Origin of the sequence: Nitrospirillum pindoramense (assembly GCF_007827955.1) — a bacterium.
In the GTDB taxonomy this organism is placed as follows: Bacteria; Pseudomonadota; Alphaproteobacteria; order Azospirillales; family Azospirillaceae; genus Nitrospirillum; species Nitrospirillum amazonense_B.
In genome coordinates, this window is sequence record NZ_VITR01000007.1 from 1 (window position 1) to 56,526 (window position 56,526).

Here is a 56,526-nt window from a genome sequence, read left to right on the forward strand (position 1 = left end):
CGCAATGGCCGCCTGGAGACGGCGGACGGCGTGCTGGCCGGGGCCGATATCGACATGGCGGCGGCCGTGCGCGGCGCCATGGGCCTGATGGGCGTGTCGCGGGAAACGGCGCTGGCCATGGCCTCAAAGGTGCCGGCGGACTTCCTGGGGCTGCCGGACGTGGGCCGCATCGCCCCGGGGGGCCGGGCGGACCTGGTGGAGCTGTCGCCCGACCTGGCCGTGCGCCGGGTGTGGATGGGGGGAGCCATCAATGCCTAATCGGCGGGCAATTCCTCTTTCGCCTAAAACACGGGCAAATCCCCCTCCCCCGCGCCCCGATTTCCGGGGCATACTGGTCCGGCGAACAAGATGGGGCAGATGGTCATGGGGACGGATGGGGCCGGGCTGAACAAAAGCCTCGGCGGGTGGCATCTCTGGGGCATCGCCGTGGGCCTGGTGATCTCCGGCGAATATTTCGGGTGGAGCTATGGCTGGGCCCAGGCCGGCACGCTCGGGTTCCTGGCCACCACCATCCTGGTGGCGGTGTTGTACACCACCTTCATCTTCAGCTTCACCGAACTGACCACGGCCATCCCCCACGCCGGCGGCCCCTTCGCCTACAGCCACCGCGCCTTCGGGCCAGTGGGCGGCTTCATCGCCGGCTATGCCACGCTGATCGAGTTCGTGTTCGCCCCGCCGGCCATCGCGCTCGCCATCGGCGCCTATCTCAACGTCCAGTTCCCGGGGCTGCCGCCCAAGCTGGCCGCCGTGGGCGCCTATGGCGTCTTCGCCCTGCTGAACATCGCCGGCGTCACCATCGCCGCCACGTTCGAGCTGTGCGTGACCCTGTTGGCCATCGGCGAGCTGCTGGTGTTCATGGGCGTGGTGGCGCCGGGCTTCCGCTGGGCCAACTTCGCGGCCCACGGCTGGTCGGGGGATGCCGGGCCACTATCGGTCCCGGCGCTGGGAGGCATCTTCGCCGCCATCCCCTTCGCCATCTGGTTCTTCCTGGCCATCGAGGGCGCGGCCATGGCGGCGGAAGAGGCCAAAGACCCCGCCCGCACCATCCCCCGCGCCTACATCGCCGGCATCCTGACCCTGGTCGCGCTCGCCTTCGGCACCATGGTGCTGGCCGGCGGGGTGGGCGACTGGCGGGACCTGGCCAACATCAACGACCCCCTGCCCCAGGCCATGAAGGCGGTAGTGGGGGCCGACAGCGGCTGGCTGCACATGCTGGTGTGGATCGGCCTGTTCGGCCTGGTGGCCAGTTTCCACGGCATCATCATGGGCTATTCCCGGCAGATTTTCGCCCTGGCCCGCGCGGGTTTCCTGCCGTCCGTCCTGAGCCGCCTGCACCCCACGCGGCGCACGCCGCACTGGGCCATCCTGGCCGGCGCGACCGTAGGCATCGCCGCCATCTTTTCCGATGAGGTGCTGGCCTTCGGCGGCCAGCCGCTGACCGCCAACATCGTCACCCTGTCGGTGTTCGGGGCCATCGTCATGTACATCGTCAGCATGGCCAGCCTGTTCCGCCTGCGCCGCGATGCGCCGACGCTGGACCGGCCCTTCCGGGCCCCCGGCTACCCCTGGGTGCCCGGCCTGGCGCTCTGCCTGGCCTGCCTGTGCCTGGCGGCCATGATCTATTACAATCTGGTGCTGTTCGGGGTGTTCGTCGCCCTGCTGGCCCTGGGCTGGCTGTACTGCCGCCTGACGGCCTTTCGCCGGCCGGCACGGGGGAGCGACCCGGTGCCCGAGGCCGGCCGGTAAACGCGGGGCACGCCGGGCGAGACGCCGGCGCTCAACGCGCCAGCAGGCTGTCGGTGATGCCGGGGGTGGGGATGTCCAGATCCGGGCGGCCCAGGCGCCCGGCCATCTCGGCCCGGATCACCTTCAGCCGCTCCAGATATTCCTCGGCCTCATCGCCGGCGGTGTCGGTCAGAGTCAGGCTGTCACTGCTCCACCGTTCGATCAGGGGATCGAGGTCGGCGATACGCTCCTGCAGAATACGGGCATACGCAGCGCTCTGGTTCGTGCTCATGGCTTTCCTCCTGCTGTGATGCGTCGATCCCAAGCCTTTCAAAAGCCGGGAGGGCCGGCAACGGGGCAATGGGTCAAGGCCCCTACCCCGAAAGCCCGCGGCCGGCGCCCGGCCTATGCGGTCCGACCAGGTGCGTCACCGACGCCCGGCCAAGCAGCCGCACCATTATCGAATATCTGTCTCCGACATTTCCAGTATATCATTAGTAAATATACGCCATATTGGGCACAAAATGATGCAGCCTGACAATCAAAGTCGCCACAAGGGGTATGAGGATCTGGCGGCCATGGCCATCGGCACCTTGATGGTCTCGCTGGGAACGGTCCTTTACGCCAAAGCCACCTTGCTGGTGGGCAGCATCGCTGGGCTGGCGTTGTTGTTGCATTATGTGACGGACCAGGGATTCTGGCTGTTCTTCTTCGTGCTCAACCTGCCCTTCTATGTCCTGGCCTGGCGGCGCATGGGCTGGCGCTTCACCGCCCGCACCTTCGCCGCCGTCTGCCTCGTGACCATCGAAACGCGGCTCACCCCCGGATGGGTGGACTTCGCCGTCCTGAACCCCGTCTATGCGGCATTGGCCGGCGGCGGCCTGATCGGCACCGGCCTGCTGATCCTGTTCCGCCACCGCATCGGGCTGGGCGGCATCAACATCCTGGCGCTGTACCTGCAAGAGCGCTTCGGCATCCGCGCCGGCTATGTCCAGCTGGGCATCGACGCCGGCATCCTGGCGGCGGCCTGCTTCGTGCTGACGCCGCAGCGGCTGGCCCTGTCGGTTGTCGGGGCCTTCATCGCCAACATGATCGTGGCCATGAACCACCGGGCGGACCGCTATAGGGGCCTGACGGCCGATCCGGCACGGTGACAGGGCGGTCACGCGAAGTCCCCCTCCCCGTGTCCGGGTGACCCGGGCGCGGGGTGGGGCAAGGGCGTGGCGCTGTTAACGAACCGTCATGCCATCAGCGACCAGGGGGGCCGTGCGACCATCCAGGTCCGGCCGCGCGATGCGGCTGGCCAAGTCCGCGCGCAGTTCCCGCAGGCGGCCGACAAATTCCCCAGCCTCGTCCTGGGCGGCGCCCGTCAGCAGGAAATGCCCGCTGGTCCACCGTTCAATGAGAGGGTCGAGGTCCGCGATGTGCTCCCTCAGCACGAGGGAATAGGTGCTGTACTGGGTCATGGAACACCTCCATCTTGGTGCTTCCCATGAAAAACCTTGGCGCCCGTCTCCGCAACCGCTCTCTCGTATTGGTATCCTTATTTGACGCACATCAAGTATTTGGGACGAATATTATCTGATAAAGCTGATCAGCCGGGGAACCACCGGGCGTCGCGGTTCAGCCGCCGGCATCGACCACGGTGGGGCGCCAGGCCGACGGGCGGGACAGGGCCCGCAAGTCCACGTCGCGCCGTTGCGGGCGTTCCATCTCGCGGGAGAACAGCCAGCCCTGGCCCATGGCACAGCCCAGGCCGCGCAGGCGCAGCATCTGTTCCGGGTTCTCCACATGCTCGGCGATGGCGCTGACGCCCAGGCCGCGGCACAGGGCCAACATGCCGGCGACGATGGCCTCCTCCCGCTTGTCCAGGCACATGCGGGCGATGAAGCTGCCGTCCAGCTTCACATGGTCGAAGTCCAGCGCCCGGATATAGGTGAAGGAGGCCATGCCCACGCCGAAATCGTCCAGGCAGATGGGGTGGCCCTGGCGGCGCACAGCGCCCAGCACGTTCCGGGCCCGGTCCAGGTCGCCCATCTGCCCGGTTTCCGTCACCTCGAACATCAGGCGGCCGGACAGTCCGGGCTGGGCCTTCAGTTGCGCCATCAGCGACTGCATGAACAGGTCGGACCCGACGGAAACGGCAGAGAGGTTCACGGCCAGGACCATATCGGCCGGCGCCCGTTCCAGCTCGCGCATCGCCAGGCTGCACACCAGCATGTCGACGTCGTTGATGACGCCCAGTTCCTCCGCCAGGGTGATGACAGCCCCCGGGCGGTCGCCGTTGAACCGGCTCAACACCTCCAGATGGTGCATGCGCCCCGTCTTGAGGTCCACGATGGGCTCATAAACCAGGGACAGGCGATTGCCGCCCAGGTCATCACGCAGCCGGGCCAGGCAGCCCACCGCGTCCTTGACGAAGCCGGCGGCGGCCGACTGGCCGGACAGCACGTCCACCGCCGCCGGCCCCGCCTCGGCGAAGCGGCGCAGGGCGTGCAGCAGCAGGCGCGACCGGTCGGCCCGGCTGAGCCCAAGATTATCGCTGTCCAGCGTGCGGGCATCCACCTCCAGCGGCTGGTCCAGGCCCAGCTCCCCGGCGATGTGGCGGATGTCGCGGGTGATCTGCTCGGCCAGGCCGGCCGGGGCCATGACGCCGAAACGGTGCTCGGCGACGCGACCGGCGACGCCCCCGCCATGCTGGCGGAAAACAGCGCCGATCTCGGTCATCAGCTGGCCCTCCGCCTCGGCCGTCAGACGGGTGCGGATATCGGCCAGGTTGTTCATTTCCAGGAGGGTCAGGGCGCCCCCGGCCGCCCGTTGATCCCCCTCCCCCTCCTGGGCAAGGGCGGCGTCGGCGGCGCGCGCGAAGGCGGCGGGGGTCAGCAGGCCGGTGGCGGCATCAAGATCCTGTGGGGCGGGCAGCGCCGCCAGGCCGGCGGCCAGCTGGCAGAAGGTGACGTTCAGCAGGGGGCTGGCCTGCAGGCGATAGGCCGCCAGGGCACAGACGATGACGCGACCGTCGCGGCGGCGCAAACGCACGGGCCGGGGGACGCTGCGCTCATTATCCCCCAGCGCGCCCAGGACACGCCGCGCCAGCGCCGCGTCGCCCGGAACCAGCAGCTCGGCCAAGGGGCGGCACACCAGGTCCGCGTCGCTGTAACCGGTCAAGGCCTGCACGGCCCCGGCGGCGAACCGCAACACGCCCGTGCCATCCACCTCCATCAACAGGTCGGCATTGGCGAAGGCGAACCCCAGATACCGCTCCACCCGCTTCATCCTGACGCACCGCTCCATTGGCGGGCCACAGGCGTGGCCCCAGCCGCGCAGCTTGGCGCGGACATGCTTAACATTGCATGAACCGACGACCTATGGCGCGGTGGTCAGGGGATCAGTGCCCGACGGCCTGGTTCACCACCCAGGCCAGGCGCACGCCCGCCATTTCCAGCCGCATGCGCACCAGTGGCCAGGCGGCGGTTTCATAGCCCTGGGCCAGGCGTTCCACGCCGTCCGACTCCGGCGCCCGCAGCAGGCCGTAGACGACGTCGCGGGCCAGCCCGTGGCTTTCCTCGCCCCAGGCCTGCACCGCCTTGTCCAGACCGGCGCCCTTGAACGGAGGCCGGGTAGCCGGGACCTTGGGTGTCCAGGCCTTGGCGTCATAGGCGGTGATGCCCGGCTCCAGCGTGGCGGCGGCCGCCTTGGCCTTGGCGAGGTCGATGGAATAGTCCTTGTTCACGGACAGGCCCAGCTCGCGGTCGACGATGGACCCGTCCCACACCGAATGCAGGTTCAGGTGGCCGTTGTGATCATCCCCGAAGTAGCGGACCTTGACGTCATTGCCGCCCTTGTCATGGTCGCGCTCGGCCGCATGCAGGGGCTGGTGCAGGTCGCCCACCAGATGGACCACCCATTTCAGCGCGGCCAGGCGCGCCTCCGGCGGCGCCTTGGTATCGGCCAGGATGCGGGCCTGTTCCGGCAGGCGGGCGATGACGCAATTGTCCTGGGCGCAGTCGCGGGCGGGATCGTAGGCCGGCTGGTCGGTGGGCACGTCGACATAATGCCAGGGCAGCGTGTCCGGCAGGCCGCCCTTGTCCTTGGGCAGGTGGCCCACGGTGTCCGGCCAGCTCGCCACCTCATCCAGGGTGTGGTGGCCCTCCAGCGACAGCAGCTGGTCCACCACCGCCTTGGCCTTGGGCGTCAGCCGGTCCTGGGCGATGTCGCCCACGATGGCATGCCCGTTGGGGCCCCAGGCGAACGCCGGCCCGGCGGTCAGGGCGATGGCGGCGGTGGAAACGACGGCGGCGGCAAGGCGGCGGAAGGCGGTCATGGACGATCCCGGTCTGGAGAAGGCCGCCAAATTAACCGCTCACCATTGCGCTGTCATGTCGGGTGCGACAGCCGGGCACGGGGCACGGACACAAAAAATGGCCCGGGAAGGGCCATCTTTGACGGTCAGCGATTTCAAAGGATGAAAGTGGTGCCCCCGGTCGGACTCGAACCAACACGACCTTGCGGCCAACAGATTTTGAGTCTGCCGCGTCTACCATTTCGCCACGGAGGCACCGGGCGCTTCAAGCGTGGGCGGGATCATAGCGATAGAAAGCCGGGGGTCAAGCGCCGCATGCGGTGGCTTGCATTGACAGGCGGGGCACAGGCTTGACACGCCGGCCAGGGGGCCGCGCGGTTGCGGGCGGGGGGCGCACCTGATAGACGGGTAGCGCCCGGCCCCGCCCCCTTGGCGGGGGCCCCGCTGTCGGAGATGCCCGTTGCTGCGTAGCCTGTATGACCGCACCCTCGCCCTTGCGGGCCACCGCCATGCCGTGTGGGCCCTGGCGGGTATTTCCTTCATCGAAAGCTCGGTCTTTCCCATTCCGCCGGACCTGCTGCTGATCCCGCTGATCCTGGCCGACCGCCGCCGCGCCTTCTTCCTGGCCACGGTCTGCACCGTGGCCTCCGTCCTGGGCGGCTTCCTGGGCTACGCCATCGGCTATTATTTCTGGGACGTCATCGGCCACCGCATCATCGATGCCTATGGCCTGATGGACAAGTACATGGAGTTCAAGCAGGGCTTCGATGACAAGGGCGCCTGGATCATCATCCTGAAGGGCATGACGCCCATCCCCTACAAGCTGGTGACCATCGCCAGCGGCGCCTTCCAATTCGACCTGCTCACCTTCGCCGGCGCCTCGCTGATCTCCCGCTCTCTGCGCTTTTTCCTGGTCGCCGCCCTGCTCTGGAAATTTGGCGAGCCCATCCGCACATTCGTGGAAAAGCGTCTGACGCTGGTCACCACTGTGGCCCTGCTGCTGGTCATCAGCGGCTTCGTGGTTCTCAAATACGTGCATCTGCATTGAGCCTTTGACCACCCCCGATCTTCGGACCACCGCCATGACCGCCGTCGCCCCCAGCCCTTCCGCCGCCCCCTCCCCGCTGGCCCATCCCCGCCTGCCGCAGGCGGCGCTGGTGCTGGCGTCGGTGGCGGCCCTGGGCACGGCGCTGCTATCGCAATATGTCGGCGGCCTGCACCCGTGCGAATTCTGCATGTGGCAGCGCTGGGCCTATGTCGCGGCCATCGTGGCGCTGCTGCCCGGCCTGGTGAACACCCGCCTGCGGGGCATCTCGCTGACGCTGGGCGGCCTGGCCTTCCTGGTCGGGGCCGCCATCGCCGGCTTCCACGCGGGCGTGGAACAGCATTGGTGGGAAGGTTTCACCACCTGCAGCAGCAGCATGCCCAAGAACCTGACGCTGGATCAGTTGCGCGAGCGTCTGATGTCCGCCCCGCTGGTGCGGTGTGACGAGGCGCAGTGGACCTTCCACGGTATTTCCATGGCGGCCTTCAATTTCCCGGCCTCGCTGATCCTGGGCCTGGTCGCCTGGACCGCCGCCCGCGCCGGCGCCAAGCAGGCCTGAGGAGGGTTTCATGAGCGCCACGAACACCGCCCCCCATCCTACCGCCAACCAGCCCGCCGCCAACCAGCCCGTCGGCGGCCCCGCCGAGCGCCTGGCCCGCCGCCCCCTGCCGGGCGACCTGGGTACCGACGCGCAGATCGCCCGCATCATCCGTGTGGACCAGGCGGGCGAGTACGGCGCCGCCCGCATCTACGCCGGGCAGTTGTCCGTGCTGGGTAAAAGCCCGGTGGGCGCCACCATCCGCCATATGGAGGAGCAGGAGCGCGTCCACCTCGACACCTTCAACACGATGATGGTGGAGCGGCGGGTGCGGCCCACGGCGTTGCAGCCGCTGTGGAAACTGGCCGGCTACGCCCTGGGTGCCGCCACCGCCCTGATGGGCGAGCGGGCGGCCATGGCCTGCACCGTGGCGGTGGAGGAGGCGATCGACGCCCATTATGCCGAGCAGGCGGAACGCCTGGGCCCGGGCGAGGCGGAGCTGAAGGCCACCATCGAGAAATTCCGGGCCGAGGAGCTGGAGCACCGCGACATCGGCATCGCCCACGATGCCGAGCTGACCACCGGCTACCCCGTGCTCTACACCCTGATCAAGGCAGGCACCCGTGCCGTCATCTGGGTGGCGGAACGGGTATGATCAGGGCGCGGCGCCGCCCGTATTATTCTCATCGCCGCCCAGCCTGTACGTCAGCCTGAGATAGACGATCTGCCCCGGCACGGCCAATTCCGACCGTTCCCGGTACTGCGGCGTATCGATCCACGTTACGCGCCGCACGCCATTGAGCACGTCGTTGGCGGTGACGATCGCCTTAAGGCGGGACGTCACGTCATGGCCATAGGACAGGGTCACCGACTGATAGCCGGACCGCGTGCCGCCCGTTTCCAGTGACCGGCCATGTAGTTGCGCCTGGAGTTGCAGGCGGTCGCCCTCCGCCGGCGTCCAGGTCAGGTTGACCTTGGTCAGGTGCGTGAACAGTGCGCCGCTGTAATCCCCCCCGCCGACGGGCATGGATTCCCGCAGGTGGGATAGGTCCGAACTGAGGCTGACCGCCCAGTCCGGCCCGAGATGGAAATCCACCGCCAGGTCCAGGCCGGCCGACGTGCCGCTGCCGGCGTTTTCCACCGTGGAAACCAGGGCCGTGTGCCCCGATGCCGCCGCATAGCGATAATCCACGATATCGTCGGTCAGATGGCGCGCGTACAGGGTGCCGCTGGCCGTCACCTTCGCCGCCGTGTAGGTGTAACCGGCCTCCACCGAATCCGTGCGGCTGGGCCGTAAGCCGGTGTTGCCCAGGATGGTGGTCGCCCCGACGATGGTCTGAAGCGGATTCAGTTGCTCCGTCGTCGGCCGGTCGATGCGCCGGGTGTAGCTGAAGGTAAGCCGGCTTTCTGGGCTGAGATCCCGTCCCAGGGACAGGCTGGGCAACCAGCGCAGGTCGTTGGAGTCCGGCATGCCCTCCGACGCCGCCAGGAACCGGGTCGCCATCGACTCCACCCGCAGCCCCCCCTTAACCAGCCAGGGGCCCAGCAGGCGCTGATAGCTGGCATAGCCGGCGCTGAGGGTGCGGTTGAGGCCGAAGCGCGCGGCGGGGGTGGCGCCGAAGCCGCCGGCGCCCGAATCGCCCACCGCCGCATCACCCACCGCCCCCGCCTGATAGGCCGACTGCACCCGGTCCGACTCCACCTCGAAGCCCAGCTTGAGCTGTTCCTCCCGGGGCAGCGGCAGGACATAGTCGCCACTGATGGTGTCGATCAGCTCACGTTCCGTGTGCCGCTGGCGATAGATGTCCTCCACCGAGGCCGGAACCTGGAAGAGCTGGTCGTCGGTCTGGTCACGCAGCGTCTCATGATCCTCATGGCTGGCCTTCAGGGTCAGCGTGTCGCCGCCGATCACCCCCTTGCGGACGTAGTCGCCGGTCAGGGAAGCGTGGTCGAAATGCTGGGGGGCGCGGTCCTGGGTGACGCTGCGGCTGGCCACCCCGCCGTCGGGATCATAGAGGCCGAGGTCATCCCGGTATTGGCGCGGCCGGTGGCGCAGGGCCCCTTCGCCACCAAGGCTGAGCACGTCGTGATCCGAGGCGGCATAGGAGACGGTCAGGGCGCCGGTGGTGTTGGTGTAGGGCACGAAGGTGGCGCGGTGCTCCACCAGCCAGCCCGCGGCCGAACCATCGGCGTTCTTGGCGGTCCGGTCGATATCCAGCAGGTCGTAGCGGATGTCGTCCCGCACGTCGGCCGAGCCGCTGAAACTCCAGGCGCCCACGCCGAAGGAGCCGGCGGCCGAGCCGCTGCGCCGCCTCTGTGGACCGATGCCCGCCCCCAGGTCCGCCTTGGCCGTCGGCGTGCGGGGCTTGCGCGTGACCAAGTTGATGACGATGCCGGCATCCCCCCGGAACTCCGGCCCGGGGTCGGTGATGACCTCGATCTTGGCGATGGTGTTGGCCGGCATGGATTGCAGGGCCGTCGCCAAGGGCAGGCCCCGCAACGCCGGGGAGGGCTTGCCATCAACCATCACCGTGACGGCGGCGCCATGCACGCTGACCTTGCCCGCCGGGTCGACACTGACCGCCGGCAGGGTGGTCAGGACGTCGGCGACGCTGCCACCCCCCTTGGCCTGAAGGTTGTTCGCCAGATCGTAGACTGTGCGGTCGTCCAGATGCATGGCTTCCGGCGGCGTGGCCGTGATGGTGATTTCCGTCTGCGCCAGCGCCGAGGGCGCGGCGACGGCGAGGCCGGCGATGACCGCATTTCGAAAGCCCCTGACCTTCACACTGTTCCCCCTTCATGCGGCCTGCCGCGGGCGCGCGGATGCCTACCCCCGACAGCGGGGGCCGGGAGGTCGCAAACGCGGGCGCATGGCTGGAAACGAGGGGAGAGGCCCCTGGAAAAGCGGGGCACTCCCCACGCTTTTCTCAGGTTGTCGCGCCCCCGTCAGTCGGTAATGCCTTAAAATTCCAGCATTTGATTGCCGGTGCAAACGACGATACCTTGGCGCGATCCTGAGTTTTTCTAAGGACAGGACCCATGCCGCTCAGCGCCATCTCCTTGAACGCGCTGCGAGCCTTCGAGGCCGCGGCGCGGCATCTGAGCCTGACCCGCGCGGCGGCGGAGCTGCACGTCACGCAGTCGGCGGTCAGCCATCAGGTGCGCGGGCTGGAGGAGCAACTGGGCGTCAGCCTGTTCCGCCGCAGCACCCGGGGCCTGATCCTGACCGATGAGGGCCAGGCCTTGGCCCCCACGATCCTGGAGGCGTTCGCCATGATGGAGCGGGCGCTGGACGCCGTCAGCGCGACGGGCCCGGCGGAGATCGTGAACTTGGGCGTGGTGGGCACCTTCGCCGTCGGTTTCCTGTTCGAGCGCCTGGGCGCCTTCCGCGCCCACCATCCGCGCGTCGACCTGCGCATCATGACCAACAACAACAAGGTCGACCTGTGGACCGAAAGCCTGGACCTGGCCATCCGCTTCGGCGACGGCGCCTGGCACGGGGTGGAGGCGCACCGCCTGATGGACGCGCCCATGACGCCCCTGTGCGCGCCGGCCATCGCCGCCACCCTGCACAAGCCCGGGGACCTAGCCGCCCATCCGCTGCTGCGGTCCTATCGCGCCCAGGATTGGCCAGCTTGGTTGAAGGCCGCCGGGGTGCCGGGGATCACGGCGCGGGGACCGCTGTTCGACGCCTCCCCCCTCATGGTCCAGGCGGCAATGGTGGGGGAGGGCGTGGCGCTGGCGCCGCCCGCCATGTTCCGGCGGGACCTGGAGGATGGCCGTCTGGTGCAGCCATTCCCGGTGTGCGTCGACACGGGGAGCTACTGGCTGACCCGGCTGTTCTCAAAGCCGCTGACGCCGGGCGTCCGCGCCTTCCGCGACTGGATGCTGGCCTGCACGGCCCCATATCGCTGAGAACCGTATCGCTGAGAACCGCAGTCAGAAGGGATCCAATTCCGTGTCCCAATAGAGGAAGTCGCGCCAGCTTTCGTGCAGGAAATTGGGCGGGAAGGCCCGGCCGTTTTCCTGAAGCTGGAAGACTGTGGGCTGGAACGGGGGGCTGAGGGGGATCATGCCGCATTGGTGCGGCAGACGGCTGCCCTTGGCCAGGTTGCAGGCGGAGCAGGAGGTGACGACGTTGTCCCAGGTGGTGCGTCCGCCGCGGGAGCGTGGGATGACGTGGTCGAAGGTCAGTTCCTGGGTGGGGAAAGGCTCACCGCAATACTGACAACAGAAGTGATCGCGCAGGAAAACGTTGAAGCGGGTGAAGGCCGGCCTTCGAGTCGCCGGTATGTATTCCTTCAGGCTGATGACGCTGGGTATTCGGATTTCCGCCGTGGGCGACCGGACAACGCGGTCATAGACGGAAATGATGTTGACCCTGTCCAGGAACACGGCCTTGACGGTGTCTTGCCAAGACCAGAGGGACAAGGGGAAGTAGCTGAGCGGCCGAAAATCGGCGTTCAGTACCAAGGCCGGACAACTGTCTAGTGGTGGAGACAATACCACCCCCGCGCCGTTCCCGAGGAAGGCCGGGGCCGAACCCGCGGCCAGAGATCATTGCCTTATTAGCCTTTCCCACCCGTTTCGGCAATCCTCGCCTTGGTGGGCCCCTGGCGATTTCACCATAACGTCATATGTTTACCCACAAGATGTGGGGCAGACGACCCGCCCTACCCCTTTTTGTAGGGCGGAGGGAAAGCCAAACCACGGCCGACTCGGGGCGGGGATGGGGGGCAGGGGATGGGCAAGACGCGGCCCCCGGTGGTATCAGGGGGGATGAACCAGACCGTGACCCGCTTCGCCCCCAGCCCCACCGGCCTGCCCCATCTGGGCCACGCCTATTCCGCCCTGTTCGGCTGGGACGCCGCACGCCGGGCCGGCGGCACCTTTCTGCTACGCTTCGAGGATATCGACCCCAACCGCTGCCGGCCTGAGTTCGAGCACGCCTTCCTGCGCGACTTGGCCTGGCTGGGCCTGAGTTGGCCGCAGCCGGTGCGGCGCCAGTCGGAACACATGGCTGACTATCGCGCCGCCCTGGACCGCCTTTCGGATCTGGGGGTTCTGTATCCCTGCTTCTGTTCGCGCAAAGACATCCAGGATGAGATCGCGCGGGCCGGCGCCGCCCCGCATGGACCGGAGGGGCCGCTTTACCCCGGCACCTGCCGGCATATGGACCCGGTACGGCGGGCCGACCTGCTGGCGGCGGGGGCGCCGCACGCCCTGCGTCTGGATGTCGCGGCGGCCGCGCATCGCGCCGGCCCCTTGAGCTGGACCGACCTGGAGGTAGGAACCGTGGCGGCCCAACCCGGCATACTGGGCGATGTCGTTCTGGCACGGCGGGACGTGGCCACCAGCTATCACTTGGCAGTCACGGTGGACGACCATCTGCAGGGCGTCACCCTGGTGACTCGAGGCCGCGACCTGATGGAAGCGACCCATGTGCATCGCCTGCTGCAGGCCCTGCTTGACCTGGACGTCCCCGACTGGCATCACCACCGCTTGCTGGTCAATGAGCGTGGTGAACGGCTGGCCAAACGCGACGGGGCGGCAAGCCTGGCGGCGCTGCGCAACGGCGGGGCCACACCGGATGACATCCGCTGCCGGTTAAGCATGGATCGGTGGGGAGTGGAAACGCCTTGATCAAGCACGGGGCACGCACATCTAGCCGAAGGCGCGCTTCGCTGCTCAGCGCATTTTTCGCCTCCCAGACCGAAGGCTCCGTGGTAAGAACGCCCTATGCCTGATGCTGACACCCTCGCCCATTACCGGACCCTCGTCAAAGACACGACGATAGATGGCAACACCCTGCTGTCGACGGACTACTTCAATCACTTCAACGAAGTGATCATGCTGTTGTCCATGCTGGGTGACATGCCGGAAATGCTGGACGAGATCCGCGCCTGGCACCCCAAGACCTACAAGCAGCATTTCGAGGGCAGCGGCCTGGGCTTCGCGTCGCTGGCCATCGAGGCCTACGACCATGTGCCGCCGGAATACCGCCAGCCCTTCGACCGCGTGGTGGAGGAGTTGGACGCGACCATCGCCGAAGCGGTGGTGGCGCTGGAGGCGGAACAGGACTCGCCCGAGATGCTGGGCTTCCTGGCCACGGACTATTGGCAGCGCCTGCAAAAGCTGGTCGACCGGGGCAGCGCCATCGTGCACGGCGCCACCGAACAGGCGACCCTGGATCAGGACGCGATCGACGCGTTGTTTTAAGTCCCTCAGGCGCCGGGCGGGCGCATCCGCGCCCTGGGCTGTCCTCAGTTTTCAGTCCGCTTCGCTCCCCGGAAACTTCCGGCGGACGCGGTCGCGTCCTATTTCTGAGCGCCTCAGGCGCCGGCGGGGCGTCCGCCCCTTGGCTGATCCTCAGTTTCCAGTCCGCTTCGCTCCCCGGAAACTTCCGGCGGACGCGGTCGCGTCCTATTTCTGAGCGCCTCAGGCGACGGCGGGGCATCCGCGCCCTGGAGGATCAGTCGGTGGCGCGCAGGCCGGTCACCAAATCCATGTAGTCCGGTTCATGGTCCGGGCTCAGTTGACCGTGGCGGATCAGGAAGTCGATCACCACCAGGTTGACGTTGAACTTCCAGTCATCGGTGGTGCGGACGCTATTCGCCACCCGGTCCAGGGGCCATAGCTCGAAGGCCTCGACCTCGCCATCGGTGTTGCGGGGGATGACATCACGGCTGAGCATCAGGTCGTAACAGAACAGGGTGTCGCGCCGCAGGCCGGCGGCGGTGTCGAAGACATAGGTGATGGCGCCCACCGGCACGGCGCTGCGGGCGAGGCCGGGCTCAAGGCCGGCCTCCTCATGCGCCTCCTTCACCAGGTTCTCGGTAAGGCTGAGGCCGGCCGGCTGGCCGCCGGCCACGATGTTGTCCAGCTTGCCCGGCGCCACGCCCCGGTCCCGGGCGCGGCGGCCCACCCACATCTCCAGGCCGCCATCCGCGCCCCGGACATAGCCGTTCACATGCAGGCCGAAGCCGCGTACGCCGAAGCCGGGCACCGCCGCCCGGTCCAGCCGCAACAGTTCGGGCTGCCCCCACTGCGCCACCACGAGAAAGTCCTCCCCCCGCAGGGGCGGCACCAGCCCGTCCGCCGCCAGGGCGGCCACCACCTCGGCCACCGCGCGGGTGCGGCTGCCGGCATCGGTGGGCAGCAGGTCCAGCAGTGGGGCGTCCCCTTGCGTCCAGCGGAAGGCGTCGCTGAGGCCGGCCACCCGGTCGGCGAAGGCGCGGCGCACATGCCCCACGCGCTGTCCATTGACGGCGAAGGGCAGGAAAGCCGCGGCGTCGTGGGCGTTGCACGCCCGGATGTGTCGAAGAAAGGCCATACCTGGGTTTAGCCCTGTCAGCGACCCGACGCAATGGCGCTGGCGGAAGCCAAAAGGTCGCGGCTGATTCAAATCAAATAGGACTGCCAAAAGGTTAGGGTGCTTTCCGCAGCCCCCGTTTTTTTACGGTTGATTTACCAAGCTGGGGAACTCTGGTCTGGTCGCGCACCGGGAGTCGCAATCTTTCAGGGGACAGGACCATGACCGCCAATGAGGACGCATTGCAGCGCCAGTTCCAGGAACGCCTGACCTTCCTCAACATCGACGCCGCCACCCGCGACGCCCTGCGCAGCCTGCGCCCGCAGGTGGAGCGTGAGTTGCCCGCCATCCTGGACCGATTCTACGCCAAGCTGCGCACCCAGCCGGAGATATTCAAGCTGTTCGGCGGCGATGGGCATCTGGCGCATGTGAAGCAGATGCAGATGCGCCATTGGGCGGCCATCGTCACCGGTGCGTTTGACACCACCTACCTGGACAGCGTGATCCGGGTGGGCCGGGCCCACAACCGCCTGGGGCTGGAACCGCGCTGGTACATCGGCGGCTACGCCTTCATCACTGGGGAGTTGCTGGCCATGGTCGCGGGCACGGAGCGCCGCGGGCTCTTCGGCTGGCTGAAGCCGCGCGTGGACATGGCCCGGCTGCAGCAGGCCTTGCTGCGGGCGGTGATGCTGGACATGGATCTCGCCATCTCCGTCTACATCGAAGAGGGGCGTCGGGACCGGCAGCGGGTGCTGGAAGGCCTGGCCCAGGGGTTCACCGACACCATGTCCGGTGTCATCGATGGCATCGGCACCGCCGTGGGCGGCCTGCGCGATGACGCCGGCCTGCTGACGAAGGCGGCGGACCGGTCGTTGAGCGACAGCACCCAGGCCGACGCCGCCGCCGGCGACGCCGCCGGCAACGTCCAGGCGGTGGCCAGCGCCACGGAGGAGCTGTCCGCCTCGATCAACGAGATCAGCGCCCGCGTGGCGCAGTCCAACAAGATTTCCGCGCAGGCGCTGGAGACGACGCGCCAGACCGACGGCGCGGTGCGCAGCCTGGTGGCCGCCGCCGGCCGCATCGGCGACGTGCTGGGCCTGATCAACACCATCGCCAGCCAGACCAATCTGCTGGCCTTGAACGCCACCATCGAGGCGGCGCGCGCCGGCGAGGCGGGCAAGGGCTTTGCCGTCGTGGCGGGCGAGGTCAAGGCCCTGGCCACCCAGACGGCCAAGGCGACGGAGGAGATTTCGGCGCAGGTGAGCGCCATCCGGCAGGTGTCGGAAGAGGCGGTGGCGGCCATCAGCCAGATCGGCACCGTCATCGCCGGCATGGATGAGATCGCGACCTCCATCGCCGGCGCGGTGGAGGAGCAGAGCAGCGCCACCCGGGAGATCGCCCGCGGCATCGCCCAAGCCGCCACCGGCACCGCCGGGGTGTCGGCCAGCATCGGCCATGTCGCCGACGCCGCCCGCCAGACGGGGGCGGCCGCCGACCGCGTCAGCCAGTCGTCCAGCGAACTGGGACTGCAGGCCCAGCGCCTGCGGGACGGCGCGCACACCTTCACCACCCGCCTGCGGGAGAGCGCCTGATCCCCCGAGCCTGATCCCCCTAGGAGGAATGGTCCCCAAGCCGATGGGCAAGCGGACACGCGCACGCTATAATCGCCGCCATGGGCACGTTCCTCTTCTTTTGCCTGGGCGCCACCATGCTGGCCGTGCTGGGCGTCCTTATCCTGGGCCTGTTCACCATGGCCCGGGGTGGCGATAAGGCCGGCACCACAGGCAACCGCCTGATGTGGTGGCGTATCCGTCTGCAAATCCTGGCGGTGGTGCTGTTCTTCCTGACGGCGCTGGCCCTGGGGCACCACGCATGAGCGCCGCGGCGCATGGCATCGGCATGCGGGGGTCGGCATGGTCACGCTGACCCGCATCTACACCCGCGGCGGCGACAAGGGCCAAACCTCGCTGGGCGATGGCCGGCGCGTGGCCAAGCATGACCTGCGGGTCGAGGCTTATGGCACGGTGGACGAGGCCAACGCCGTCATCGGCTTGGCGCGCCTCCACACCGCCGGCACGCCGGAGGACGCCTATCTTTCCCGCATCCAGAACGACCTGTTCGACCTGGGCGCCGACCTGTGCACGCCCGAGCAGGAGGCCCCCCCCTATCCACCCCTGCGCATCGTCGATGCCCAGGTCACCCGGCTGGAGCAGGAGATCGACGCGCTGAACGCCGAACTGGCGCCGCTGTCGTCCTTTGTCCTGCCCGGTGGCACCCCGGCGGCCGCCTATCTGCACCAGGCCCGCACCGTCACCCGGCGGGCGGAGCGGCTGGTGGCCGCGCTGGCGGAACGGGAGCCGGTGACGCCGGCGGCCTTCAAGTACCTGAACCGACTTTCAGATTTCCTGTTCGTCCTGTCGCGGTACGTCAACGGCCGCGGGGCGGGCGATGTGCTGTGGGTGCCCGGCGCCAACCGTTAAGGGCCGGAAACATGCGGGAAGCAGGGGCGTAAACCCTTGGGTTTAGGCCATATTGCAGTGCAACAGGGCAGCGTTGACAGCCTTGTGGGACAATCCTATTTTTGCCGACCACGTCCGTATGGCTCGATCCGCCGGACGGGGAAAATAACCAGAACCCGCCAGATCGAGGGTGGAGCGTCACACCGGGCGGGCGCCCTCCAAGAAGTGCCAAAGGATGGCTTGAGAATGAAGATACTGGTCGCGGTCAAGCGGGTCGTTGACTACAACGTGAAGGTTCGCGTGAAGGCGGACGGCACGGGTGTGGAGACGGCCAACGTCAAGATGTCGATGAACCCGTTCGACGAGATCGCGGTTGAGGAGGCTGTGCGCCTGAAAGAGGCGGGCAGGGCCACCGAGATCGTGGTGGTGAGCGTGGGGCCGACGCAGGCGCAAGAGACGCTGCGCACGGCGCTGGCCATGGGTGCGGATCGCGCCATCCTGGTGCAGACGGACGCGGAGACGCAGTCGTTGGGCGTGGCCAAGGCGCTGAAGGCGCTGGCCGAGAAGGAACAACCCGGCCTGGTGATCCTGGGCAAGCAAGCCATCGACGACGACGCCAACCAGACCGGCCAGATGCTGGCGGCCCTCTTGGGCTGGGCCCAGGGCACCTTCGCCAGCAAGGTGGTGCCGGCGGAAGGAACCGTTGCCGTGACGCGTGAGATCGACGGCGGTCTGGAGACGGTGGAGCTGAAGCTGCCGGCGGTGGTGACCACCGACCTGCGCCTGAATGAACCGCGCTACGCCTCGCTGCCCAACATCATGAAGGCGAAGAAGAAGCCGCTGGAAACGGTGGACCCGGCCAGCCTGGGCGTGGACCTGACGCCGCGCCTGAAGACGCTGAAGGTGGCGGAGCCGGCGAAGCGCGCCGGCGGGGTGAAGGTGGGCTCCGTCGAGGAGCTGGTGGCCAAGCTGAAGACCGAAGCGCGGGTGATCTGACCATGACGACTCTTGTGATTGCTGAGCCCTCGGTGGAGGGCGTGAAGGCCCCGACGCTGACCACCCTGGGGGCGGCCGCCAAGCTGGGCGGCGAGGTCCATGTGCTGGTGCTGGGCCAGGGCGTGGGCGCCGTGGCTGACGCCACCGCCCAGGTCGCCGGTGTGGCCAAGGTGCTGACGGCGGACGCCGCCGAGCTGGCGCATGGCCTGGCGGAGAACGTGGCCCCGCTGGTGGTGGGCCTGGTGAAGAGCGGCGGCTACAGCCACGTCTTCGCCCCCAGCACCACCTTCGGCAAGAACGTGGCGCCGCGCATCGCGGCCCTGCTGGACGTGGCGCAGATCAGCGACATCACGGGTGTGGAGGGTGCGGACACCTTCACCCGGCCGATCTACGCCGGCAACGCCATCGCCACAGTGCAGTCGTCCGACCCGGTGAAGGTGGCGACGGTGCGCGGCACGGCGTTCGAGGCGGTGGCGGCCACGGGCGGCAGTGCTGCGGTCGAGGCCGTGTCGGGTGCGGCGGATGCCGGCCTGTCCACGTTCGTGAGCCAGGAAGTGTCGAAGTCGGAGCGGCCGGAACTGACCAGCGCCCGGGTCATCGTGTCGGGCGGCCGGGGCATGCAGTCCGGCGACAACTTCCCCCTGCTGGAGGCCTTAGCCGACAAGCTGGGGGCGGCGGTGGGTGCCTCTCGTGCGGCGGTGGACGCCGGCTTCGTGCCCAACGACTACCAGGTCGGGCAGACGGGCAAGATCGTGGCGCCGGAGTTGTACATCGCCGTCGGCATCTCGGGCGCCATCCAGCACCTGGCCGGCATGAAGGACAGCAAGGTCATCGTGGCCATCAACAAGGACGAGGAGGCGCCCATCTTCCAGGTCGCCGACTACGGCCTGGTCGCCGACCTGTTCAAGGCCGTGCCGGAATTGACCGCGGAATTGGGCAAGGCGGGCTGATAAACCCCGTTCAACACCCTATCCTGCCTCTTGTTATGGGTCCCGCCGGCCGTATCCGGCGGGACCCCGCCAGGGTGGCCTTGCAAGGACAGACACCATGATACGCACGATCGGCATCATCGGTTCGGGGCAGATGGGCACGGGCATCGCCCAGGTGACATCGCTGTCCGGCCATACGGTCCGCCTGATGGACACCAGCCCGGAGTCGCTCTCCCGGGCCATGCAGACCCTTGAGAAGAACCTGGATCGCCAGGTGGCCAAGGGCAAGATCACCGAGCCGGAGAAGGACGAGGCCCTGGCCCGCATCTCGACCGGCACGGACATGGCCACGCTGGGCGACTGCGACCTGGTGATCGAGGCCGCGACCGAGAACGAGGACATCAAGCGCGGCATCTTCAAGGATCTGGTGCCGCACCTGAAGGCCGAGGCGCTGGTCGCCACCAACACCTCCTCCATCTCCATCACCCGGCTGGCGGCCTGCACCGACCGGCCGCACAAATTCATCGGCATGCACTTCATGAACCCGGTGCCGGTGATGCAACTGGTGGAGATCATCCGGGGCATCGCCACGGATGAGGAAACCTACCAGGCCATCCGCGAATTGACGTTCAAGCTGGGCAAGACCCCCGCCGTGTCGGAGGATTTCCCCGCCTTCATCGTCAACCGGGTGCTGCAGCCCATGATCAACGAGGCGGTCTACACCCTGTATGAGGGCGTGGGCTCGGTCGAGGCCATCGACACCGCCATGAAGCTGGGCGCCAACCACCCCATGGGGCCGTTGGAACTGGCGGACTTCATCGGCCTCGACACCTGCCTGTCGGTGATGCAGGTGCTGTATGAGGGGCTGGCCGACAGCAAGTACCGGCCCTGCCCCCTGCTGGTTAAGTATGTCGAGGCCGGCTGGCTGGGCCGCAAGGTCGGCCGGGGCTTCTACGATTATTCCGGCGATACACCCCGGCCCACGCGCTAAGGGGCCTACGCGCTGATCCGGCTTGACCAAAAAGCCCGCCCCCCTTCGCCGGGGGCGGGCTTTTTTATTTCTTGTAGAACTTGATCAGCGCCTGCGCCTCGGGGGAGTTCCAGTCGGCGTCGCCTTCCAGGCGGCCGATCTCCCGTCCCTCGGCGTCGATCAGCAGGGTGGTGGGCAGGCCGCGCGGCTTCAGCACCGACATGGCCGTGCTCTTGGGGTCCAGCCAGGTCGCCAGGTGGGTGATGCCGTGGTTCTGCATGAAGGGCGTGACCACGCGGGCGCCGCCCCGGTCCAGCGACAGGGCCACGACCTCGAATCCCCCCTTGCCGCCGGAGGTGTCCCCCAGGGCGCCTTGCAGCTTGTCCAGGGACGGCAGTTCCTGAACGCAGGGGCCGCACCAGGTGGCCCACAGGTTCAGCAGCACCAGGTGGCCTCTCAGATCCGACAGGTGAATGCCGCTGCCGTCGGGGCGTGTCAGCGCCAGGTCGGGAACCTGGGGATGATCCGGGGTTTCGGTGAAGGGGGTGATGCCGCCCTTCAGGACCGGGGGCGCATTACCGGCCGCGCATGCCGCACCAGCGCAGAAAACGACCGACGCGACCACGCCAATCCTTGCGAGAAACCGCAAAATCGCCATTCTTGCCATCACCCTCGTTCCACCGGCCCCCCGTGGGCCCCGCTACAATTGGTCCCCGACCCCCGATGACGTCAACTCCCGCGACCCCGGAAAACGCCACGCCCGCCCAGAATGCCGCAGCGACCGGCGCGGTGAACGAGCTGTGGGGCGGCCGTTTCAGCCGTGGCCCGTCGGAGATCATGGAGCGCATCAACGTGTCCATCGGCTTCGACAAGAAGCTGTGGGCGCAGGACATCGCCGGGTCCAAGGCGCACGCCACCATGCTGGCGGCCCGGGGCATCATCACGAAGGCCGACGCCGACGCCATCCTGACGGGCCTGGACCAGGTGGCCGAGGAAATCCGCGACGGCCGCTTCGTCTTCAAGACGGAACATGAGGACATCCACATGAACGTGGAGTCCCGCCTGAAGGAACTGATCGGCGAACCCGCCGGCCGCCTGCATACCGCGCGTTCCCGCAACGACCAGGTGGCGACCGACTTCAAGCTGTGGGTGCGCGGCGCCTTGCAGCGCCTGGACGGCGACATGAAGGCGCTGCAGGCCGCCCTGATCGAGCAGGCGGACCGCAACGTCGACACCATCATGCCGGGCTTCACCCACCTGCAGACGGCCCAGCCGGTGACCTTCGGCCATCATCTGCTGGCCTATGTGGAGATGCTGGGCCGCGACCGCGCCCGGGTGCGCGACGCCATCGCCCGCCTGAACGAATGCCCGCTGGGCAGCGCCGCCCTGGCCGGCACGCCCTACCCCATCGACCGCGAGGCCACGGCTGTCGCCCTGGGCTTCGACCGGCCCACGGCCAATTCGCTGGACGCCGTGTCCGACCGCGATTTCGCCCTGGACTATCTGGCCACCGCCAGCATCTGCGCCATGCACCTGTCGCGCCTGGCGGAGGAGATCGTGCTGTGGTGCACGAGCCAGTTCCGCTTCATCCGCCTGTCGGACGCCTTCACCAGCGGCAGTTCCATCATGCCGCAGAAGAAGAACCCGGATGCGGCCGAACTGGTCCGCGCCAAGTGCGGCCGCGTCATGGGGGCCCTGTCCGGCCTGCTGGTGGTCATGAAGGGCCTGCCGCTGGCCTATTCCAAGGACATGCAGGAAGACAAGGAACCGGTGTTCGAGGCTGACGACACCCTAGCGCTGTGCCTGGCGGCCACCACCGGCATGATCCAGGACATGACGCCCGACCCCGCCGCCATGCGGCGTGCGGTGGAGGCGGGTTTCCCCACGGCCACCGATCTGGCCGACTGGCTGGTGCGCCGCCTTGGCCTGCCCTTCCGCGAGGCGCATCATGTCACCGGCCGCATCGTCCGCCTGGCCGAAGAACGGGGATGCGGCCTGTCGGACGTGCCATTGGATGCCATGAAGGGCGTGGACGCCCGCATCACCGATGAGGTCTATGCCGTGCTGAGCCTGGAAGCCTCCGTCGCCAGCCGCACCAGCTTCGGCGGCACGGCGCCGGAACGGGTTCGTGCGGCGGTGTCGGCCGCCCGGCAACGGTTCCTGTGAGGATGCCCCCGATGAAAACCCCCTATACCCGGGTTCTGCTGATCAGCGGCCTGACCGCCGCCGCCCTGGCCCTGTCGGGCTGTGGCAAGATCGCCCACACCCTGGACACGCCGGACGGCGAGGACCATCCCCTGAACTTCTATCCCAGCCCCAAGCTGGACCCGCAGCCCAACGCGAAAGAGGCGCTGCCCAGTTCGGTTGACCAGCCCGGCACCTCACCGGCCACCATTCAGCCGGCGACCCCCTACGGCGTGATGCCGGACAGCCCGGTCATCAGCAACAGCGGGCCGATGATGGGGGGCACCACCACCAACACCCCCGCAAGCACCCCTTCCTCAACGCCCCAGTAAGGGCACGGGCCCCCCTACTCCGGGGCCCCAGCTTACGCGACGGTTCGGATCTCCATGGCCTTCTCCTATGTTTCCGGCGTTCTGACCGCCGACGGCGTACCCCTGGACCGGCTGGCGGAGGCCGTCGGCACCCCCGTCTATGTTTATGCCGCCAGCCGCCTGCGGGCCAATTACCAGGCCTACGCCCGGGCCTTCGCCCGCGACCCGGTGGACGTGTGCTTCGCCCTGAAGGCCAATTCCAACCAATCCATCATCAGCCTGTTCGCCCGCTTCGGCGCCGGTGCCGACGTGGTGTCGGAAGGGGAGATGCGCCGCGCGCTGGCCGCCGGCGTGCCGCCGGAAAAGGTGGTGTTCTCCGGCGTGGGCAAGACCCGGGATGAGCTGGCGGCGGCCCTGGTGGCCGGTATCCACCAGATCAACGTGGAAAGCCTGCCGGAGCTGGAAGCCCTGTCGGCCGTGGCGACGGCGCTGGGCCGCACCGCCCCCGTGGCCCTGCGCATCAACCCGGACGTGGACGCCGGCACCCATGGCAAGATCGCCACTGGGCGCAAGGAGGACAAGTTCGGCATCGACCTGGGCCACGCGGTGGCGGCCTACGCCAAGGCCTGCAGCCTGCCCGGCCTGGCGCCCAAGGGCTATGCCGTCCACATCGGGTCGCAGTTGCTGAACATCAGCCCCTATGACGACGCCTACGGCCACCTGTCGGACCTGGTGATCGCCACCCGCGAGGCCGGCCTGAAGGTGGAACGGCTGGACCTGGGCGGTGGCCTGGGCGTGCCTTACCAGGGCGAAGCGGCGCCGGACCATGACGCCTATGCCGGCATTGTGCGCAAGCGCCTGGGCAACCTGGGGTGCCGCCTGACGCTGGAGCCCGGCCGGTCGCTGGTGGGCGACGCCGGCGTGCTGCTGGCCCGCGTCATCTACGTCAAGGAAGGGCTGCACCGCTGCTTCCTGATCGTGGACGCGGCCATGAATGACCTGATGCGCCCCACGCTCTACGACGCCTACCATGGCATCCGTCCGGTGTTGGAACCGGCGGCCGACGCCCCGCTTTCCCCCATGGACGTGGTCGGCCCCATCTGTGAGACGGGTGACACTTTCGCCCGCCAGCGGCCGCTGCCGCCGGTGGCCCAGGGCGAACTGGTGGCGTTCATGACCGCCGGGGCGTACGGTGCCGCCATGTCGTCCACCTATAACTCCCGCCCCCTGGTGGCAGAGGTGCTGGTGGATGAGGGGCAATGGGCGGTCATCCGCCGCCGCCAGACGTTCGAGGAAATGCTGGCCCTGGACGTGACGCCGCAATGGCGCCACCTTTAAGGCGCAGGGCATAGGGCTCACCCGAGAGGACACAGCGGCCGAAAGGGCGCCGACGGCATGGCTGAGAGGGCACTTAAATCCCGCAAGGAACGGCCGGAGGCATCGGACGCCGCCGCGCCCACGGGTATTGTCGTGCCCCTGCCCAACCGCGCCCGCCCCCCCCTGGTCCCGCCGCCGCTGAAACCCTGGCGCCGCCCCTTGCGCGCGGCCTGGCTGTCGCTGGCGGCGGAGCGGGTGGGCCTGCGGCTGTGGCCGCTGCCCGGCGTGCTGATGCTGGGCTTGGCGCTGGCCTGGTCGGGGGCCCTGCCCCACCTGCCGCCCTGGGCCCACGGCTTGGCATTGGCCGCCTTCGCCGCCGCCGTCATCATCCTGCTGGTCCGCAGCCTGCGATCCTTGCGCTTGCCCGACCGCGACGCCGTGTTCCGCCGGCTGGAGCGGGACAGCGGCCTGCGCCACCGACCCTTCGACCTGCTGATCGACAGCCCCGTGAACCAGGGGGTGGCGGACCAGACCGGCCCCGCCGCCGCCCTGTGGCAAGCGGCTCAGGAGCGGGCACGGCGCAGCCTGGCGGTCTTGCGCGTCAGCGGGCCCAAGCTGGACCTGCCCAGCCGCGACCCCTGGGCCCTGCGCCATATCCCGGCCCTGCTGCTGATCGTCGCCGCCGTGATGGCCTGGGGCGACTGGCGCCCCCGCCTGATCGAGGCGCTGGACCCCGGGTTCGAGGCGCCGCCCCCGGGCGCGGAAGCCGACCTGGACGTCTGGATCACCCCGCCGGAATCGACCGGCCTGCCGCCGCAGTTCCTGACGCACCGGGGCCGGGCCGCGCAAACCGGGGGCGCCCCGGTCGACGGCGGCGGTGTCATATCCGTGCCCGCAGGCGCCACCCTGACCGCCCGCCTGGGGCCCCATCACCGCGCGCCCACCCTGTCGCTGGACGGCGACGCCCGGCCCCTGGACCCGGCTGCCACCGGCGGCTTCCAGGTCAGCCGCACCGTCACCAAGGGGCAGCGCGTCACCATCACCGACCGGGGCCGCACCCTGGGCAGCTGGACCATCCGCGTGGTGGCCGACGACCCGCCGGCCATCGCCTTCCGCGAGAAGCCCAGCGCCACCGAGCGCTATGCCCTGCGCCTGGACTACACCGCCGCCGATGACTACGGCATCGCCAGCGTCACGGCCACCGTGACCCCGACCACCCGCCCCGAAGGCGCGCCGGTGGAACCGCTGGTGCTGACCCTGCCGGTGCCGGCCCGGCCCAGCCGCGAGGCGTCCGCCGTCGGCACGCCGGTGGTGGCCAACGCCAGCGGCTATTTCGACCTGACGGCCAGCCCCTGGGCGGGACAGCCCGTGACCATCCAACTGACGGCCACCGACACCGCCGGTCAGACGGCCACCAGCGAAGCCCAGACCACCACCCTGCCGGAACGGGTGTTCAACAACCCCACGGCCAAGGCCGTGATCGCCCAGCGCCGCACCCTGCTGGACCAAGGGGAGGAGGCGCGCAAGCCCGCCGCCAACGCCCTGCTGGGCCTGGCGGGCGAGCTGGACGGCTATGCCGGCGATCCCACCGTGTTCATGGCGCTGTACGCCGCCGCCCGCCACCTGGGCCTGAACGACGACGCGCGGTCGATCAGCGACGTGGCCGACCTGCTGTGGGACACGGCCCTGACCATCGAGGACGGCAGCCTGGCCTCAGCGGAGACGGAGCTGCGCGACGCCCGCCAGCGCCTGGCCGACGCCCTGGACCGCAACGCGTCGGAGGCGGAAATCCGCCGCGACCTGGACGCGCTGAAATCCGCGCTGAACCGCTACATGCAAGCGCTGGCGGAGAAAAGCGACCAGCAGCCGGGACAGGCCGGCACCCTGCCCGACGAGCAGAACGCCCAGACCATCGACATGGGCCAGATGATGCAGCAGCTGGAGCAGATGGCCCAGACCGGCGCCCGCGATGCCGCGCGCAAGATGCTGGACCAGATGCAGGACCTGATGGAAAGCGTCCAGACCGGCCCGCAGAAGCCGCCGACGGAGGCGGAGCAGCAGCAGATGCGGCAGGCCCTGCAAACGCTGGAGAAGCTGCAGGACCTGACCAAGCGCCAGCGCGAGCTGATGGACCAGACCTTCCGCCAGGGCGACCGGGGCGAGGCCGAGGACAGCCAGCCGCAGCAACCCGGCACCCGGGGCGATGGCCCCAACCGCTCCACCCCCAACCGCCAGGGCGCCGCCCCCCGTCAGCCGCCGCGCGACCCGTCGGCGGAGGCCACGGCCCGCGATCTGGCCAAGCAGCAGGACGCGCTGCGCCGCGAGCTGCAGGCCCTGATGCAGCAGCAGGGGCAGCAGGCCGGCCCGCAGGACGAAGGCCAGGCCCAGGATCAGCAAGGCGATGGCCAGCAGGGGCAGGACCAGCCCGGCGGCCAGGAGAACGGCAACGGCGGCGGCCAGGGGCCCGGCCAGGCGCCCTCCCCCCTGGACAAGGCGGACCGCGCCATGGGCCAGGCCGGCCGCGCCCTGTCGGAGGGATCGCCCGAGGACGCGGTGGAGGCCCAGGGCCGGGCGTTGGAGGCACTGCAGGACGGGCTGAAGGGCATGGCCCAGCAGATGGCCCGCCAGATGGGCCGGGGTACCCGCGTGGCCCCCCGCAACGCCACCAACGGCCGGGGCCAGAACACCGACCCGCTGGGCCGCCAGATGACGGGCCAGGGCGCCACCAGCACCGACAGCGTCAAGATCCCCGACCACGGCGACCTGCAGCGCGCCCGCGAGATCCTGGAAGAACTGCGCCGCCGCGCCGGCGAAGCCGGGCGCCCGAAGGAAGAGTTGGACTACATCGACCGGCTGCTGAAGCGGTTCTGAGCAGGTGTCCTATCCCGCGTGCCGCGCGGATCAGTTCGGCAGCACGAATTCCGGAAGGATCTTCGTGGCCTGGCCACCCTTTTCCACGATGTTGCCGTGGTAGACGGTCTTCTCGCCCGGGAACAGGCGGCGGGCCTTGGGCTGCATGCGCCAGCGCTGGAAGGGCTTGCCGTCGGCACCGAGGGCCGAGGCCATGAGGTCCGGCACCACGCGCTGACGGTCGGACTTGTTCTGCACCGTGATGTCGATGAACAGCATGGACGTGCCCTCGACGTCGCGGAATTCCGTCTTGCTGTCCACCATCTCCAGCCCAGCGCCGGGCGGCTCCACGCCAAAGCCGAAGGTGTCGTAGAGGCGGGCGGCGGCGGGCCAGGCATCGACCACGTCATCACGCTCCACCACCAGGCCGGTGACGCCGCCGATGATCACCGCCGCCAGGGCGCCCCAACGCAGGACGGCGAACAGGCGCCGTGGCTTTTCCTCGGGATCGGGGAGGACGGAGCCACCGGCGGGGCGCAGGCGTCCCAGGGACATGGGGGCCGGGGCCGCCTCTTCCTCCGCCATGGTCAGGGTATCGTAGGCCGTCTCCCGCTCCATGGCCGCCGCGAGGTCGGCGAAGGAGGAGGACGAGGGCCGGGGGGACATCCAATCGTCCCCGTCGTCATCGGCGGGGGCGATGGGGCGCCCGGCCGATTCCGGCACCTGGTGCCAGACCGAACCGCAGGCACTGCACCGCACGCGGCGACCACGGCCCAGCAAGGCGTCGTCGACCCGGAAGCGCGTGGCGCAGGACGGGCAGGTTGTTATCATGAGAGGCAGGGCCAGGCCGAAATCCTTGAAAGGCCTTCTAGACTTAAACGAAAAGGTCAGGGATGCGCAAGGTGGGCCCCGATGCCGCAGGGGTGGATACCCCGGGCGGACACGGCTGGACGCCCGCCACCCGCCCGTGCCATCACTAGAGCCGATACCATATCCCCTGGCCCACCCCTTGGAGAGGCAGTCCCCATGAGCCGGCGCGGCCCTGCCGTCCTATCCCTCCGCCGCGATGCCACGGGCCGCTTCCTGCCCTGGCTGATCGCCCTGATGGTGTTCCTGTCCACCCTGGCCGTCGCGGCGGCCCAGTTGCTGTCCGGCTGGGCCCAGCGCTGGGACAGCGGGCTGGAGGGCAGCCTGACCCTGCAGGTCAGCCCCGTGGGGGACGTGAAGAAGGACGATGGCACGCCCGCCTCCCTGGATGAGCGGGTGCAGATGGTGCTGCATGCGCTCGGGGGCGTGCCCGGCATCATCAACGCCCGCCCCGTGCCCATGGCCGACGCCGCCCGCCTGGTGGAGCCGTGGCTGGGCGACGGCGCCCTGCTGCAGGACCTGCCCCTGCCTGCCCTGATCGATGTCACCGCCGGCCCCGCCGTCGATGTCGCGGCGCTGCGCCAGCGCCTGGCCACCGCCGTCCCCGGCACATCGGTGGAGGAACCGGGCGTATGGCTGCGCGACCTGCGCCGCCTGGCCCGGCTGGTGGAGGCCGTGGCCCTGGTCATCGTGGCACTGATCGGCGGGGCGGCCGTGGCCGTGGTGGTGTTCGCCGCCAAGGCGGGCCTGGCCATGCACCAGGAGGAGGTGGACCTGCTGCATGTCATGGGCGCCACCGACAGCCATGTGGCGGACCAGTTCCAGCGCCATATCCTGCGCCTGTCGCTGACCGGCGGCATCGGGGGCACGGCGGTGGCGCTGGCCACGCTGGCCATCCTGTCGCTGCTGTCGCGCACGGTGGAGGGCACGCTGCTGCCGCCCCTGACCCTGGCACCACCGCAGTGGCTGGTCCTGGCCGCCGTGCCGGTGGTCGCCGGGGCCCTGGCCGCCATCAGCGCCCGCCTGACCGTGCTGCGCGCGCTGGAGCGGCTGCCGTGACGCCCCCCTGGGCGCCCCTGTCGCAAGCGGAAGCGGCGGCCCCGCCCCCCGCGGCGGCCGGCGCCCGCCTGTGGCAACGCCTGCGCCGGCTGACCAGCCTGGGCGCCGCCCTGGGCGTCCTGTGGGTGGGGGGGCTGCTGACCTTCGCCGCCAACATTCCCCGCGCGCCGGAGGACGCGACCGCCGCCACCGACGCCATCGTCGTGCTGACCGGCGGCAGCGAGCGGCTGGAAACCGGGTTCGACCTTCTGGCCGCCGGCCGGGGGCGGAAGCTGTTCATCTCTGGCGTCTATCGCGGCGTGGACGTACGCGCGCTGCTGCGCATGTCGCAGGCGACGCCGGCGGCGCTTGAATGCTGCGTGGTGCTGGGCTACAGCGCCGATGACACGGTGGGCAACGCGGCGGAGACGGCGCGGTGGATGCAGGCGGAAGGGTATCATTCCCTGCGCCTGGTCACGGCCAATTACCACATGCCGCGCAGCCTGGTGGAGTTTCGCCACGCCCTGCCCGACGTACGCATCGTGCCCCACGCGGTACAGCCGCCCAATGTGCGCCTGGACGGCTGGTGGCACTGGCGCGGCACCGCCGGGCTGATCGTCAGCGAATACGACAAGTACCTGGTGGCCTTCCTGCGCCACGCCCTGGGGCTTTAGCCGAAGAGTGGACGCCGAAGAGTGGACAGGGGGGGCTCCACGCACTATCCCTGCATCGGTCAACCCCGGTCATGTGGTTAAGGGCGATGCTGGTTCTGCGATCCCTGGTCTTCAACATCGTCTTCTACATCTGGACGACGCTGTGGTGCTTCGGCCTGCTGTGGACGCTGGTGGCCCCCCACCGCACCATGATCTGGGGCATCCGGGGCTATATGCGCACCCTGAACTTCTGGGAGCGCCTCATCATCGGCCTGAAGTACGAGGTGCGCGGGCGGGAGCATCTACCGACCTCTGGCGCCTTCCTGGTGGGCGCCAAGCACCAGTCGATGTGGGAGACGATGAAGCTGCACCTGCTGATGGACGATCCCGCCATCGTCCTGAAGAAGGAGCTGACCTACATCCCCATCTGGGGCTGGTACGCCGCCAAGGCGCGCATGATCGCCGTGGATCGGGGCAAGCGCGGCGCCGCCATCCAGTCGCTGCTGAGGGGGGCGAAAGAGCGTGTGGCGGAAGGCCGGCCCATCGTCATCTTCCCCCAGGGCACCCGCACCGCCGTGGGCGCCTGGCGGCCCTACAAGGTGGGCATCGCCCTGCTGTATGAAAACCTGGGTGTGCCGCTGGTGCCCATGGCGCTGAATTCCGGCCTGTTCTGGCCCCGCCACAAGTTCCTGCGCCGCCCCGGCACCATCGTCATCGAGTTCCTGCCGCCCATCCCCGCCGGCCTGTCCAAGGAAGCGGCGCTGGCCCAGCTGGAGTCTGTGCTGGAAACCGCCACCGACCGCCTGGTGATGGCGGCCGGCGGCCCCCCCACGGAACGCCCGGCCAACGCGCCGCCCCTGGCCAAGGTGCCCGCCGCCGCCGGCTGAGCGGTCCTTTCCGCATAAGCTGGGGGCGTCGTTGACCGCCCCTGGTCACCGGCCTACCCTTGACCCGCGGTCAATCATCCGGGATCGGAGGGTACGCATGGTCGGGCGTGAGGGTCAGGCGACGGCTATCCCCGGGGCGGACGCGCCTTCCGAGACGCCCGCCGGCTGGCCGGCCATCTCCTCCCAGGTCTGGGACATGAAGTACCGATTCAAGGGACCGGACGGCGCGCCCCTGGACCGGACGGTGGACGAGACCTGGCGCCGGGTGGCCAAGGCGCTGGCGGAGGCCGAGCGCGACCCGGGCCTGTGGGAACCCCAGTTTTACGAGGCTTTGCGCGACTTCGCCTTCCTGCCCGCCGGGCGCATCCTGGCCGGGGCCGGAACGGGGCGCAGCGTCACCCTGTTCAACTGCTTCGTCATGGGCACGGTGCCCGACGACATGGGCGGCATCTTCGCCGCCCTGCGCGAGGCGGCGCTGACCCTGCAGCAGGGCGGCGGCATCGGCTACGACTTCTCCACCCTCCGGCCACGCGGCGCGCCGGTGGCGGGGGTGGGGGCCGACGCGTCCGGCCCCATCTCGTTCATGGATGTGTGGGACGCCATGTGCCGCACCATCATGAGCGCCGGCAACCGCCGGGGCGCCATGATGGCCACCCTGCGCTGCGACCATCCCGATATCGAGATGTTCATCGATGCCAAGCGTGATCCCGGCCGCCTGCGCATGTTCAACCTGTCGGTCCTGGTGACCGACCCTTTCATCGCCGCGGTGCGCGAGGACGGCCCCTGGGACCTGGTGTTCGGGGGCACGGTGTGGCGCCGGCTGCGGGCACGCGACCTGTGGGACCGCATCATGCGGGCGACCTACGACTATGCCGAACCCGGCGTCATCTTCATCGACCGCATCAACGCCCAGAACAACCTGGGCGGGGTGGAGGTGATCAGCGCCACCAACCCCTGTGGGGAGCAGCCGCTGCCGCCCTATGGCGCCTGCCTGCTGGGCTCCGTCAACCTGGCGGCGCTGGTGGTTGACGCCTACACCCCGGATGCCCGCCTGGACCTGGACCGGCTGGCCCGGGTGGTGCCCGTGGCGATCCGCATGCTGGACAACGCCATCGACGTCTCGCGCTTCCCCCTGCCCGCGCAGCAGGCGGAGGCGCGGGCCAAGCGCCGCGTCGGCCTGGGCGTCACGGGGCTGGCCGACGCCCTGATCCTGTGCGGCGTGCGTTATGGCACGCAGAGGGCCGTGGAGCTGACGCGCCAGTGGCTGGGCGCGGTGCGCCGCCACGCCTATCGCGCCAGCGCCGGCCTGGCGGCGGAAAAGGGGGCCTTTCCCCTGTATGACCGGGATCAGTATCTGAGCCGGCCCATGATCCAGGGCCTGGACGACGTGACCCGCGCGGCGGTGGAACGGCATGGCGTGCGCAACGCCCTGCTCACCTCCATCGCGCCCACCGGCACCATCTCCCTGCTGGCGGGCAACGTGTCGTCGGGTATCGAGCCGGTGTTCACCTGGGAGTATGACCGCGCCGTCCTGCAGCCGGACGGGACCCGCCAGGTGGAGCGGGTGACCGACCACGCCTATCACCGCTTCCGCCAGGCCTTCGGCACCGACGCCCCCCTGCCCGACAGTTTCGTCGATGCCGGGTCGCTGCCACCGGCCGCCCACCTGGTGATGCAGGCGGCGGCGCAGGGCGAGGTCGACAGTTCCATCTCCAAGACCATCAACTGCCCGGCGGACCTGGATTTCGAGACGTTCAAGGACGTCTATCTGCAGGCCTATGACCTGGGCTGCAAGGGCTGCACCACCTATCGCCCCAACGCCATCACCGGATCGGTGCTGTCGGCGCCGTCCGCCCCCGCCCCGGTGCCGGTGCCGGACACCTCGCCGCCGGCCCCACCGGCGCCCAGCGGCGGCGGTGCCGTGCCCCTGGACCGGCCGGAGACACTGGTGGGCGCCACCTACAAGGTGCGCTGGCCGGGCAGCGACCACGCGCTGTACATCACCATCAACGACATCGTGATCGAAGAGCGGCGGCGGCCGTTCGAGGTGTTCATCAACTCCAAGAACATGGAGCATTACGCCTGGACAGTGGCGCTGACCCGCATGATCTCCGCCGTGTTCCGGCGGGGCGGCGATGTCGCCTTCGTGGTGGAGGAGTTGAAGGCCGTGTTCGACCCGCGTGGCGGGCAATGGATGAAGGGCCGCTACGTCCCCTCCCTGCTGGCCGCGATCGGCGAGGTTATCGAGCGGCACATGCTGGAAACCGGGTTCCTGATGCGGGCGGGCGGCCTGCCGGCGATGCCCGAATCTGGCGTCACCGAGTCTGGCGTCACCGAGTCTGCCATCCCGCGCGCCCCGGATGCCACGCCGGGCCCCCACGACCCCGGTGGGGAGGGCGCCCTTCCCCCCGCCCAATGCCCCCGCTGCGGCCAAGCCAGCCTGGTGCATCAGGAGGGCTGCGATACCTGCCTGTCCTGTGGCTATTCCCGCTGCGGCTGACGGCTTGTGCGCCGACCGCCGTCGACCACTGATCAAAAGAGATAGGGGCGGAAATCAGGTGGGCCGTCGATGGCCGGCGGCCACCCCACCCCTCCTTACCGGAAGGCATAGACCGACGGCCCGCCAGCATCGCAATTGGCTGCCACGTGCCGATGAACGGCACCGGAGGACACAACCCCAGGACGTGCGACACCGCGCCCCACCCAGCGCGATTGACACACATGACCAAGGGGTTGGCGGGCCGCCGGGGCATTTCCGGCACCTGTTAACATTGGAGCGCCAGACCATTCGACCGCCACGGGTCCAATGTTAACGGAAGCGGAAGCTGAGCCGGGCGTCTAGGCCCTCCGCCAGGGTGACGAAGGTCCTATTGGAAGGGGCGTATAGTCCCTGAATAAGCCCGGTGGACGACAACCGACCCTATCAATTTAGAGAAATTAGACCCTTTGGTGGTGGTAATAGGCGAATACGACCCGCCCCGGCCTAAGGCAAGCCCGGGTTATGCCCTGTGGGTGATCGACTTTTTCCCGCGATATTTCAGTGACCCAATCGGTCATTACTGTCCCATCGATCCCGCAAATCCACGTGGGGCGCCAACCCGGCGGAATAGGCCACCGGGACGCCCCTCCGGGACCGACATCCGACTGGACGCCAAGGCCGCCCGGCCCAGCCCAGACGGAGGTCGATGCCGGGACTGCCAAGATGGAGGGGAGCATGGCGCACATCGACGATCCTCAGACCCAACGGGCGAATTTGTCCTTCATCAAGGCGTCCATGAAGGCGCCGCTGTTGAGCCGTGACCATGAGTTCGATCTGGCCCGCCGCTGGCAGCAGAACCGGGACGAAAAGGCGCTGCACGCCCTGGTCTCGTCCCACACCCGCCTGGTCATCGCCGTCGCCAGCCGTTTCCGTAACTATGGCCTGCCCCTGGGCGATTTGGTGCAGGAGGGCAACCTGGGCCTGATGCAGGCCGCCAGCCGCTTCGAACCGGAGCGGGAGGTGCGCTTCTCCACCTACGCCGCCTGGTGGATCCGCTCCACCATCCAGGAGTTCGTGCTGCGCAACTGGTCCATCGTGCGCACCGGGACCACGGCGGGGCAGAAATCGCTGTTCTTCAACCTGCGCCGCCTGCGCGCCCGCATCGACAACAACCCCTCCGCCACCTCGCTGACCCTCGAGGGCCGCCGCCATGTCGCCCGCGAACTGGACGTCAGCGAGCAGGAGGTGGAGACCATGGAAATCCGCCTGACGGCCACCGACCAGTCCCTGAACCACCCGCTGAGCGAAGAGGGCGGGGAGTGGCAGGATTTCCTGGCCGACGACGGCCCCTCACCCGAACAGATCGTCATCGGCCTGAAGGACAGCCGCAGCCGCACCGCCTGGCTGAGCGAGGCCATGGACACCCTGTCGCCCCGTGAGCGCACCATCATCGCCGCCCGCCGCCTGCGCGAGGACGGCGCCACGCTGGAGGAACTGGGCCACACCCTGGGCGTCAGCAAGGAGCGCGTGCGCCAGTTGGAGCACCGCGCCATGGGCAAGCTGCGCCAGAGCATCATGCGCCATGTGGGCCGGCCGGAAGAGCTGTTCGTGGAAGCTTAGTTTAAGTTCGCCTCAAACGCCGGCGGGGCATACGCCCCTTGGCTCATCCTCGCCTTTCAGTCCACTGCGTTCCCCGAAAGGCTCCGGCGGCCGCCGTCGCGGCCTAGTCGCTACGCTCCAACCCCGGACCACACGCGGCAGCGGTGGCCCGGGGTTTCCGTTTGAGCCCCTCAGATTTCCTTCAGCGCGCCCACCAGCCTGGCCATATCGTCCGGGGTGGTGCTGAAGCCGGGGGTCACGCGCAGGCAGGCGCCGGCGCCGAGGCCGGTACGCACTACGGTGAACAGGCCGTGCTTTTCCATCAGGCGGGCGGCCAGGGCGGTGTTGGCCGCCGGCGTGGTCTGGCCCTTCACCCGGAAGCTGGTCATGCCGGCGCAGAGGTGCGGATCGTCGGGGGTCAGCACCTCGATCTTCGGCAACTCCCGCGCCGGCAGGGCCCAGAGGTCACGCAGGTGGCGCAGGCGGGCGCCGACGACGGCGGAGCCCAGGGCGTTGTGGAAATCCAGCGCGTCGATGGCGGCCATCTGGGCCGCGAAGTTGGCCATGCCGGTATGCACCCGGCCCAGGATGGGGTCGCGCTCCAACGGCTCCTCCCCCATGAAAGGCTCGATATCGGCGATGCGGTCTTTGCGGATGTAGAGGGCGCCGACGCCCAGGGGCGCGCCGATCCATTTGTGCAGGTTGAAGACGGCGAAGTCGACGCCGTCACCGTGGACGTCCACCGGGCCCTGGCCCCAGGCCTGGGCGCTGTCCACCACCACGTCCACGCCGCGCTGACGCGCCATGGCCACGATCTCGCGCACCGGCTGGCGCAGGCCGTCACGGTGGCTGAGATGGGTCAGCAGCATGAGGCGCACGTTGGGATGGGCCGCCAGCGCCTGGTCATAGGCGTCGATCAGGTTCTGGTAGGTCGCCGGATGCGGCAGATCGATGCTGATGACGGTGACGCCCCGCCGCCGTTCCAGCCAGGACGCCGCCATGCGGGCGCTGTCATAGTCATGGTCGCTCATCAGCACGGCGTCGCCGGGCTTGAGCCGGGCATAGCCGCCGATGACCGCCTGCAGCGATTCGGTGGCGTTGCGGGTGATGACGATCTCCGCCGGGTCGGCATGAACCATGCCGGCGATGCGCTGCCGCAGCGCCTGGTAATAGCCGACGAAATCGCGGCGCACGAAGGTGGCGCCTTCCTGGTTCACCTTGGCGGTGTAGCGCTCATAGGCCGCTTGGATGGCCAGGGGCATCTGGCCGAAGGCACCGTATTCAAGGTTGATGAGGCCGTTGGCCAGCCGCGGCGGATAGGCCGCCGCGATGGCCGCCCACCCGGCCTCGTCCTCCGGTGCAGGGGGTGCGGCCCCCGGCGCCAGCGGGCTGGGCAGGGGGCCGGGCTGGGCGGCGACCGGTGCCGCGGAACCGCTCAAGAGGCCACCGGCACCGCCCACCAGGGCCGCCCGCAACAGGGTACGTCGACGCATGTCAGCAACTCCCCTCGGGTGCCGTCCCGGTTGGGAGGTCGGGACGGCACCCCATACGAACATCATCCCCACCCGATACGGGTGATGGATCAGAAAGCGGCGTTGAAGCGCACGTAGTAGCGGCCGCCGTAGGTGTCATAAGGGGCGTTGCGCGAATATTCGATACCCCGGCTGGCCTGATAGATGGCCTTGGCCGGATAGGTGTCGAAGATGTTCTCGCCCGCCACCTTCACCGCCAGATTCTCGGTGATGTGGTAGGTCACCGACAGATCGACAAAGGTGATGCCGTCGAAGGTCTGGAAGATGTCGCCGGTGGAGTTGCCGCTGCTGTCCGTCCAGCCGCCGTAGTAGCGGACGCGCACCTGGTAATCGAAGGGGTTGTCGCTGTAGGTCAGGCTGCCGGTGATGTTGTTCTTGGGCAGGCCCTGTTCATACAGCACCTTCTGCGTGGGGTTGGCGTTCAGGCTGCCGCCCGTCACCATGGTCAGGTTGTGGTTGTAGGCCAGCTTCATGTCGATGCGGGCCGTATCGAACACCGGCTGGGTGTAATCCAGCACCACGTCCAGGCCCTGGGTGCGGGTGTTGAAGTCGTTGGTGAACCAATAGACCGAGGTGAAATTGTCCGCCCCCGGCACGCCCTGGGCCACCAGCTGCGCCTTCTGCGCCGCCGTCAGGTTGATGGTGGGCGAACTGGAAAAGCGGTGGTCCACGTCCACCTGATAGGCGTCGACGGAGCCGGACAGGCCCACATCCGTGCGCCACACCGCCCCCAGGCTGTAGTTCCGCGACGTCTCCGGGCTCAGCGGCTTGGCACCCAGGGCCACGGCCAGCGGATTGTCGGGCGACAGGCGGCCGCTGGTGAACAGTTGCAGGGTCTTGGTGTCCAGCCCCTGCGAGGTGCTGAGCGAGTTGATCTGGCCCGGCGTCGGGGCGCGGAACCCGGTGGAGTAGGAGGCGCGCAGGGCCAGGTCCGGCGTGATCTCATACCGGGTGGAGGCCTTGTAGGTCATCTTGTCGCCGAACCCGGAATAGGTTTCGTAGCGGCCGGCGGCGCCCACGGTCCAATCCGGCGTCAGCTTGGCCTCCATATCCAGATAGCCGGCGTAGCTGGTCTGGTACCAGGAACCAGCCTGCAGATCGCTGAAGCCCGGGAAGCCGTTGGCACCCGAGGCCAGGCCGGCGGCCGCACCCGGCCCCACCTGGTACGAGGCCTTGTCGCCGGCCTCCACCGTGTAGATTTCCAGCCGGCGTTCCGCGCCGAAGGCGATGTTCAGCGGCTCATCCAGGCCGGCGTCCAGGCGATAGACGCCATCGGCGTTCAGGTTGAACTCATCCTGCCGCTGGGTGCCCAGGTTGAAGTTGTAGGGGCTGCTGGGCCCCAACGAGGCGTTGATGGAATTGTTCAGGAAAAACCGGCTCTCATTCTCGCCGTAGGTCCCGCTCAAATCCCAGTCCAGGTCGGTGCCGACATGGCCCCGGGCGCCCCAGGCGGCCTGGTAGTCGGTGTACTTGATGCCTTCCTTGGGCGTGAAGCCGTTGGGGTAGACGGAGCGCAGGTCCCAACCGGGGAAGACCTTGGGCGCCAGGCCATAGACGCTGGAATTGCTCTTGGGGTCGGGGATGCGCCAGTTGATGTCGTTCATGCCCTCGCCCGTGGCGATGGTCATGAAGCCATAAAGCTCCACCGCCCCCACGGGCAGCAGCCCGTCCACGGCATAGTGATAGCTGCTCTCGTCCGGCCGGCCCCAGCGCTGCACCGGGTTGGCGATGCTCAGCTGCGGATTGGCGGCCTGGAAGGCCTGGGCGTCGGCGCGTTGATGGGTGCGGGAGGTCAGCGTGCCGTCCGACCATTCGGCCGTGGCCATGAGGTGGCCGCCGTCGCCGATCTCCGTCGCCCCGCGCAGGCCACCGTTCCAGGTGGTGCCGTCGCCCGCGTAGTATTGTGAGCCCTGCATGTAGCCGTAGACGCCGGGCCGGTCGTCCAGCTGGATGTTGATGACGCCGGCGATGGCGTCCGACCCGTACTGGGCGGAGGCGCCGTCGCGCAGCACCTCGACACGGCCGATGGCGAAATCGGGGATCTGCGCCAGGTCAGGGCCCTGGGCGCCGCGCGTGCCCAGGTAGGCGGTGCGGTGGAAACGCTTGCCGTTGATCAGCACCAGGGTCTGGTCGGGCGACAGGCCGCGCAGATGGGCCGGGCGGATGAACTGCCCGCCATCGGAGCTGGGCAGCTTCTGCACGTTGAAGCCGGGGATGACCTGGGTCAGGTTCTCCAGGAGCTGGTTGGAGGCGCCGTCCTGCAGGTCCTTGGCCGACAACACGTCCACCGGCGTCATGGTGGTGAACTGGGTGCGACCCCGGTCACGCGTGCCGGTCACCACCACCTCGTCCAGGGCACCACCCGCGGCGTCGGCCACCTGCGGCTCGGCGCCCGGGCCCCCCGAGGCCGCCGCCTGGGCCTTGCGCACCGGCGCGGCGGTGGACACCGGCGTGGGCGCCAGCTTCAGCACCACGGTGCGGCCATCATCGGAAGCCACCACCAGCGGCGTGCCCTTCAGCAGGCGCGCCAGGGCCTGGTGCCGGTCCAGATCCCCCCGCAGCGCCGCGGTGGAGATGCCGTCCAGCAGATCGGTGGGCGCCAGGATTTGAATGCCCGCCTGCTGGGCGAATAGGGGGATGGAGCGGGCCGCCGGCTGGGCCGGCAGGTCGAAATGCGCGCTTTGCGCCCAAGCCGGAACCGCCCACCCCGCCAGGGCCGTACCGCACAGAGCAAAGAAACTGCCATATTTCTTAATCATTACGATCTTCCCCAACGATGATCGGCGATTTGGCCCACCACATCCGGCCTATCGCACTGGTTTCCGTGTTCCTATCGGGGAGAGATCGCAGGGATTATCTTTCCGCCACTGCGTCATTTAAGTTTAACAACATCAGGAAATTCTCAACGACATCCCACTACCCGCCTTAATCGTAAAGAATGATGGCATCACCCTCTTGCCGATACTTGGCATTGAAGGCAACGGCCACGGCGTGGGCGAAGCCGTCAATGTCCGTGGCGGTGAACAGGCCGGAAACGTGGCGCGGCGCCAAACGGTCGCTGGCCAGCACGATGCGCCGGCGGGAATAGCGGGCGAACTGCGCCACCGCCTGGGCCAGGGTTTCGCCCGCGAAGGCCAGCCGCCCCTCCCGCCACATCAGCGCGCGGTCCAGCACGCCCGGGGCCATGGTCTCGACGCTGACCAGCGTGCCATGGCCGGCGCCGCCGGCGCGCACGCTGACCTGCTGCCCCGCCGCCGCCAGCACCGCATCCTGCCCCCCCGGCCGCAGCGTCCAATCGCGGCCGGTGGCCCGCTCCAGCGTCTCCGCCAGGGCGGACGGCGCGCCCTCCACCGCCACGGTGCCCGACACCACGGCCACGGTCATGCCGCCGCCGGGGTTCAGCCGGGCGCAGCAGGCCCCGTCATTGGTGGCCAGTTGGACCAGCGGGCCGCGCAGGATGAAGGGGCGATCCGTCCGGGGCGCCGCCTCGAAGAAGGCCTCCCCGCGCTCCAGGTACACCAGCCGGCGCCCCGTCTCGTCGGCCAGGGTAACGGCGGAGTCGGTGTTCAGCGTGAGGGTGGAGCCATCGTCCAGCGGAATGTGCCGCACTTCGCCCACTGCCGAGCTGTAGACCTGCCGGGCGGCGGGCTGGCGCATGCCGGCCCCCAGCGCCGCCAGGCCGGCGACGCTGGCGGCGGCGGCCAGCAGGCCTCGGCGGCTGGGAAGCGGGACCCGCCCAGGGGCAGAGGACTCAGCCGGGGCGGGAACCGGAACAGGCGCTTCCAGCCGGCTGATCAGCAAGGCGCGGGCGCGGGCCAGCGCGCCCAGGTGCCGGACGTCGGCGGCCAGCCAGGCGTCCAGCGCGCGCCGTTCATCGGCGGTGAGGGCACGCGCGTCCAGGCGGGCCGCCCAGCCGGCGGCAGCCAGGTCGACGGCTGCGGCGGTCTGTCTTGCGCTCACGCTCCCCGACCCCTCACCCAACCCGGCCGAAGCGCTCCGCGAGCAGCCTCAGGCCCCGGGCGATGTGCTTTTCCACCGTGTTCTCCGACAGGCGCATGCGCCGCGCGATCTCCTGCTGTGGTAGCCCCTCCACCCGACGCATCACAAAGGCGCGGCGGGTCTGGCGCGGCAGGTCGGCGATGGCGTCCTGGATCAGGCGCAGTTCCTGGCGCGCCGACGTCACCTCCTCCGGTGACGGGGCGTCCACCACCGCCTCCAGCGCCGACAGGTCTGCCACGGCGGCGATGGGCACGACGCGCGCCTGGCGCAGCAGGCGCACCACCACGGAATAGGCGGTCTGGAAGGCGTAGGCGCGCGGGTTCCCGATCCCGGCGACGCAGGCCTTGGCCACCAGGATGGCGTAGGTTTCCTGCACCACGTCATCGACATCGAAGCCCAGGAAGGCCTTGGACCGCAGCCAGGCCCTGAGGCCATGCTCGTGGGGCAGGATATGGGTGGCCAGCCACCGCGCCCGCTCCTCGCCAAAGAGGACGTCACCAAAGGGCGCGTCATCCAGAGGCGCACCATCCAAGGGCGCCGGGGACGGGCCGTCCTGCGGCCGGGCGATCGCGTCGTGTCGTTCCTGCACGGGGGCGCATCCACACGAGGAGGGTATCCATCGACAGCCGCCTCGGGACGAGGCGGCGCCGGGATACTAGGGTGTGGAGACGCGGACGGGGGTCTTTCCCCCACCCGTCACAAAAATTTAAGAGGGAACGCGCGCCGGCGGTTCGGGGCAGACGGGATCCAGCCGCGCCTCGCCCACGGTTTCGCCGGTGGGGCCAACCGGCTCACGCGGGCCATGCTCGCCATCGGCCAACTGCCACACCCGCACCTGGCCCGTGCGCCCGCGCAGGCTGAACTCACCCACGTCCGTCATGGGCACGCCGCAGTCGCCGGCGGCGTCCACCGTGTCGGCGCTGGCCAGCACGATGCAGGCGGCGGCCGGGTCGGCCAGGTCGGCGCCCAGCGCCTCCAGCCGCGCGGCGGCGTTCACCGTGTCGCCGACGATGGTGTAGTTGATGCGGCTGCTGGTGCCGATGTTGCCCACGACCACCGGGCCGGAATGGATGCCGACGCGCAGGCGGATGGCGGGCCGGCCCTGGGCCACTGCCTCGTCATGGCTTTGGCGGATGCAGTGGTCGATGGCGGCGGCGGCGCGCAGAGCGCGGCCGGCGTGGTCCGCCTGGTCATCCGGCGCGCCCCAGAAGGCCATGACGGCATCGCCGATGAACTTGTCCACGGTACCGCCCTCCGCCTCGATGCAGGCGGACAGCAGGGTGAAATGCTCATTCAGCAGCGAGGCGGTCTGCGCCGGCGTCATGTTCTGGGCCAGGGTGCTGAACCCCTTGATGTCGGTGAACATGACGGTGACATCACGCTCTTCCGACAGGATGGAGCCGGCATGGTCGCCCCGCCGGATGAGGCGCAGCACCAGCGCCTTGGGCACATAGGATTCGAACCAGCGCAACCCGGTCAGCATGGTGTTGAACGCGGCGGCGGCGTCCGACAGTTCGCGCAGACGACTGTCGGGCAGATAGGGTACGGCGTGGAAGTCCAGGTCGCGCAGCGAGCTGGCGGCGTGCGACAGCCCCCGGATCTGCCGGCTGATGGTCTTGCCCAGGATGAGGCTGAGAGCCACCGACACCAGCAGGATGGCGACGCCGCCCAGGCCGAACCAGCGCACGCGGCGGATTTCCTGGTCCACCTCGCGCTGAGGCAGGGCCATCACCAGGGTCCAGTTCTGGGCGCCATAGCCGCCGAGGTCGCGCAGCAGATAGACGTAGTCGACATCGCCCACGGTGGCCTGGCGGAAATCCAGGTCGCGCAGCTTGCCGCCCAAGGCGTCGCTGGCGCTGCCCCGGCCGGGGGGCTGGCGCTGCCAGATGGCGGCGGCCACGGGGTCCCCCAGGTCGGACAGCGTGGGCAGGGGCGGGGTGCGGCCCGCCAGGTTGAAGCTGCGACCGATCAGGGCCGGATGGGCCAGCACATGGTCGGCGTCGAACAGGATGAAGGCGGTGACGCCCTGGCTGCTGTCCAGTTCGCCCAGGAAGCCCGACAGGTCGGCGAAGCTGACGCCCACCAGCACGGCGCCCAGGAATTTTCCGTCCTTGGACCGCACCGGCGCGCGCACGGTGAGGAAGCTTGTGCCCTCATCCTCCGACCAGACGGGGTCGACCCAGCGGGCGACCGGCGCCGCCTTCATCTCCTGCATCAGCAGATCGCTATTGGGCGGCGGCGGCATGGTCATGACTTCGGCGTCATTGGGACCCGTGCGCCGCGCCACCGTCCACTGGCCGTCGGCGGCCAGGAAGCTGACGGCCGTGATCTGGGGCGAGGCCGCCAGCGCCGAGCGCAGATTCTGGCCCAGGCGGGTCCTGTCGCTGGTGTCGATCTCCCCCCGCTGGATGGAGGCGACCAGGAATTCAGCCTGGTATTGGGCCGGGTCCAACTGGGCGCGCACGCGCACCGTCATCCCGTCCATGGCCAGGATGACCTTGTCCGTCAACAACGCCGCGGTGTTGCGGGTGGAGGTGCTGAAGCCCAGGATCAGGACGCTGGCCACCGCCACCAGAACCAGCGTGCCGAAACCCAGCAGCAGGGCGGTGGCGATGGACACGCGCACGGCGGACCGCCGGATGGGACAGCCCCCGGCCGGACCTTCCAGGGCCTGTGTCGTCTCGCTCATGGCGGCACCGTAGCCGTCAGCCGGCCCGGCGGCAACTGCGGCAATGACGCCGGCCCCCCCGCCCCGGTATGGGGCTAATTCCAATACAGCATATTGCATAGCGCAACAGCCACCGACCCCCTCGTCGTTCGTTGCAATACGCATTACATAATGCAACAACCAGAAGAATCTTGGATAACACGCGCCAGCCATCCCGCCGCGGAAACTGGCGGACTGCTGCCAATAAATGGTTAAGGGCCACAAAAATTTCCTCCTGGCCCCTGCTTTGCTAAGGATGGGGTGTCTAGCAGAGCAACACCCGTTAAGGGACCCGCAGACGATGGAACCGATGGAATTCGCCTATCCCATGTTTTTTGCTTCGCGTCCCTGACCGTTCGGGGTTGTGACGCCCCGGATAGGCAGCCCTGACGCCCCATCACCGGCATACGCGGCCGTGCCATCAATCGGTTCTGGCAGAACGCGTAAACTATCAGCGGCGCGGATCCAGGTGGTCCGCGCCGTCTTTTCTTTGGCACACCGCTGCCGTATCGTCGTCGCGCCCCGGTTGCTGGAAACCCGCGCGATGCACGCCTGGCGAATCATCCTGTTGCCGTTGCTGATCCTGATGATGGCGCCCGCGCCGGCGGCGGCCGGCACGCATCGGGCACATCACAAGGCCCACAAGGAACGACATGCCAAGGGCGCGCACGGCCTGATCCCCGCCGGCAACGGCGTCGTCATCGGCGTGCTGAGCGGCGACACCGTGACCTTGCGCGACGGCAGGGTGGTACGCCTGGCCGGCATCCTGGCGCCCAAGGGGGCTCGCCGCGGCGGGCTGGGCGGCCGCTCTATGGAGGACGGCGGCGGCCGGACGGCCTGGCCCCTGGCGGAGGAGTCGCGACAGGCGCTGGAAGGGCTGGTGCTGAACCGTACCGTCAGCCTCATGCTGGGCGGCGCCGACCATGACCGCTACGGCCGCGTCCTGGCCCACCTGATGGTGCGCGACGGTCGGCGGCAGGTGTGGGTGCAGGACGCGCTGCTGCGCCAGGGCTGGGTGGAACTGGCGCCCCATCCCGACGCACCCAAGGGGCTGGCCGCGCTGCGCCGGGCGGAAGACGACGCGCGGGATCATCAGCGGGGCCTGTGGTCCGACGGCTTCTACGCCGTGCGCAACCCGGACTCCGCCGGGCATGCCCAGGGACGCTATGCCATCGTCACCGGGCGGGTGCTGGACGCGGCCGACGCCCGCGACCGCGTCTACCTGAACTTCGGCGCCGATCGCCGCACCGACTTCACGGTGGAGATCGACCGCCGCGACATGGCCGCCTTCCGCGCCCACCATCTGGACCCGCTGGACCTGAAGGACAGATTGGTGGAGGTGCGCGGCTGGGTGGAGGAGCATAATGGCCCCATGATCCGCGTCACCAACCCCGACCAGATCATCACCACCGACGGCCGCTGGCCCCACCGCCGCCCGGCGCGCGGCGGAAGGAAAAAGGGGGAGGCGGAGGGCGGCGGCGATGCGGCGGCGACAGAGCCCTAAACCCGATACGCCCCGGCATCCTCACCGCGCGCCACCGCCAGGCCCATCTGCAGGCTGCGACCGATACGGGTGCTGACCTCCGCCAGCCGCTCCGCCGCCGCCGCGGTGAACAGGCCCTGGGCCGTGTCGTGGAACAGGGCCAGCCAGCGGCGGAAATGGTCGGGGCCGATCATGGGAAGGCCGGCATGCACCACCATGGGCCGCCCCTCGTACCGGCCGGTGGACAGCAGGACGGACGACCAGAAGTCCACGATGCGGGCGCGATGGCCATCCCACGCCGCCTCGTCCGTGCCGACGGCGTCGTAGAACACGGGGCCCAGCAAGTCGTCCTGGCGTACCCGGTCATAGAACACCCGTACCAGGACGGTCAGCGACTCCTCCGTGAAAGCGTCAAAAGGGTGTGACATCGCTGTAAAGTCTCCCGTTAAACGGGTTAGGAGGAACCCTGCGGGGTCGGTTGGGTTTGCGCTGGGGGCTGGCCTTGGCCTACACTTCGGCCCTTAACGAGCAAATCTGGTGTACCGACCCATGGCGCGCGGCGATCTCTTCCCACCCCTGGAACCCTATCGGACAGGCACGCTGGCCGTCAGCGGCCTGCATACCATCTATTGGGAGGAAGCCGGCAACCCGGACGGCGCGCCAGTCGTATTCCTGCATGGCGGCCCCGGTGCCGGCGCCTCGCCCACCCACCGGCGCTTTTTCGATCCCCGGCACTATCGCATCGTCATTCTGGACCAGCGCGGCGCCGGCCGGTCCACGCCACTGGGCGAAATCCGTGAAAACGACATTCCGGATCTTATTTCGGATCTGGAACAACTGAGGTCAATGCTGGAGATCGACCGTTGGCTGGTCTTTGGCGGCTCCTGGGGGTCGACCTTGGCGCTGGCCTATGCCCAGGCCCACCCGGAACGGGTGAAGGGCCTGGTGCTGCGCGGCATCTTCCTCATGCGCCAGCAGGAGATCGACTGGTTCCTGTACGACATGCGCACCTTCTTCCCCGAGGCGTGGTCCACCTTCGCGGCCCATATCCCGGTGAATGAGCGGGGCGACCTGCTGGAAGCCTATTACCGCCGCCTGACCTCCGCCGACCCGCAGACGCGCGTGGCCGCCGCCCGGGTGTGGAGCGTGTACGAGGGGGCCTGCTCCACCCTGCTGCCCAGCCCGGAGCTGGTGTCGGCCTCTGGCGAGGACAACCATGCCCTGGGCCTGGCGCGCATGGAGGCGCACTACTTCCGCAACAACAAGCTGTCGCCCGAGGCGGCCCTGCTGGAAAACGTCGACCGCATCCGGCACATTCCGGCCATCATCGTCCAGGGCCGCTATGACGTGGTCTGCCCCATCCGCACGGCGGATGAGCTGCACCGCGCCTGGCCCGAGGCCGACTACATCGTCGTGCCGGACGCCGGCCACAGCGCCATGGAGCCGGGCATCCGCTCCGCCCTGGTGCAGGCGACGGAGCGGTTCAAGACTCTCTGAGTCTGCCTCAGGCGCCGGCGGGGCATCCGCCCCTTGGCTATCCTCGCTGCGCCCTTCGGTACTCGCTCCGGAGCCCGCAGTCGCGGACCAGGAAAAAATGATGAGAAGGGGGGCGATCGCGGGTCGTCAGGCCGTGCGCTTCCGCAATCCCTTCAGGCCCTGGCGCAGGCGCGTCCAGGGCCGTTCGTTGGGGGTGAGGTCGATGCCGACCTCGGTTACCCGCGCCTCATCCATGGCGGCCACGATCAGGGCCACCTCCCCCACCTTCAGGCGCACGCCCACGGAAGCGCGGCGGCCGAGACGGCGGCCCAGGTGCTCGCCGATGGCGATGTCGCCATCCACGCCCGGCGCCTCGAAGCCGTAAAGGCCTGCAACGGTGGCCAGCGGCGTGTCGCCCTTGACCTGGAAATCGCCCAGGCCGGCGGCGCGGCGGCCGTGGTCGCGGCGACCGAACAAACGTTCCATCACGGTCAGCGCCGCCGGCTCGCCCAGCACCAGGACGGCATCGCCGGGGTAGAGGACACGCACCTCCTCCGGCGCCACGGGATGGCCCTCGCGGATCATGGCCAGGACGCGCACGGATTCCGGCACCACCAGGCGCCCCAGGCCCCGCACCGCCGCCTCGCTGTCGGGGGAGACGGTCAGCATGGCCAGTTGCTGCGGCCCGTCCACGGGCAGGTCGATGTCGGCCCGGCTGGCGGGTTCGGGATCGGCCGGGATCTCCACATCCAGCAGGCGCGCCGCCGGGCCGATGGTCCATCCCTGGGCCAGCAGGGACAGGAGCACCACGGCGAAGGCGATGCCGAAATAGGTTTCCGCCCCCGGCAGGCCGGACAGCACGGGCAGCAGGCCAAGGAAGATTGGGACCGCCCCGCGCAGCCCCACCCAGGAGATGAACAGCCTTTCGTTCCAGGCAAAGCCGAAGAAGGACAGGCATAGGGTGACGGCCAGGGGGCGCGCCACCAGGATCAGCGCCACCGCCACCACCAGGGCCGGCAACGCCACGCGCACCAGCGTGTCGGGGGAGACCAGCACCCCCAGCATGAGGAACAGGGAAATCTGGCTGAGCCACGCCAGACCGTCGTGGAAGCGCTCGATGATCTGGCGCGCCTTGACCCGGCGGTTACCGATGATGAAACCCGCCAGGTAGACGGCCAGGAAGCCGGATGCGCCGATGGTCTGGGTGGCGCCGAAGATGAACAGCGTGCCCGCCAGGGCCAGGATGGGATACAGGCCGGCCGACAGTTCCAGCCGGTTGATGAGGGCGGACAGGGCGAACCCGCCGGCGATGCCGATGATGCCGCCGCCGCCCATCTCCAGCGCGAACTGTCCCAGTTGCGCCCAGCCGAAGCCCGCCCCCTGCACCGCATGGATGGACAGCAGCGTCAGGAACACCGCCATGGGATCGTTCAGGCCCGACTCCACCTCCAGCAGGGCGGAGACGCGGGGGCGCAGGCGCAGGCCCCGTTGATGCAGCAACAGGAAGACGGCCGCCGCGTCGGTGGAGGCGACGATGGAGCCGATGAGGAAACCCTGGGCCCACCCAACGCCCAGCAGCCAGCGCGCCACCACGCAGGTAACGCCGGCCGTGATCAGCACGCCGATGGTGGACAGGACCAGGGCCGGCCAGCGCGCCACCTTGAACACCGCCCTGGGTGTGCGCAGCCCGCCATCGAACAGGATGACGGCGATGGCGATGGACCCGACCAGCGAGGCCAGGCGGTAGTCGTTGAACTGGAAGTTGGCCAGCTTGTCGACGGCGATGCCCAGAGCCAGGAACACCAGCAGCAGCGGGGCGCCGACGCGGGAGGAGGCGCGGCCGGCCAGAATGGCCAGCATCAGCAGCGACCCGAGCGCGAAGATGATGGTGTCGACGTGATGCACTGGCCGACTTGCTCCCCCCGGGCGGACCGCCTGCCGGCGCCCCCGTTGACCTCGTTCGCCTGAGGCTTACCCTAGCCCCAAGCCCTTGGACTAGCTGTCCGTTGGGCCAGCGTCCCTTTCGGGTTTCCCATCCGCCGGCCCCAAGGCTCTTGTCGCCGCCCTTTGTGTCCGCCGTGCGGCGTCCGATAGGTAAATTGCGGGCGGTGAAATGCGGGGGGCTAAAAGGCCGCGTCCACCGCCAGGTGGCGCACGTCGAAGCCCCAACCCGCCGCCATGTCGGCCGCGACGCGGGAGCGGTGACAGATGTGTGGGTCATCCTCCAGGCACAGCAGACAGGCCGGGCCCTGGTTCAGCGCGGTGGCGGCGGCCACGCCCAGCTCATACTGCGCCTCCGGCCGGGCCAGCGCCTGATCGACGATGGACCAGAACAGCGGCTGGTTGCCGGCGCGGCCGGCCAAGCGCCCCTCCTTGGGCGTGCCCAGCGCCTTCAGGTGCAGATACTCGATGCCCGCCTGGCGCAGGGCCGCCGACAACGGGCCCTTGGAAAAGCCGGCGCGGCGCGACAACGGCAGCTCCCGCACGTCGATCAACGTGCGCACGCCGGCCCGTACCAGGCGCTCCACCAACGCCGGCTGGCCCGCCTTCTCATACCCTATGGTGTACAGCTCGGGCATGGACGGGACTCCCTCGGGGATGCGGCAGGTTTCAGAAATGGGCCCCAGCCCTGTGTCCGGCAAGGGGCGGATGTGCCTGGAAATGAGTCATTCCGCCGCTCTCGGCCCTTGCCATGGGCCCGTACCCCGTGTACAAACCGCGCTTCATTTTGGCGGCGAGGCCGGGCCGAAAGGTCCAGGGCATGCCCACCCGCTCAGATGAGTCCACCGCCGTCCTTCGGGGCGGTTATTCTTTCGTGAGGAACCAAAATGCCCAAGCTGAAGAATCACAGCGGGACGAAGAAGCGGTTCAAGCTGACCGCCTCCGGTCTCGTTCGCGCCCAGGCCGCCGGCAAGCGCCACGGCATGCGCAAGCGTCCGCAGAAGATGAAGCGGAACGCCCGCGGCATGATGACCCTGTCCAAGCAGGACGGTATCATCATCACCAAGAATTTCATCCGGGTACCGTAAGGAGGGCTGAACCATGGCTCGCGTTAAGCGGGGCGTGACCACCCACGCCCGTCACAAGAAGATCCTGAAGCTGGCCAAGGGCTACCGGGGTCGTTCCAACAACTGCTTCCGTATCGCGATCGAGAAGGTCGAGAAGGCGCTTCGTTACGCCTACCGCGACCGTCGCGCCAAGAAGCGTAACTTCCGCGCCCTGTGGATCCAGCGCATCAACGCCGGTGCCCGCATCCACGGCCTGACCTACAGCCAGTTCATGCACGGCCTGAAGCGCGCCGCCATCGACGTTGACCGCAAGGTCCTCGCCGACATCGCCGCGCGCGAGCCGGAGGCGTTTAAGGTCCTGGTCGATCAAGCCCAGGCCGCTCTCAAGGCCGCTTGATCCTACCCGGATCAACGGTGCTGATAAGAAGGGGAGCAGGCCCGGCGGGCCCGCTCCCCTTTTTTTATTCCCTCAAACGCCGGGCGCGGCCATCCGGCCGCTTGGCTTCCTCGGCTCGCGCCCTGCGGTACTCGCTGCGGGGCCGGCAGTCGCCGGCCACAACGGCACGAGTCAAAGCCTGGTGCCGTTGATAGTATCGCCCCGAGTTTGCCCCCACTGCCCCCGAGAAGACGGATCGTTGCGATGAACATCCTCGACAGCCTCAAGGCCGACCTGCTGGCCGCCGCTGCCGCCGCCCCCGACCTGGCCGCCCTGGAAGAGGTGCGGGTGGACGCCCTGGGCAAGAAGGGCCGCATCACCGGCCTGATGAAGGACATGGGATCGCTGACGCCGGATGAGCGGCGGGAACGCGGCCAGGCCCTGAACGCCGTGAAGGAAGAGATCAGCCAGGCGCTGGACGCCCGCCGTCAGGTGCTGAAGGCCGAAGCCCTGGCGCAAAGGCTGGAGGCGGAGCGCATCGACGTCAGCCTGCCGGCCCGCCCCGAGGTCGAGGGCCGCGTCCACCCCATCAGCCAGACGGTGGAAGAGATGATCGCCATCTTCGCCGACATGGGCTTCACCGTGGCGGAAGGGCCGGACATCGAGACCGACTTCAACAACTTTACCGCCCTGAACATCCCGCCGGAGCATCCGGCGCGCCAGATGCACGACACCTTCTACCTGCCCAACGGGCCGGACGGGGGCACCCGCGTGCTGCGCACCCACACCAGCCCGGTGCAGATCCGCACCATGCTGGCGGGGGAGCCGCCCATCCGCATCATCGCGCCCGGCCGCACCTACCGGTCCGACTATGACCAGACCCACACCCCCATGTTCCACCAGATCGAAGGTCTGGTGATCGGGGAGAACATCCACATGGGCCATCTGAAGGGCACGCTGCTGGAGTTCTGCCGCGCCTTCTTCCAGGTGGACGACCTGCCCCTGCGCTTCCGCCCCAGCTTCTTCCCCTTCACCGAACCGTCGGCGGAGGTGGATATCGGCTGCTCCCGCAAGGGCGGCGAGCTGAAGCTGGGCAACTACGGCGACTGGCTGGAGATTCTGGGCTGCGGCATGGTCCACCCCAAGGTGCTGGAAAACTGCGGTATCGACAGCACCCGCTGGCAGGGCTTCGCCTTCGGCATGGGCATCGAGCGCGTGGCCATGCTGAAGTACGGCATCCCCGACCTGCGCACCTTCTTCGAGGCCGACCTGCGCTGGCTGAAGCACTACGGCTTCGTGCCCCTGGATGTGCCCAGCCTGGCCCAAGGTCTCACCCGATAACCCACCCTTAAAGAGCGGCAGCCGGCGTCGAGACGCCAGGCGCCCCACCCGAAGAACGGCAGGTAGCGATGAAGTTCACCCTTTCCTGGCTGAAGCAGCACCTTGAAACCGACGCCCCGCTGGACGTCATCACCGACAAGCTCACATCCCTGGGCCTGGAGGTCGAGGGCGTGGAGGACACCGGCAAGGCGCTGGCGCCCTTCGTCATCGCCAAGGTGCTGTCGGCGGAGAAGCACCCCAACGCCGACAAGCTGCGCGTCGCCATGGTCGACACCGGCAAGGGCGAGCCCATCCAGGTGGTGTGCGGCGCCCCCAACTGCCGCGCCGGCATCACCGTGGTGTTCGCCAGTCCCGGGGCCGTCATCCCCGCCACGGGCGACACGCTGAAGGTGGGCGCCATCCGGGGCGTGGAAAGCCGGGGCATGCTGTGCTCCGAGCGCGAGCTGAACCTGTCGGATGAGCACAACGGCATCATCGAGCTGCCGGAGGAGGCGCCGGTGGGCGCCAGCTTCGCCGCCTGGCGCAAGCTGGACGACGCCCTTATCGAGATCTCGCTGACCCCCGACCGCGTCGACTGCGCCGGCGTGCATGGCATCGCCCGCGACCTCGCGGCGGCCAGTGTCGGCACGCTGAAGCCGCTGAACAGCGCGCCCGTGCCCGGCGTCTTCACCGCCCCGGTCAAGGTGGCGCTGGAAACGGCGACCTGCCCGCAGTTCGCCGCCCGCGTGGTGCGCGGCGTGCGCAACGGCCCCAGCCCGCAATGGCTGCAGGACAAGCTGGCCGCCGTGGGCCTGCGTCCCATCTCCGCCCTGGTGGACATCACCAACCTGATGACCCTGGACCAGGTGCGTCCGCTGCACGTCTTCGACGCCGCCAAGGTCCAGGGCGACCTGACCGTGCGCGACAGCAAGGCGGGTGAGACCCTGCTGGCCCTGAACGGCAAGGAATACACCCTGCCCGCCGGCCTGGCCGTCATCGCCGACGCCAGCGGCGCCGTCCTGTCCCTGGGCGGCGTCATGGGTGGGGAGAGCACCGGCGTGTCGGAGACGACCACCGACGTCATCATCGAATCCGCCCTGTTCGAGCCCGCCAAGGTGGCGGAGGCCGGCCGCGCCCTGCAGATCGACAGCGACGCCCGCTATCGCTTCGAGCGCGGCGTGGACCCGTCCAGCGTCGTCAGCGGCATCGAGCAGGCGACCCGCCTGGTGCTGGAGATCTGCGGCGGCGAGGCCGGGGAGGTCTTCGTGGCCGGTGCCGAACCCGCCTGGCGCCGGCCCCTGACCCTGCGCCCCGCCCGCGTGGCCCATCTGGGCGGCGTGGACGTGGCGGAAGCCGACCAGCTGCGCATCCTGAACGCCCTGGGCTTCGAGACCAGCCAGAAGGACGGCCTGATCCATGCCGTGCCGCCGTCCTGGCGCGCCGACGTGCAGGGCGAGGCCGACCTGGTCGAGGAGGTGTTGCGCATCCATGGCTTCGACACCATCCCCACCACCAGCCTGCCGCGCGACGAGGGCCTGCCCAAGGTCGCCGTCACGCCCAAGCAGCGCCGCACCGCCACCGTGCGCCGCCTGCTGGCCGGCCGCGGCATGCTGGAGGCCATCACCTGGTCCTTCCTGGCGCCGGAGACGGCCAAGCTGTTCGGCGGCGCGCCGGATGAGCTGGCCCTGCTGAACCCCATCAGCGCCGACCTCGCCGTCATGCGCCCGTCGGTGCTGGCCAACCTGGCGGCAGCCGCTGGCCGCAACGCCGCGCGCGGCTATGCCGACCTGGCGCTGTTTGAGGTGGGCCCCGCCTTCCGCGACGGCAGCGAGAAGGGGCAGGACCTGATCGCCGCCGGTGTGCGCGCCGGCCTGGCCGTGGCCCGCCACTGGGCCAAGGGCACCCGCCCCGTGGACGCCTATGACGCCAAGGCCGACGCCATCGCGGCGCTGGAGGCCGCCGGCGCCCCCACCGCCAACCTGGTCGTCTCCACCGACGCGCCCGGCTGGTACCACCCGGGCCGCTCCGGCTGCCTGCGGCTGGGCCCCACCGTGCTGGCCCGCTTCGGCGAACTGCACCCGGCGGTGCTGGAGGCCCTGGACCTGACGGGCCCGCTGGTGGCGTTCGAGGTGTTCCTGGACCTGATCCCCACCCCGAAGAAGAAGGGCGGGACGGAGAAACCGAAGCTGGAGCTGTCGGCCTTCCAGCCCATCAGCCGCGACTTCGCCTTCGTGGTGGAGGCCGGCGTGGAGGCCGACCGCCTGATCCGCGCCGCCAAGGGGGCCGACAAGGCCCTGATCACCGGCGTGCAGTTGTTTGACGTCTATCAGGGCCCCGGAGTCGAAACCGGCTTCAAGTCCATCGCCCTGTCGGTCACGTTGCAACCGGTGGACAAGACCCTGACGGACGCGGAAATCGAAGCCGTGGCCGCCAAAGTCGTCGCCGCCGTCACCAAGACGACGGGCGCCGTGTTGCGCGGCTGACACAGAACCGCCGAAGCCGCAGTAGGCGCCCCCTGGGGTTCGGGGGCGCCCTTCTTTCCCGGTCAATTTATTGTGAATTTTAGGCGACCGAACCCTCTTGCGCCCTTGCCTTCCCCGCCGCTTACTATCCTTCCAACGATAAAAAGCGGACACTGACGCCAAGACTGGCGTCATCCTCGGGGAGGAGAGGCTGCATGAGGTTTTTCCGGGACCTGCCCATCATCCAGAAGCTGCTGCTGCCCCTGATCCTGATGGGGCTGGTGACGCTGGGCACCTCGCTTTACACCCTGTCGCAGATGAACACGGGTGCGGCCCAGTACCAGCACCTGCTGCATGGCGAGGCGGAGGCACTGAAGGCCATCGACCGCGCCAATGGCGCCGCGGCCAACATCGGCCGCATCAGCTACATGATGGTGGCCGAAACCGACAAGTTCATCATCGACAGCATGAAGGATGAGATCGGTCAGCAGGCCAGCGACCTGTCCAAGTACCTGGACAGCGTCGCCAAGCTGAACCCGGGGACCAAGGACGACCTGGCCATGGCCAGGGATGAGTTCAAGGCCATGATGAAGTTCGCGGAGGAGGCGCGCGAACAGATGCTGGCCGGCAACGTCAAGGCCGGCGCCGCCACCCTGACCGATGAGTTCGACATCCGCCTGTCCAAGCTGCTGGACCGCCTGACCGTCATCACCAAGGCGGTGGACGAGAACCTGGCCAAGGGCGAGGCGGCCGCCAAGGCCCGCAACGAGCGCACCTATTGGGTGACGCTGACGGCCGGCCTGTCCGGCGCCGTCGTGGTCATGGCGCTGGCGCTGTGGATCGCCTGGGCCGGCGTGTCGCGGCCGCTGAAACGCATCGTCGACACCATGACCGCCCTGGCCGACGGCGACCAGACCGTGGAGGTGCGGGCGACCGAGCGGCGGGACGAGATCGGCGCCACCGTCCGCGCCCTGCGCATCTTCCAAAGCGCGATGGTGGAGGCCGACACCCTGCGTCATGAGCAGGAGACGCTGAAGACCCAGGCGCAGGCCGAGCGCCATGCCGCCCTGGCCCACCTGGCCGATGAGTTCGAGACCAGCATGAACCAGGTGGTGGAAGGCGTCGCGGGGGCAGCCGACCGCATGCAGGGCAACGCCAAGGGCCTGTCCGCCATCGCGGAGCAGACCAACCACCAGACCCTGGCCGTGGCGGGCGCGGCGGAGGCCGCGGCCGGCAACGTCAACACCGTGGCGGCGGCGGCGGAGCAACTGTCCGCCAGCATCCAGGAGATCGGGCGGCGGGTCGAGGAATCCTCGCAGATCGCCCAAAATGCGGTGGTGGAGGCGGAACGCAGCAACCACACGGTCAGCGGCCTGGTGGAGGCGGCGCGCAAGATCGGCGACGTGGTGCGCCTGATCAGCGATATCGCCAGCCAGACCAACCTGCTGGCGCTGAACGCCACCATCGAGGCGGCGCGCGCCGGCGAGGCGGGCAAGGGCTTCGCCGTGGTCGCCAGCGAGGTGAAGACCCTGGCCACCCAGACGGCCAAGGCGACGGAGGAGATCAGCGCCCAGATCGGCGAGATCCAGGCGGTGGCCGGCAACGCCGCCGGGGCCATCCACGGCGTCAGCGGCACCATCGGCCGCATCAGCGACATCGTCACCACCATCGCCGCCGCCGTGGAGCAGCAGGGGGCCGCCACGAACGAGATCGCCAGCAGCGTGGCCCAGGCCGCCGCCGGCACCTCCGACGTGTCCAGCACCATCGGCCAGGTCACCCGCGCCGCCAGCGAGACCGGCACCATGGCGACCGACGTGCTGCACGCCGCCCAGGATCTGGTCAGCCAGTCCGACCATCTGCGCCACCAGGTGGCCGGCTTCGTGGCCAAGGTGCGAGCGGGGTAAGATCAGCGCCCACACCAAGGAGGGTAGCGATGGCGGTGACACTGGCCTTTGACGTGTACGGCACGCTGATCGACACCCAGGGCCTGGTGGCGACGCTGCGGGACATGGTCGGGGACAAGGCGGCGGAGTTCTCCCGCGCCTGGCGGGAACGGCAGCTGGAATACACCTTCCGCCGCGCCCTGATGCAGAACTACGCGCCCCTCAGCATTTGCACCGCCCAGGCCCTGGACCACACCAGCGCCCGCTACCAAACGCCGCTCAGCCCGGATCAGCGGACGACCCTGCTGGAGGGCTACCGCACCTTGCCGGCCTTCGGCGACGTGGCGGATGGCCTGGCCCAGTTGCGCGCGGCCGGCTTCCGCCTTTACGCCTTTTCCAACGGGACCGCGGAGGCGGTGCGCACCCTGCTGGATACCACCGGCGTCACCGACCTGTTCCTGGACATCGTCAGCACGGACGACCTGCGCTCATTCAAGCCCAACCCCGCCGTCTACAGCCATTTCCTGCGAACGGCCGGCGCCACGGGTGCCGAAACCTGGCTGGTGTCCAGTAATCCCTTCGATGTCATCGGCGCCCTTTCCGCCGGTTGGCGCGCCGCCTGGGTGAAGCGGTCCCCCGAGGCGCTGTTCGATCCCTGGGGCATTCCACCGACTGTGACGGTTCCAGACTTGCGCCATCTGGCGGCGGCGATCGCCGGATAGCACATGAACGCCCCGCCAACCCCGCGGTTGCGCCGGGACGCGGGGCATCCTATGGTCGCGGGAATTTTCCCAGACCGGCCCGTCATGACCGACCTTTCGCACATCCGCAATTTCTCCATCATCGCCCATATCGACCACGGCAAGTCGACCCTGGCCGATCGCCTGATCCAGTATTGCGGCGGCCTGGACGCCCGCGAGATGCGCGAGCAGGTGCTCGACAGCATGGATATCGAGCGCGAGCGCGGCATCACCATCAAGGCGCAGACCGTGCGCCTGAACTACAAGGCCGATGACGGGCAGACCTATCAGCTGAACCTGATGGACACGCCCGGCCACGTCGACTTCGCCTATGAGGTTTCGCGCTCGCTGGCGGCGTGCGAAGGGTCGCTGCTGGTGGTCGACGCCTCGCAGGGGGTGGAGGCGCAGACGCTGGCCAACGTTTACCAGGCCATCGACCACAACCATGAAATCGTCCCGGTCCTGAACAAGATCGACCTGCCGGCGGCCGAACCCGACCGCATCAAGCAGCAGATCGAGGACGTGATCGGCCTGGACGCCAGCGACGCCGTCATGATCTCGGCCAAGACCGGCCTGAACATCAAGGACGTGCTGGAAGCCATCGTCAAACGCCTGCCGCCGCCCAAGGGCGAGCTGGACGCGCCGCTGAAGGCCCTGGTGGTCGACAGCTGGTACGACCCCTACCTGGGCGTGGTCATCCTGGTGCGCGTCGTCGATGGCGAACTGAAGGTGGGCCAGAAGATCCGCATGATGGCCACGGGCGCCGCGAAGGAAGCCGACCGCGTCGGTCACTTCACGCCCAAGGCCGTGCAGTCGGGCCGCCTGGGGCCGGGCGAGATGGGCTTCATCACCGCCGGCATCAAGGACATCCGCGAAACCAAGGTCGGCGACACCATCACCGAGGACCGCCGCCCCGCGGCCGAGCCGCTGGAAGGCTTCAAGCCCAGCGTGCCCGTGGTGTTCTGCGGCCTATTCCCCACCGACGCCGCCGAGTTCGAGCATTTGCGCGAGAGCCTGGGCAAGCTGGCCCTGAACGACGCCAGCTTCCAGTTCGAGGCGGAGACGTCGGCCGCCCTGG

50 protein-coding genes and 1 tRNA gene (1 of these 51 only partly in view) are annotated in these 56,526 nt (G+C 68.9%); 33 read left to right on the forward strand and 18 right to left on the reverse strand.

Features of this window, described 5'->3' with window-relative positions:
* Together FBZ90_RS12700 and eat are read left to right on the forward strand one after the other, a co-directional pair.
* Positions 1 to 258: amidohydrolase family protein (locus FBZ90_RS12700; RefSeq protein ID WP_145732660.1), on the forward strand; the 258-nt coding region annotated here is incomplete at its 5' end.
* Positions 259 to 363: 105 nt separating this feature from the next.
* A complete protein-coding gene (gene eat / locus FBZ90_RS12705; protein WP_145732661.1) occupies positions 364 to 1,746 on the forward strand; it encodes an ethanolamine permease in 1,383 nt (460 codons plus the stop codon).
* A 31-nt stretch (positions 1,747 to 1,777) separates the two neighbouring features.
* Here eat and FBZ90_RS12710 read toward each other — a convergent pair whose 3' ends face one another.
* Positions 1,778 to 2,017, reverse strand: coding sequence for a hypothetical protein (locus tag FBZ90_RS12710; RefSeq protein WP_145732663.1), 240 nt, complete (start codon positions 2,015 to 2,017; stop codon positions 1,778 to 1,780).
* A gap of 232 nt (positions 2,018 to 2,249) precedes the next feature.
* On the opposite strand from FBZ90_RS12710, the gene FBZ90_RS12715 reads away from it, so the two are divergent.
* On the forward strand, positions 2,250 to 2,879 hold the full coding sequence (locus FBZ90_RS12715) for a YitT family protein (protein ID WP_145732664.1): 630 nt from the start codon (positions 2,250 to 2,252) through the stop codon (positions 2,877 to 2,879).
* Positions 2,880 to 2,954: 75 nt separating this feature from the next.
* Here FBZ90_RS12715 and FBZ90_RS12720 read toward each other — a convergent pair whose 3' ends face one another.
* From FBZ90_RS12720 to FBZ90_RS12735, 4 genes are all read right to left on the reverse strand, one after another.
* Positions 2,955 to 3,191, reverse strand: coding sequence for a hypothetical protein (locus FBZ90_RS12720; protein ID WP_145732665.1), 237 nt, complete (start codon positions 3,189 to 3,191; stop codon positions 2,955 to 2,957).
* Positions 3,192 to 3,348: 157 nt separating this feature from the next.
* Positions 3,349 to 5,001, reverse strand: coding sequence for an EAL domain-containing protein (locus tag FBZ90_RS12725; RefSeq protein ID WP_186455785.1), 1,653 nt, complete (start codon positions 4,999 to 5,001; stop codon positions 3,349 to 3,351).
* A gap of 112 nt (positions 5,002 to 5,113) precedes the next feature.
* Positions 5,114 to 6,049, reverse strand: a complete 936-nt coding sequence (locus tag FBZ90_RS12730; protein ID WP_145732668.1) for a S1/P1 nuclease — start codon at positions 6,047 to 6,049, stop codon at positions 5,114 to 5,116.
* Between the two features lie 148 nt (positions 6,050 to 6,197).
* Positions 6,198 to 6,283, reverse strand: a tRNA-Leu gene (locus FBZ90_RS12735).
* 205 nt (positions 6,284 to 6,488) lie between these two features.
* On the opposite strand from FBZ90_RS12735, the gene FBZ90_RS12740 reads away from it, so the two are divergent.
* From FBZ90_RS12740 to FBZ90_RS12750, 3 genes are read left to right on the forward strand one after another with little or no spacing between them, the layout of a single operon-like run.
* Complete coding sequence (locus tag FBZ90_RS12740; RefSeq protein ID WP_145732670.1) at positions 6,489 to 7,076, forward strand: YqaA family protein; 588 nt, start codon at positions 6,489 to 6,491, stop codon at positions 7,074 to 7,076.
* A gap of 34 nt (positions 7,077 to 7,110) precedes the next feature.
* Complete coding sequence (locus tag FBZ90_RS12745; RefSeq protein WP_145732671.1) at positions 7,111 to 7,632, forward strand: disulfide bond formation protein B; 522 nt, start codon at positions 7,111 to 7,113, stop codon at positions 7,630 to 7,632.
* Positions 7,633 to 7,642: 10 nt separating this feature from the next.
* Positions 7,643 to 8,266 carry a demethoxyubiquinone hydroxylase family protein gene (locus tag FBZ90_RS12750; protein WP_145732672.1) on the forward strand — a complete coding sequence of 208 codons (624 nt, stop codon included), beginning with the start codon at positions 7,643 to 7,645 and terminating at the stop codon, positions 8,264 to 8,266.
* Here FBZ90_RS12750 and FBZ90_RS12755 read toward each other — a convergent pair whose 3' ends face one another.
* On the reverse strand, positions 8,267 to 10,396 hold the full coding sequence (locus tag FBZ90_RS12755) for a TonB-dependent receptor (protein ID WP_145732673.1): 2,130 nt from the start codon (positions 10,394 to 10,396) through the stop codon (positions 8,267 to 8,269).
* Positions 10,397 to 10,650: 254 nt separating this feature from the next.
* On the opposite strand from FBZ90_RS12755, the gene gcvA reads away from it, so the two are divergent.
* The gene (gene gcvA / locus FBZ90_RS12760) at positions 10,651 to 11,526 is read left to right on the forward strand and encodes a LysR family transcriptional regulator (protein ID WP_145732674.1); all 876 of its coding nucleotides are present in this window, start codon (positions 10,651 to 10,653) and stop codon (positions 11,524 to 11,526) included.
* Between the two features lie 24 nt (positions 11,527 to 11,550).
* On the opposite strand, the gene FBZ90_RS12765 is transcribed toward gcvA, so the two are convergent.
* A complete protein-coding gene (locus FBZ90_RS12765; protein WP_416211018.1) occupies positions 11,551 to 12,120 on the reverse strand; it encodes an HNH endonuclease in 570 nt (189 codons plus the stop codon).
* A gap of 270 nt (positions 12,121 to 12,390) precedes the next feature.
* Here FBZ90_RS12765 and gluQRS point away from each other — a divergent pair, with 270 nt between their 5' ends.
* Positions 12,391 to 13,254 carry a tRNA glutamyl-Q(34) synthetase GluQRS gene (gluQRS, locus tag FBZ90_RS12770; protein WP_145732677.1) on the forward strand — a complete coding sequence of 288 codons (864 nt, stop codon included), beginning with the start codon at positions 12,391 to 12,393 and terminating at the stop codon, positions 13,252 to 13,254.
* A 96-nt stretch (positions 13,255 to 13,350) separates the two neighbouring features.
* Positions 13,351 to 13,830 carry a hypothetical protein gene (locus tag FBZ90_RS12775; RefSeq protein ID WP_145732678.1) on the forward strand — a complete coding sequence of 160 codons (480 nt, stop codon included), beginning with the start codon at positions 13,351 to 13,353 and terminating at the stop codon, positions 13,828 to 13,830.
* Positions 13,831 to 14,083: 253 nt separating this feature from the next.
* Here FBZ90_RS12775 and FBZ90_RS12780 read toward each other — a convergent pair whose 3' ends face one another.
* Positions 14,084 to 14,944, reverse strand: a complete 861-nt coding sequence (locus FBZ90_RS12780) for a DUF4743 domain-containing protein (protein ID WP_145732679.1) — start codon at positions 14,942 to 14,944, stop codon at positions 14,084 to 14,086.
* Between the two features lie 200 nt (positions 14,945 to 15,144).
* On the opposite strand from FBZ90_RS12780, the gene FBZ90_RS12785 reads away from it, so the two are divergent.
* The 6 genes from FBZ90_RS12785 (at position 15,145) to FBZ90_RS12810 (ending at position 20,298) form a co-directional block, all read left to right on the forward strand.
* A complete protein-coding gene (locus FBZ90_RS12785) occupies positions 15,145 to 16,515 on the forward strand; it encodes a globin-coupled sensor protein (protein WP_145732680.1) in 1,371 nt (456 codons plus the stop codon).
* An 80-nt stretch (positions 16,516 to 16,595) separates the two neighbouring features.
* Complete coding sequence (locus tag FBZ90_RS12790; protein WP_145732682.1) at positions 16,596 to 16,799, forward strand: twin transmembrane helix small protein; 204 nt, start codon at positions 16,596 to 16,598, stop codon at positions 16,797 to 16,799.
* Positions 16,800 to 16,836: 37 nt separating this feature from the next.
* Positions 16,837 to 17,403 carry a cob(I)yrinic acid a,c-diamide adenosyltransferase gene (locus FBZ90_RS12795; protein WP_145732683.1) on the forward strand — a complete coding sequence of 189 codons (567 nt, stop codon included), beginning with the start codon at positions 16,837 to 16,839 and terminating at the stop codon, positions 17,401 to 17,403.
* 225 nt (positions 17,404 to 17,628) lie between these two features.
* A complete protein-coding gene (locus tag FBZ90_RS12800; RefSeq protein WP_145732684.1) occupies positions 17,629 to 18,378 on the forward strand; it encodes an electron transfer flavoprotein subunit beta/FixA family protein in 750 nt (249 codons plus the stop codon).
* Between the two features lie 2 nt (positions 18,379 to 18,380).
* Complete coding sequence (locus FBZ90_RS12805) at positions 18,381 to 19,328, forward strand: electron transfer flavoprotein subunit alpha/FixB family protein (protein ID WP_145732685.1); 948 nt, start codon at positions 18,381 to 18,383, stop codon at positions 19,326 to 19,328.
* Between the two features lie 97 nt (positions 19,329 to 19,425).
* Positions 19,426 to 20,298, forward strand: coding sequence for a 3-hydroxybutyryl-CoA dehydrogenase (locus tag FBZ90_RS12810; protein ID WP_145732687.1), 873 nt, complete (start codon positions 19,426 to 19,428; stop codon positions 20,296 to 20,298).
* A gap of 64 nt (positions 20,299 to 20,362) precedes the next feature.
* On the opposite strand, the gene FBZ90_RS12815 is transcribed toward FBZ90_RS12810, so the two are convergent.
* Positions 20,363 to 20,902 (reverse strand): TlpA family protein disulfide reductase, encoded by a 540-nt coding sequence (locus FBZ90_RS12815; RefSeq protein ID WP_246130388.1) that lies wholly within the window; start codon positions 20,900 to 20,902, stop codon positions 20,363 to 20,365.
* A gap of 98 nt (positions 20,903 to 21,000) precedes the next feature.
* On the opposite strand from FBZ90_RS12815, the gene argH reads away from it, so the two are divergent.
* The 4 genes from argH to FBZ90_RS12835 are packed head-to-tail and all read left to right on the forward strand — an operon-like array spanning position 21,001 to position 26,960.
* The gene (gene argH / locus FBZ90_RS12820; protein ID WP_145732689.1) at positions 21,001 to 22,443 is read left to right on the forward strand and encodes an argininosuccinate lyase; all 1,443 of its coding nucleotides are present in this window, start codon (positions 21,001 to 21,003) and stop codon (positions 22,441 to 22,443) included.
* Positions 22,444 to 22,454: 11 nt separating this feature from the next.
* A complete protein-coding gene (locus FBZ90_RS12825) occupies positions 22,455 to 22,793 on the forward strand; it encodes a hypothetical protein (RefSeq protein WP_145732690.1) in 339 nt (112 codons plus the stop codon).
* A 54-nt stretch (positions 22,794 to 22,847) separates the two neighbouring features.
* On the forward strand, positions 22,848 to 24,110 hold the full coding sequence (gene lysA / locus FBZ90_RS12830; RefSeq protein ID WP_145732691.1) for a diaminopimelate decarboxylase: 1,263 nt from the start codon (positions 22,848 to 22,850) through the stop codon (positions 24,108 to 24,110).
* 57 nt (positions 24,111 to 24,167) lie between these two features.
* Positions 24,168 to 26,960: a TIGR02302 family protein gene (locus FBZ90_RS12835; protein WP_145732693.1), complete on the forward strand. Its 2,793-nt coding sequence runs from the start codon at positions 24,168 to 24,170 to the stop codon at positions 26,958 to 26,960.
* Positions 26,961 to 26,990: 30 nt separating this feature from the next.
* Here FBZ90_RS12835 and FBZ90_RS12840 read toward each other — a convergent pair whose 3' ends face one another.
* The gene (locus FBZ90_RS12840; protein ID WP_145732694.1) at positions 26,991 to 27,770 is read right to left on the reverse strand and encodes an MJ0042-type zinc finger domain-containing protein; all 780 of its coding nucleotides are present in this window, start codon (positions 27,768 to 27,770) and stop codon (positions 26,991 to 26,993) included.
* Positions 27,771 to 27,965: 195 nt separating this feature from the next.
* Between FBZ90_RS12840 and FBZ90_RS12845 the strand changes: the two genes are divergently transcribed.
* From FBZ90_RS12845 to FBZ90_RS12865, 5 genes are all read left to right on the forward strand, one after another.
* Positions 27,966 to 28,865: a cell division protein FtsX gene (locus tag FBZ90_RS12845; RefSeq protein WP_145732695.1), complete on the forward strand. Its 900-nt coding sequence runs from the start codon at positions 27,966 to 27,968 to the stop codon at positions 28,863 to 28,865.
* Positions 28,862 to 29,518: a YdcF family protein gene (locus FBZ90_RS12850; RefSeq protein ID WP_246130389.1), complete on the forward strand. Its 657-nt coding sequence runs from the start codon at positions 28,862 to 28,864 to the stop codon at positions 29,516 to 29,518. The genes FBZ90_RS12845 and FBZ90_RS12850 overlap by 4 nt, the downstream gene beginning before the upstream one ends.
* 86 nt (positions 29,519 to 29,604) lie before the next feature.
* Positions 29,605 to 30,384, forward strand: a complete 780-nt coding sequence (locus FBZ90_RS12855; RefSeq protein WP_145732696.1) for a lysophospholipid acyltransferase family protein — start codon at positions 29,605 to 29,607, stop codon at positions 30,382 to 30,384.
* 196 nt (positions 30,385 to 30,580) lie between these two features.
* Positions 30,581 to 32,884 (forward strand): adenosylcobalamin-dependent ribonucleoside-diphosphate reductase, encoded by a 2,304-nt coding sequence (locus tag FBZ90_RS12860; RefSeq protein WP_145733189.1) that lies wholly within the window; start codon positions 30,581 to 30,583, stop codon positions 32,882 to 32,884.
* A gap of 714 nt (positions 32,885 to 33,598) precedes the next feature.
* Entirely contained in the window at positions 33,599 to 34,483 is an 885-nt protein-coding gene (locus tag FBZ90_RS12865; protein ID WP_145732698.1) for an RNA polymerase factor sigma-32, read from the forward strand.
* 170 nt (positions 34,484 to 34,653) lie between these two features.
* Here the strand turns inward: FBZ90_RS12865 and FBZ90_RS12870 are convergent, their stop codons facing one another.
* The 5 genes from FBZ90_RS12870 to FBZ90_RS12890 all read right to left on the reverse strand — a co-directional run bounded on the left by FBZ90_RS12870 (position 34,654) and on the right by FBZ90_RS12890 (position 42,682).
* Positions 34,654 to 35,955 (reverse strand): aminotransferase class V-fold PLP-dependent enzyme, encoded by a 1,302-nt coding sequence (locus FBZ90_RS12870; protein ID WP_145732699.1) that lies wholly within the window; start codon positions 35,953 to 35,955, stop codon positions 34,654 to 34,656.
* A gap of 89 nt (positions 35,956 to 36,044) precedes the next feature.
* A complete protein-coding gene (locus tag FBZ90_RS12875) occupies positions 36,045 to 38,753 on the reverse strand; it encodes a TonB-dependent receptor (RefSeq protein ID WP_145732701.1) in 2,709 nt (902 codons plus the stop codon).
* Between the two features lie 166 nt (positions 38,754 to 38,919).
* Positions 38,920 to 39,954 (reverse strand): FecR family protein, encoded by a 1,035-nt coding sequence (locus tag FBZ90_RS12880; RefSeq protein ID WP_186455786.1) that lies wholly within the window; start codon positions 39,952 to 39,954, stop codon positions 38,920 to 38,922.
* A 13-nt stretch (positions 39,955 to 39,967) separates the two neighbouring features.
* Complete coding sequence (locus FBZ90_RS12885) at positions 39,968 to 40,582, reverse strand: RNA polymerase sigma factor (RefSeq protein WP_186455787.1); 615 nt, start codon at positions 40,580 to 40,582, stop codon at positions 39,968 to 39,970.
* Positions 40,583 to 40,699: 117 nt separating this feature from the next.
* The gene (locus tag FBZ90_RS12890; RefSeq protein ID WP_186455788.1) at positions 40,700 to 42,682 is read right to left on the reverse strand and encodes an adenylate/guanylate cyclase domain-containing protein; all 1,983 of its coding nucleotides are present in this window, start codon (positions 42,680 to 42,682) and stop codon (positions 40,700 to 40,702) included.
* A 562-nt stretch (positions 42,683 to 43,244) separates the two neighbouring features.
* Between FBZ90_RS12890 and FBZ90_RS12895 the strand changes: the two genes are divergently transcribed.
* Entirely contained in the window at positions 43,245 to 44,204 is a 960-nt protein-coding gene (locus FBZ90_RS12895) for a thermonuclease family protein (protein ID WP_145732706.1), read from the forward strand.
* Here FBZ90_RS12895 and FBZ90_RS12900 read toward each other — a convergent pair.
* Entirely contained in the window at positions 44,201 to 44,611 is a 411-nt protein-coding gene (locus tag FBZ90_RS12900; protein ID WP_145732708.1) for a group III truncated hemoglobin, read from the reverse strand. The two genes, FBZ90_RS12895 and FBZ90_RS12900, sit on opposite strands and share 4 nt — an antisense overlap.
* Positions 44,612 to 44,732: 121 nt before the next feature.
* Here FBZ90_RS12900 and pip point away from each other — a divergent pair, with 121 nt between their 5' ends.
* Positions 44,733 to 45,680: a prolyl aminopeptidase gene (pip, locus tag FBZ90_RS12905; protein WP_145732709.1), complete on the forward strand. Its 948-nt coding sequence runs from the start codon at positions 44,733 to 44,735 to the stop codon at positions 45,678 to 45,680.
* Positions 45,681 to 45,806: 126 nt separating this feature from the next.
* Here the strand turns inward: pip and FBZ90_RS12910 are convergent, their stop codons facing one another.
* Together FBZ90_RS12910 and FBZ90_RS12915 are read right to left on the reverse strand one after the other, a co-directional pair.
* Positions 45,807 to 47,564 carry a potassium/proton antiporter gene (locus FBZ90_RS12910; RefSeq protein WP_145732710.1) on the reverse strand — a complete coding sequence of 586 codons (1,758 nt, stop codon included), beginning with the start codon at positions 47,562 to 47,564 and terminating at the stop codon, positions 45,807 to 45,809.
* Between the two features lie 218 nt (positions 47,565 to 47,782).
* Positions 47,783 to 48,238: a DUF488 domain-containing protein gene (locus FBZ90_RS12915; protein ID WP_145732711.1), complete on the reverse strand. Its 456-nt coding sequence runs from the start codon at positions 48,236 to 48,238 to the stop codon at positions 47,783 to 47,785.
* A gap of 249 nt (positions 48,239 to 48,487) precedes the next feature.
* Here FBZ90_RS12915 and rpmI point away from each other — a divergent pair, with 249 nt between their 5' ends.
* From rpmI to lepA, 7 genes are all read left to right on the forward strand, one after another.
* Positions 48,488 to 48,688, forward strand: a complete 201-nt coding sequence (gene rpmI / locus FBZ90_RS12920; protein ID WP_004271784.1) for a 50S ribosomal protein L35 — start codon at positions 48,488 to 48,490, stop codon at positions 48,686 to 48,688.
* A gap of 13 nt (positions 48,689 to 48,701) precedes the next feature.
* On the forward strand, positions 48,702 to 49,064 hold the full coding sequence (gene rplT, locus FBZ90_RS12925; protein WP_040843389.1) for a 50S ribosomal protein L20: 363 nt from the start codon (positions 48,702 to 48,704) through the stop codon (positions 49,062 to 49,064).
* 243 nt (positions 49,065 to 49,307) lie between these two features.
* Positions 49,308 to 50,384 carry a phenylalanine--tRNA ligase subunit alpha gene (gene pheS / locus FBZ90_RS12930; RefSeq protein WP_186455789.1) on the forward strand — a complete coding sequence of 359 codons (1,077 nt, stop codon included), beginning with the start codon at positions 49,308 to 49,310 and terminating at the stop codon, positions 50,382 to 50,384.
* A gap of 68 nt (positions 50,385 to 50,452) precedes the next feature.
* Positions 50,453 to 52,846, forward strand: coding sequence for a phenylalanine--tRNA ligase subunit beta (pheT, locus tag FBZ90_RS12935; RefSeq protein WP_145732713.1), 2,394 nt, complete (start codon positions 50,453 to 50,455; stop codon positions 52,844 to 52,846).
* 194 nt (positions 52,847 to 53,040) lie between these two features.
* Positions 53,041 to 54,729, forward strand: coding sequence for a methyl-accepting chemotaxis protein (locus FBZ90_RS12940; protein WP_145732714.1), 1,689 nt, complete (start codon positions 53,041 to 53,043; stop codon positions 54,727 to 54,729).
* A 29-nt stretch (positions 54,730 to 54,758) separates the two neighbouring features.
* Positions 54,759 to 55,430: a haloacid dehalogenase type II gene (locus tag FBZ90_RS12945; protein WP_145732716.1), complete on the forward strand. Its 672-nt coding sequence runs from the start codon at positions 54,759 to 54,761 to the stop codon at positions 55,428 to 55,430.
* 84 nt (positions 55,431 to 55,514) lie between these two features.
* Positions 55,515 to 56,526, forward strand: the 5' portion of a protein-coding gene (gene lepA / locus FBZ90_RS12950; RefSeq protein ID WP_145732717.1) for a translation elongation factor 4. The gene runs 791 nt beyond the window's last position; 1,012 of the gene's 1,803 nt are visible here — the first part of the coding sequence; it begins with the start codon at positions 55,515 to 55,517; the stop codon falls past the right edge of the window.

What these genes read in the sequence shown, in the direction of transcription:
- eat (WP_145732661.1), top strand. Translation starts at nt 364, where the DNA reads ATGGGGACGGATGGGGCCGGGCTGAACAAAAGCCTCGGCGGGTGGCAT.
- FBZ90_RS12710 (WP_145732663.1), bottom strand. Translation starts at nt 2,017, where the DNA reads ATGAGCACGAACCAGAGCGCTGCGTATGCCCGTATTCTGCAGGAGCGT.
- FBZ90_RS12715 (WP_145732664.1), top strand. Translation starts at nt 2,250, where the DNA reads ATGATGCAGCCTGACAATCAAAGTCGCCACAAGGGGTATGAGGATCTG.
- FBZ90_RS12720 (WP_145732665.1), bottom strand. Translation starts at nt 3,191, where the DNA reads ATGACCCAGTACAGCACCTATTCCCTCGTGCTGAGGGAGCACATCGCG.
- FBZ90_RS12725 (WP_186455785.1), bottom strand. Translation starts at nt 5,001, where the DNA reads ATGAAGCGGGTGGAGCGGTATCTGGGGTTCGCCTTCGCCAATGCCGAC.
- FBZ90_RS12730 (WP_145732668.1), bottom strand. Translation starts at nt 6,049, where the DNA reads ATGACCGCCTTCCGCCGCCTTGCCGCCGCCGTCGTTTCCACCGCCGCC.
- FBZ90_RS12745 (WP_145732671.1), top strand. Translation starts at nt 7,111, where the DNA reads ATGACCGCCGTCGCCCCCAGCCCTTCCGCCGCCCCCTCCCCGCTGGCC.
- FBZ90_RS12750 (WP_145732672.1), top strand. Translation starts at nt 7,643, where the DNA reads ATGAGCGCCACGAACACCGCCCCCCATCCTACCGCCAACCAGCCCGCC.
- gcvA (WP_145732674.1), top strand. Translation starts at nt 10,651, where the DNA reads ATGCCGCTCAGCGCCATCTCCTTGAACGCGCTGCGAGCCTTCGAGGCC.
- gluQRS (WP_145732677.1), top strand. Translation starts at nt 12,391, where the DNA reads ATGAACCAGACCGTGACCCGCTTCGCCCCCAGCCCCACCGGCCTGCCC.
- FBZ90_RS12775 (WP_145732678.1), top strand. Translation starts at nt 13,351, where the DNA reads ATGCCTGATGCTGACACCCTCGCCCATTACCGGACCCTCGTCAAAGAC.
- FBZ90_RS12780 (WP_145732679.1), bottom strand. Translation starts at nt 14,944, where the DNA reads ATGGCCTTTCTTCGACACATCCGGGCGTGCAACGCCCACGACGCCGCG.
- FBZ90_RS12785 (WP_145732680.1), top strand. Translation starts at nt 15,145, where the DNA reads ATGACCGCCAATGAGGACGCATTGCAGCGCCAGTTCCAGGAACGCCTG.
- FBZ90_RS12790 (WP_145732682.1), top strand. Translation starts at nt 16,596, where the DNA reads ATGGGCACGTTCCTCTTCTTTTGCCTGGGCGCCACCATGCTGGCCGTG.
- FBZ90_RS12795 (WP_145732683.1), top strand. Translation starts at nt 16,837, where the DNA reads ATGGTCACGCTGACCCGCATCTACACCCGCGGCGGCGACAAGGGCCAA.
- FBZ90_RS12800 (WP_145732684.1), top strand. Translation starts at nt 17,629, where the DNA reads ATGAAGATACTGGTCGCGGTCAAGCGGGTCGTTGACTACAACGTGAAG.
- FBZ90_RS12805 (WP_145732685.1), top strand. Translation starts at nt 18,381, where the DNA reads ATGACGACTCTTGTGATTGCTGAGCCCTCGGTGGAGGGCGTGAAGGCC.
- FBZ90_RS12810 (WP_145732687.1), top strand. Translation starts at nt 19,426, where the DNA reads ATGATACGCACGATCGGCATCATCGGTTCGGGGCAGATGGGCACGGGC.
- argH (WP_145732689.1), top strand. Translation starts at nt 21,001, where the DNA reads ATGACGTCAACTCCCGCGACCCCGGAAAACGCCACGCCCGCCCAGAAT.
- FBZ90_RS12825 (WP_145732690.1), top strand. Translation starts at nt 22,455, where the DNA reads ATGAAAACCCCCTATACCCGGGTTCTGCTGATCAGCGGCCTGACCGCC.
- lysA (WP_145732691.1), top strand. Translation starts at nt 22,848, where the DNA reads ATGGCCTTCTCCTATGTTTCCGGCGTTCTGACCGCCGACGGCGTACCC.
- FBZ90_RS12835 (WP_145732693.1), top strand. Translation starts at nt 24,168, where the DNA reads ATGGCTGAGAGGGCACTTAAATCCCGCAAGGAACGGCCGGAGGCATCG.
- FBZ90_RS12840 (WP_145732694.1), bottom strand. Translation starts at nt 27,770, where the DNA reads ATGATAACAACCTGCCCGTCCTGCGCCACGCGCTTCCGGGTCGACGAC.
- FBZ90_RS12845 (WP_145732695.1), top strand. Translation starts at nt 27,966, where the DNA reads ATGAGCCGGCGCGGCCCTGCCGTCCTATCCCTCCGCCGCGATGCCACG.
- FBZ90_RS12855 (WP_145732696.1), top strand. Translation starts at nt 29,605, where the DNA reads ATGCTGGTTCTGCGATCCCTGGTCTTCAACATCGTCTTCTACATCTGG.
- FBZ90_RS12860 (WP_145733189.1), top strand. Translation starts at nt 30,581, where the DNA reads ATGAAGTACCGATTCAAGGGACCGGACGGCGCGCCCCTGGACCGGACG.
- FBZ90_RS12865 (WP_145732698.1), top strand. Translation starts at nt 33,599, where the DNA reads ATGGCGCACATCGACGATCCTCAGACCCAACGGGCGAATTTGTCCTTC.
- FBZ90_RS12870 (WP_145732699.1), bottom strand. Translation starts at nt 35,955, where the DNA reads ATGCGTCGACGTACCCTGTTGCGGGCGGCCCTGGTGGGCGGTGCCGGT.
- FBZ90_RS12875 (WP_145732701.1), bottom strand. Translation starts at nt 38,753, where the DNA reads ATGATTAAGAAATATGGCAGTTTCTTTGCTCTGTGCGGTACGGCCCTG.
- FBZ90_RS12890 (WP_186455788.1), bottom strand. Translation starts at nt 42,682, where the DNA reads ATGAGCGAGACGACACAGGCCCTGGAAGGTCCGGCCGGGGGCTGTCCC.
- FBZ90_RS12895 (WP_145732706.1), top strand. Translation starts at nt 43,245, where the DNA reads ATGCACGCCTGGCGAATCATCCTGTTGCCGTTGCTGATCCTGATGATG.
- FBZ90_RS12900 (WP_145732708.1), bottom strand. Translation starts at nt 44,611, where the DNA reads ATGTCACACCCTTTTGACGCTTTCACGGAGGAGTCGCTGACCGTCCTG.
- pip (WP_145732709.1), top strand. Translation starts at nt 44,733, where the DNA reads ATGGCGCGCGGCGATCTCTTCCCACCCCTGGAACCCTATCGGACAGGC.
- FBZ90_RS12915 (WP_145732711.1), bottom strand. Translation starts at nt 48,238, where the DNA reads ATGCCCGAGCTGTACACCATAGGGTATGAGAAGGCGGGCCAGCCGGCG.
- rpmI (WP_004271784.1), top strand. Translation starts at nt 48,488, where the DNA reads ATGCCCAAGCTGAAGAATCACAGCGGGACGAAGAAGCGGTTCAAGCTG.
- rplT (WP_040843389.1), top strand. Translation starts at nt 48,702, where the DNA reads ATGGCTCGCGTTAAGCGGGGCGTGACCACCCACGCCCGTCACAAGAAG.
- pheS (WP_186455789.1), top strand. Translation starts at nt 49,308, where the DNA reads ATGAACATCCTCGACAGCCTCAAGGCCGACCTGCTGGCCGCCGCTGCC.
- pheT (WP_145732713.1), top strand. Translation starts at nt 50,453, where the DNA reads ATGAAGTTCACCCTTTCCTGGCTGAAGCAGCACCTTGAAACCGACGCC.
- FBZ90_RS12940 (WP_145732714.1), top strand. Translation starts at nt 53,041, where the DNA reads ATGAGGTTTTTCCGGGACCTGCCCATCATCCAGAAGCTGCTGCTGCCC.
- FBZ90_RS12945 (WP_145732716.1), top strand. Translation starts at nt 54,759, where the DNA reads ATGGCGGTGACACTGGCCTTTGACGTGTACGGCACGCTGATCGACACC.